This is a genomic window from Ruegeria sp. HKCCD7628 (assembly GCF_057221005.1).
The window spans coordinates 1-56,782 of sequence record NZ_JBWVBA010000012.1; the positions used below are offsets into that span (position 1 = coordinate 1).

Below are 56,782 nucleotides of genomic sequence, written 5' to 3' on the forward strand. Positions count from 1 at the left end.
TGATTTTTTGACCGTCGAACTGTGGATTTCCGTTGGTCCCAGCCTTTCTCCGACGTTCCGTTACCACCTCCCGCTGATCGAGTAGCCAGTCGATATCAATTCCATCAGCTGCCAAGGCATCCTCAGTCTCGGCTAAAAGCGCTTGCCACTTTTGCCGCTCATCTTCACTGCCATCATTCTGCTGCAGCCTGCCACGCAATCGCACGACGTAGAGGACTTCGTCGAATTGTTCGGGGTTGAGATCACGGTAGGGGTCTTCAAAGATCTGCGAGGATGGGTCCGGCAGGTCTGCCCAGTCCAACGCGGTATCGGGCGTCGCCATGGCAGACTGTCCACACCAAACCAACCCTGCCAATACTACGGTGCGAAACACATGGTGCATAGATGCTCTCCGGCTCTTTAGAGGTGTCAATCCAGTGTGTTTTTGTAGATGACGCCGTCCTTCATGATCAGGCGGATCGTCTCGGGGCTTTCGGGCCTCGGGTCGGCACCGAACCACTGATCGCCCGTACCAACGACCGAGAAATCTTCGAGCGGGTTACCGTCGATCAGCAGGATATCCGCATAGGCACCTTCTTCGATCACACCCAGTTTCCCGTCGGTATACGGGTTCATGAAGTCACCTGACAAAGCGACCACCTCGCCACCTGTCGATGTCAGCGTGACCATGGATGTGTAGGGCCCGAAAAACTCGTTGTTCAGGTGTTTTTCATAGGCAATCTGGATATTGCAGGCCTCGACGGAACCAACACAGTCGGTCTGGAACCCTCGCTTGACCGGACATTCCTTCATATTGTCGATGTAGCCTGCAAATGTGGCCGAAGCGGACTTGGCTTTGGCAAGGCTCGACGGGACGTTTGCTACCGCTGGAATATCGAGCAGTCCGGGATCGAAGGCCGTCAGGTTGGTGGTGATATACGCCCCTTTTTCGTTCATGACTTGGGCAATTTCACAGTCAAACGAGAAGCCGTGTTCGATGGACATGACACCTGCGTCAAGCGCACTGAGGATCGCTTCCTTACGATAGGAATGCGCCATGACATAGCTGCCATACTCATTTGCAACTTGTACGGCGGCTCGGATTTCCTCGGGCGACCCAGCCAGCAATTGCCACGGGTCGAAGGCCGAAACGACACCCCCGGATTGCATGAATTTCAACTGTGTAGCACCCATGCGGAAATTGTTGCGTGCAAACCTGTAAACGTCGTCCACTCCGCTAACTTCCTGCGCCATATTCAGGCGGCTCATGTTGGTTTCTGAGCCCGGTGGAGCGGTGAAATTCGCGAAGTCAGCATGACCGCCGCGCGTTCCAATAAATGCACCGGACGGAAAGTAACGCGGTCCGTCAATTTGGCCTGCGTCAATTGCGCGGCGCAGCCCGCCATTGGCACCACCTGCGTCCCTGACCGTGGTGAAGCCCTGCATCAAATACATCTCGGCCATCCGAGCACCGTGAATCGCGAAATCTTCCCAAGTCGTATTGGCCTCCATCGCAGGCAGAGTCGGCCCCATCAGCATCAGGTGCGCGTGCAATTCGATAAACCCGGGGGTCAGTGTCCGTCCCTCTCCGTCAATGACCGTGGCATTGGGGGCATCGATCGCATCAGTTGAGACGGCCTTGATAAGGTTGCCCTCAACCAGAACGCTCGCATTTTCGATACGCTATTCATTGACGCCGTCGAAGACATGCACGTTGGTGAAAAGAGTTTGGGGTTCTTCCTGATCCTGATCCTGAGCGTGCGCGGACGCAGAAAAAGAAAGACCGGCAGCGGCGATTACCGCCGAGCAAAGCGACATTCGTAGACCGGACATGGGTACTCCCTTCATATTCATGTTCTGCCAACTGTAGTCCGGAAAGTTTTGCCTTGGTTGCCACTTTTGAATTAGGATGTTCGAATGTGATTATAAAAATGGCCACTGAATAAAACTGCCAATGCTCACAAGGATGACGAGCTTGCCTTTCAACGCCACCTCCCGAGAGCATAGCGAGGGCTTTATTCGCCTCTCATTAGCTGCTCCGTTTCTGCAATATCTCACCGAACGTAAGATCAATCCGCAACCAGCTTTGGATCAGGTCGGGTTGAAGGCCGAACTGTTGTCTGACCCATCCGTGTTCGTTCACTCAGAGTTGGTCTACGGCTTGGTAAATGCCTTCTCAGAAGTGTCAGGGGATCGATACCTTGGACTGAATGTAGGCGAGACGTTTAACCTGCAAGAGTGGCCTCCGTTCGCTCAAGCCCTGCAAACTACAAAAACGCTGTTCGAGTTCTTTACCCGCTTTGTTGGGCTTGTCCCGCAGGAGTCCAATTCTGTGCGGCACAGCCTTATCATTAAAGCGGACAAAGCGACTTATCGTATCGATAGGCAACAGGAACCAACTGTTCCACCCGTTCAGGTGACCGGTTTTGGCGCCGCAATCTATGTACGTCTATTGCAGACCGTCGTCGGCGATTCCTGGGATTCTTCGCGCGTACGATGGGAAAGCAGATACATCAATGGTCTACCTATCGACTACAAGGGGATCGAGGTTGGCCTTGGACCCGATCCCGGAATGCAAATTAGTTTTCCTGTGGAATGGTTGTTTTTGCACCATGTCTCTGACGGCTCTGCCAAGCCGATCGCCTCACCGCAACAAGATGAAGAAGTAACCGTGGTGGCTGCATTGCGCTCTGTCTTGCGCGACAAACTGGATGAAGCCGATTTGGGGCCGGAGATGGTGGCCAGGTTACTGGGAATACGGCCGGAACGGTTCCTGAAAGCGCTTCAGCAACAAGGCACAACGCTACCCCGCGAAATCAAACGGCTGCGTGTCGATATCGCCAAGGAGCACCTAAAAGAAGACCGGATGACAATTGCGGAGATTGGTCTGATGCTTGGCTATTCCGACAAGTCCCACTTCACTCGCTTTTTCCGAGGTCAAACCGGAATGACACCGACCAAGTTCCGCCTTGGCTTGTAATTAAGTAGCAAATACCTGGAGTGGTTTGCCACTGCTTAACAAGTTTGGGCCGACAAGACAGTGTCAGACTTCAAACACCTTCAAATCGGCGAAAAGCCAAAGCGATCAACCCGGCTAGGACCATATAGACCAAGGCCAACAACAAAAGCGGCTCGTATACGATAAACGTGTCAGATCGAACCCGCGAAGAGACGGCGTAAATCTCGACCACCGTGATCGTTGCAACCAAGGGTGTCGCTTTGAGCTGCAGGATCGTTTCTCCGCCCAAAGTTGGCAGCACGTTGCGCACAGCCTGGGGCAGCCATATCCGGCGGAACATCGTAAAACGTGGCATTCCAAAAGACTTTGCAGCCTCAAGCTGCCCTTTCGCTACACTGGAAAACGCACCCCGCATCACCTCACCTTCATAACCAGCGAAGGACAAGGTCAACGCAAGCACCGCGTAAGGCCATGCTTGGCGCAGGTAGGGCCACAGCTCTGACGACCTTATCCAAGGAAACTGCGGAAACAGCGAACCCAGTCCGTAATACAACAGCCAAATCTGCAACAGCAGGGGCGTGCCTCGGATTATGGTGCAAAACACTCGGGCAGGTGTTGCCAGGTACCAAGGGCCGATCGCCTGCGCCAAGCCCAGCGGCACCGCCAATAAAAACCCCAGAACGGTTGTCACCACCAGCAGCCAGATCGTCGTCCAAAGGCCCTGCAACGCCAGCGGCGCGTATTGCGGGATCCAATCCCATCGCAACGAAAAGGCACACCAGATAATCAGGGCTGCAAACAACAGCATCATAACGATCCGGTGCGGCTGCATCAGCGCTTTCACGGTGATCACGAGGAACCCCCTTTCAACGAAGGCTGACCACGGCGCGCCCATTTCTCGATACGGGCAAAAACCGCACCCGAGAAAAGGGTGACCATGAGATACAGAAAGCCCGCCGCCAGAAAGAAGGTAAAGTAAGCACGGGTACTGCTTGCCGCCTGTCGTGTTTCAAGTGTCAATTCACTGAACCCGACAACGGCCAGCAAGGCCGTATCCTTGGTCGCGATAAGCCACAGATTGGCCAAGCCTGGCACCGCAAATCCCATCATTGCTGGGATCGTCACGCGACGCATGATCATAAATGCGGGCATTCCATAGGATTTTGCCGCTTCGATTTGCCCGACCGGAACCGCCTTGATAGCCCCACGAAGCACTTCGGTGGCATAGGCCCCCTGTACAACGCCCAAGACCCAGATGCCTGCGGCGACACCGCTGATTTCAACTCGACCTCCTCCCAACGCCTCAGAGATCTTGTTGATGATATCGCTGCCGACATAGTACAGGATCAAGATCAACACCAGTTCAGGCACCGCCCTGATCACCGTTGTATAAATGGCAAGAAGGTCACGTGTGACCTTCCCCCCATAGAGTTTCCCGTAGGCACCGAACAGCCCGATTATCAGCCCCATTCCAAAAGCGCCCACGGCGATCTGCAGGGAATTGGCAAGCCCGCGCAACAGGTTGCCGCCCCAGCTTGACAGCGACAGCAACTCGGCGCTGGCGCCGAGGCCCAGTGTCTCGAATAGTCCGGTCACAACAGCGCCTTAGTAGATGCTGGTGGTGAAATAGCCCTCGGTGATTTTCTCGTGCGTGCCGTCAGCCAGGATCGCCGCGATCCCTTTGTTCAGCGCTTCCAGAAGCTCGGTATCGCCCTTGCGTACGCCTGCACCCACACCACGGCCCAGAATCGCCGGATCATCCGCAACGGCTCCCTTGATCTCGCAGCAGCTGCCATTGTCCGAGTTCACGAAATCCGCCATCGCGATGCTGTCTGCCTGGGTCGCATCAATTCGGCCTGCGAACAGATCTTGATTGGCTTCGTCCTGAGTCTGGTAGACTTTCAACTCGGCGTCCTTGAAGTATTCCTGCGCATAGGCTTGGTGAATCGTCGAGGCCTGAATGCCAATGATCTTGCCAGCCAGCGATTCAGGCGTAGGCTCAATATCAATTGATTTGTCGGCCACAATCACCGCGGGCGTATTGTAGTACGCATCACTGAAGTCGATAGTTTTCAACCGCTCTTCGGTGATCGACATCGAGGCCATGATCGCGTCGATCTGCTGACCAGTCAAAGACGGAATGATGCCGTCCCAGGCAACAGGCGTAATCACGCAGTCAAGCTCGGCCGCAGTACAAACCGCTTCGATGACCTCAATTTCCCAGCCAACCCAGTTGCCCGCGCTGTCCGGCGAGGCGAATGGTGGATAGGGTTCAGCTGCAATACCAATCTTGACTTGCTCGGCTGCAGCACCGCCTGCCGCCAGCATGGCTGCGGCAGAGACTGCAGTCAGGAATGCTTTGATTTTCATAAGTTTCTCCGTGTTGATAGCGTTTATTTTTGTTTTATCCGACCGAGCTGAGGAATTGCTTCAGCCGCTCGGATTGCGGATTTCCAAAGAGCTCGGCAGGTGGGCCCTGCTCTTCGATACGACCTTGATATAGGTAGACGACGTGGTTCGCGACCTCGCGGGCGAACTTCATCTCATGCGTGACCAGTAGCATGGTGCGCCCCTCAGCGGCCAGGTCACGGATCACGGTCAGAACTTCTCCGACCAGTTCAGGGTCTAGCGCGGATGTGGGTTCGTCAAACAGCATGGCAGACGGATTAACGGCCAACGCCCGTGCAATCGCGGCCCGCTGCTGCTGACCACCCGAAAGGTAAGCGGGAAACGTGTCCTCCTTACCGCCCAGGCCAACCCTGACCAGCAATTCGCGCGCGCGCTCGATCGCTTCTGCCTTTGGGACCTTCAGGACATGCACCGGCACCTCGATCACGTTCTCTAACAAGGTGCGGTGCGTCCACAGATTGAATTGCTGGAACACCATCGCCAGTTTGGTGCGAATACGTTCGATTTGCTTCTGGCTGGCCGGGCTGCCATCTGCCCGCATCGCGACCTCTTCGCCGCCGATGACGATTTTGCCCGACGTTGGCGTCTCCAGAAAATTGATGCAGCGCAGCATGGTTGACTTACCAGAACCCGAACCACCGATGATCGCAACAACATCACCTTGATGCGCGATCAGATCCACGCCTTTCAGAACTTCTAAATCGCCAAAGGATTTATGCAAATCCTCTACCCGGATCGCCTCTCGGCGGGTGTCGGGTTGCTGTGCTGATGCGGCAGCGGCTGTGTCCATTTTTTGCGACCCCAATTTTCCGATTGCAGTAAGCCGCGAACATCGTAATTATGCAAGCGTATAATTAATGCAACCAGCGAAAACGAACCAGTTGTGAGTGAAGAACGCAAAAAATTCAGGCGCGAGTCGGCCGAATCCCGGCAGGAAGCTTTGATTCTAGCCACGCTGGAACTGGTTGCTGAACAGGGCGTGCGCGGCGCCACGGTGCGGGGAATCGCAGAACGCGCAAATGTCACGGGGGGGCTGATCCGCCACTACTTCAGCTCCAAAGAAGATCTGATCGTGGCCGCCTACGAGCACCACATGAACACGATGACCGACCAGACCTTTGCACTTGCGACGGGCACAGAGGTCGGCGCGCAAACCAGGCTCGCCGCTTTCGTGACGGCGTCTTTGACACCACCCGTTGTCGACCCCCGCGCCATCGCCCTGTGGGCCAGCTTTCTGAACAAGGTGCAGCACGACCCACAGATGAAAGCGACGCATGAACGGACATATGCCTATTTTCGGGACCAGCTTGAGGAACTGATTGCAGCCTCGCTGAACGAAGTTGACCGGCCCGCGCCCCCTGCCCGTTTGCGGCAATTGGCCATTGCGTGCAACGCGGTGATCGATGGTCTGTGGCTTGAAGGCGGGGCGCTGCCGGACGCATTTGAACAAGGTGAACTGGTTGAAATCGGGCTGCAGTCCGTTTCCGCCATTCTCGATTTGGATCTAACGCAGGAGAGCAAGCCCAAATGAGGCTGACAGCAATCACCGAACGGCTGGCCGGATTGGGCGGCGGCAAGTGGGAAGTCCACCTGAAGGCGCGCGCATTGGCCGAGGCAGGCGCAGACCTCGTGGAAATGACGATCGGCGAACCGGACGTGCCAACACCGCAAGAGTTGTGCGACGCGGCGGCCTTGGCATTGCATTCGGGCCGCACCGGATATTCAAACGGGCGCGGAGAGGCTGGGCTTTGTGCAGCTTTGGCCGAAACATACACCGAAAGCCGTGGGCGGCAGTTTCTGCCTGAAGACATTCTGTGTTTTCCCGGCACGCAGACAGCACTTTTTGCGGTGATGCAGGGCCTCGCAGAAGCCGGGTCCGAAGTTCTAGTCGGCGATCCCATGTATGCGACCTATGAGGGTGTCATCCGCGCCAGCGGGGCTGAACCGGTTCCGGTGCCGCTGCGCGCTGAAAACGGGTTTAGACTTCAGGCTGACGATCTCGCCGCGCGTATCACGCCGCGCAGCCGGGCGATACTGCTGACCACTCCTCACAACCCGACAGGCGCGATCCTGACTGCGGAAGATATCGGTAAAATCGGTAAAATTGCGCAACAACATGACCTGTGGATCATCTCGGACGAAGTGTACGAGCATCTGGTGTTCGATGATGCCGACTTTGTGTCGCCGCTTTCTGATCCGCAGCTGGCAGACCGGGTCATCGCGGTCTCGTCGATATCGAAATCCCACGCCGCCCCCGGTTTTCGCAGTGGCTGGTGTGTGGGCCCGGCCGAGTTTTGTGCAGCGCTTCTGCCGGTCTCCGAAACCATGCTGTTCGGCAATCAACCCTTCATCGCGGACATGACGGAAAAAGCAGTACGGGACGGATCGTCGGTCGCGGCGGGTATGGCGTCCCGCTTTGCAAGCCGCGCCCTGATCCTGGAACATCGGCTACACGCCGAAACCGGGCTTGTCGTACACCGCCCAGAGGCCGGCATGTTTGCGTTGGTCAATGTATCAGCCTGCGGCATGGACGGGGACACTTATGCTTGGGACCTGCTGGAGCATGGCGTTTCCGTCATGCCTGGCTCGGCCTTTGGCGAAAGCCTTACAGATTGGGTCCGGGTCGCCTTGACGATTGACGACGAGCGTTTCGCAAAAGCACTGGACCGCATCGTTGCCCATGCAAACCTCAGCGATCGGAACGTCGCATGACCAACCAAACAGTGGGCGAAGCATTGGTCGCAGGGCTGAAACAGCGCGGCGTGTCTTGTGTCTTTGGCATTCCCGGAGTGCATACGGTCGAGCTGTACCGCGGCCTTGCGGCCTCTGGAATCCGTCATGTCACCCCTCGGCATGAACAGGGTGCGGGCTTTATGGCTGACGGCTATGCGCGCGCGTCGGGTAAACCTGGCGTAGCTTTTGTTATCACCGGTCCCGGCCTGACAAACACCCTGACCCCGATGGCGCAGGCACGCGCGGACTCCGTGCCAATGCTGGTGGTCTCGGGCGTCAACGATACAGATACGCTCGGCCAAGGATATGGCCATTTGCATGAACTGCCCGATCAGCACGCCCTTGCCAAAACTGTGGCGCTGGTTTCTGAACATGTGAGCCTGCCCGGTGATCTGGACCCAGCTCTGGAGCGCGTTTTTGCGACCTGCTGCTCGGAACGTCCCGGCCCCACTCATATTGAGATCCCACTGGATGTGGCAGGACACGCAGCCGAACGCGCCCCTATCGCCAAGACCCTACCCAGCTGGGCCCCGGACGGCGACGTGATCCAACAGGCTGCCGCGCAGCTCTTGGCCGCAAAACGCATTGTCATCCTGGCCGGTGGCGGTGCGAAAACCAGCGCCGAAGGCCTGAAAGCCTTAGCCGAGCGCCTAGACTCTCCAGTCGTGCAAACCGTCAACGCGCGTGGGTTGATGCATGATCATCCATTGACCGTTCCCGCTAGCCCCAGTTTGAAATCTGTACGCGTACTGATCGAAGACGCCGATTGCGTTCTCGCTTTAGGGACCGAGCTGGGCCCAACAGATTATGACATGTACGCTACGGGAAAGATGCCCATGATGCCCGGTCTGATACGTGTTGATGTTTGCCCGGATCAATTGGCCCGTCATGACACGAAAATTGCCATACAGGCCCGGACTGATCAGGCAATATCCGCATTGCTTGCTGCCCTGCCCGACCGGCCCGACCAGCGGGATGGCGCGGGTCGCGCCGAAAAAACCCGCGCCGCAGCTTATGAAGAGATCGGCCCAGACTACCGCGCCCAGGTCGAGATCCTGGCAGCCATGCGCGCGACTGTCCCCAACGCGCTTATAGTGGGCGATTCCACGCAACCGATCTACGCAGGTAACCTCTATTATGACCACGACCGTCCGGGCGGATGGTTCAATGCCGCCACCGGTTATGGCGCGCTCGGGTATGGCATTCCGGCCGCTATCGGTGCAGGAATTGCCGATCCTCAGGCCCCTGTGATCTGCATCGCCGGCGATGGTGGCGCCCAATTCTCGCTGCCCGAGATTATGGCCGCGGTGGATCACAACCTGCACATTACCTTTGTCTTGTGGAATAACCACGGCTACGGCGAAATCGCGACGTCAATGCAGGATGTTGGGGTTGAGGTGATCGGATGCGACCCGACTCCACCTGATTTTGCCGCCACCGCAGCCTCGTTTGGCATACCACATGAACGGGTTTCTCAGAATCCCGCTGAGATAGCGGCCGCGTTGGCTTCGGCCCGCGCGCGAAACTGCCCTTCAATTCTGGAAATCGACATTACCGGGGATCGCCCGGATCAGGAGTAACTCATGCGGAATCCGACCTTTGAATTTGCACGTGCCATCACCCGCAAGCCCGCCACGACAATTGCAGAAGGGTTGCGCGCCGAGGATATCGGCAATCCAAACCTGGACGGGATGCTGGCCGCGCATTCGGCCTATGTCAGTGCGCTGCGCAGCACTGGGGCAGAGGTGATCGAGCTTGAACCGCTTGACGCTTATCCTGATGCACAATTTGTCGAGGATACCGCACTTTGCCTTCCACAAGGTGCAATTCTGATGCGTCCCGGCGCGCCCTCTCGCATGGGTGAAGTGGCGGAAATAGCATCGACGATCCGTGCCTGCTATCACGACGTCCGCGAGATCAAAGGCCCCGGCCATGTCGAAGGCGGCGACATTCTGGTGACCGGAAAAGAAATCTTGGTGGGCCGTTCGGATCGCACCGACGCGGCAGGCGTGGCCGAGCTGGCGGAAATTGCCAATGAGTGGGGCCATGCTTTGCGTGAGGTGTTTACGCCTGAAGGCGTGTTGCATTTCAAGACCGATTGTTCGCTGATGGATGCCGAGACCATCCTTGCAACCAAGCGCCTGGATGCGTCCGGGTGTTTTGAACGCTATAGGGTTTTGCATGTCGCCGACGGTGAAGAAGCGGCTGCCAATGCAATTCGTTTCAATAATCTGGTACTGATGGCAGCAGGTTTCCCGCGCACAGCCGACACTCTGGACAAGGCGGGATTTGAGGTCGTTCAGATCGACAATACCGATTGTGCTAAGCTGGATGGCGGAATGTCCTGCCTGTCCTTGAGGTTTTGAGGGTCTCAGGGACAGGCAGGACAACTGGACTTGAAGCATAGTTTATGTCTCAAGCCTTTTGACAATCTGTTTTGGATTAGGCGAGCAGTTGCCCAGATTGACCGACCATTAGCGTTCCACCATTGGCCACCTCGACATAGACACCCATGTCCATATGACCCATCACCTTTCGAATAAGATAGGGTACATTCAAGTCCCGCTCGGCCGTTATCGGGTTAACTTCAGTTGCTGCGCACCTTTTGGTTCGCGAGAGAATTTTCAGCTTAACATCACCAAATCTCAAAACTGAACCAACGGAATCCAGCTCGGCAAACGCAGGTAACCCGTCAATCTCGATATTCGATCGGAAGCGCGCTGGGTGGACATTCGCGTTCAGTTGCTTGCCCAGTTCTTCCACAGAAGCCAGATTCAAAACGGATATCGCGTTCATCATTTTCGGTGATACCACAGACACATCCGTAAACCGATGAGGCGAAGACGAGACGAACTTTGGCGGTTCGGGATCTTTTAAACCAATCTCCGACGAAAGAAAATTTGCCGCGCTCATCCGGTCTTCGGGCGTTCGCATATTAAAGCGTTGTATCTTGCTGTTAGCATTGATCTCAAGAGCTTGGGTCTCGGGATCAAAATTTGTTTGAATGCCGGCCAGAGCAGCCTCGTTTAACAAAACGACAAAACGATCTTTCGGCAGTGGCTTGGGGTTCTGCTCATCGAAACCCGAGTTGTATCTAGCAAATCCGAACAACCGATCACCAGGAATGCCCTCTCCTGCTCGCAGCGTCACAGTTTGCATAGGCTCCGAACTCAAGCCTTTTACTGGGTAGCGGCTCATTCGGACGATAGAGAGATTTTTCATACGTCTGCACCTTACCAATCGAGTGACCCAATACCCAGAGCAGGCTGCGCTGTTTGACGCTATCTACAATTCGCAAAGGTATCGACCAAATAATCTGTGAGCGCTTCAGACGCGGCTTAGCTAAACCTACTGGTTGCATGATGACTGCGATCACGAGCTTCGCCAATTTTAGTCGATATGGCTATTTAGAATATCTCTGCCAAAACTACTCATGCACAAAACTGATTTTATAATATAAATAATAATCAGACACTTATAGCAAACCTTTGCGATTTTCTCCTGTCTATTGAGGTACGAACCTCAAAAATTTCTGGACTTGAGGTGCGTACCTCAAATAGCCTTGGTCATATGCCGCGATTCGCACATCCTCGATTGACGGCGCAAAAAAGGGAGGAATGGATGACTTACACAAAACTGGCTTCGGCCAGCGCAATAGTCCTTGCCGCTACTACTCTTTCTACCAAGGCAAATGCTGAAGATCTGACACTATGTTGGGCTGCGTGGGATCCGGCCAACGCGCTTGTCGAGCTGTCAAAAGAATTTGAAGCAGAGTCTGGCCACACGATGAACTTCGAATTTGTTCCATGGCCAAATTTTGCGGACCGGATGCTAAATGAGCTGAACTCTGGGGGTAAACTCTGCGACCTGCTAATTGGTGACAGCCAATGGATCGGCGGTGGTGCCGAAAACGGTCATTATGTCCAACTCAACGAGTTCTTCGATGCTGAAGGCATCAGCATGGACGACTTCGCGCCAGCCACTGTCTACGCTTATTCGACCTGGCCCAAGGGTACACCAAACTACTATGCGCTGCCTGCGATGGGCGATGCGAATGGATGGTTCTACCGCAAGGACTGGTTTGAAAACCCCGATATCCAAGCCGCCTACAAAGAGGCGACCGGTCAGGATCTGCGCGAGCCTCAATCGCAGAAAGAGCTCTTGCAGATCGCTCAGTTCTTCCAAGGTCGTGAGATCGACGGCAAGACGGTTTACGGAGCCGCAATTTTTACCGAGCGCGGCTCGGAAGGAATAACAATGGGTGTGACCGGGGCACTGTATCCATGGGGCTTCAAGTATGAAAACACACCTGGCTCGTATGACATGGAAGGTGCCGTAAATTCACCAGAAGCAGTTGAAGCACTGGAATTCTACAAAGAGTTCTACGAAACGGCTACACCTCCGGGATACACCAACTCTTATATGGGTGAGAGCTTGGACGCCTTTAAATCCGGTCAGGTCGCCATGGCGATGAACTGGTTTGCCTTCTTCCCTGGTCTATATGCCGACCCCAATACCGGCGGTGACAAGATCGACTTCTTCGTGAACCCACCGCAAAATCAAGCGGGTTCAACACTGGGCGGACAAGGAATTTCTGTAGTCAGTTACTCCGACAAACAGGACGCCGCGCTCGAGTACATAAAGTGGTTCGCGCAGCCAGACGTTCAGGCCAAATGGTGGGAGCTGGGTGGTTACTCGGCACATAACTCAGTGCTGGAAGATCCCGGTTTCGTTGATAGCCAACCGTTCGCGGGTGACTTCCTTGAAGCAATGGGCGGTGTGCAGGATTTCTGGCAAGAGCCTGCTTATGCCGAGCTTCTGCTGGCAATGCAGAAACGCATCCACGACTACGTGGTTGCTGACCAAGGCACAGCTCAGGAAGCGTTGGATCTTCTGATCGAAGATTGGACGGAAGTCTTCGAAGACGAAGGCAAGCTGTAGCCCGGACACAGGCAGGAGCGGGTGCAATCCCGCTCCACCTTCACCCGTGAGTCCGAAACCAACAAGAACTGGCAAAGAGATGTCTGACAGGACCGTAGATCGCGTTGCGCAGGCAACGCCCGAGCGAGTTGCGCGAAAAATCCGGGGATTATCCGATCGCGCGATCGCCTGGATATTCATCTCCCCAACGATATTTCTATTGCTGGCGATCAATATCTTTCCGTTGATCTGGACCATCCAGTTGAGCTTTACCAACTACAAGGCCAATCGGATCGGGCGTGAAGTCAAAGATGTCGGCCTCAGGAATTACGAGCGTATCCTGACGGACTCTGACACTTGGTTGAACATGCAGGCGACCGCGCATTTCCTGTTCTGGACGATCTTTTTTCAAGTTCTGATCGGGTTCACGCTGGCATGGTTGATCAACAAAAAATTCAAAGGCAACGATCTTTGGACTACGATCATCGTGCTGCCGATGATGCTGTCTCCGGCGGTTGTCGGAAACTTCTGGAAGTTCCTGTATCAACCTCAGATCGGCTTGTTTAACTACATAGTGTCCTGGTTTACCGGCAAGGACCCATCGAGCTTTGAAATGCTGGGATCGGTCACGTTGGCCCCATGGGCGATTGTGATTGTCGACACCTGGATGTGGACCCCTTTCGTGATGCTGATCTGTCTGGCCGGTCTGCGCAGCATTCCAGATTACATCTACGAGGCGGCTGAGATCGACAGGGCCAGCAAGCTGCGGCAGTTCTTTACGATTACCATCCCGATGGTGCTACCGTTCCTTATGTTGGCGGTGCTGTTCCGGGGAATTGAGAACTTCAAGATGTTCGACCTGGTGGTTCAGCTAACTGGCGGTGGTCCGGGTTCTGTTACGGAACTCACCTCGATCAATCTAAAACGAGAGGCGTTTGAAAAGTGGCGTACAGGCTATGCCTCGGCCTATGCGATCATCCTTTTCGTCACCGTGTTCGGCCTTGCGTCGATCTACGTCAAAGCCCTGAACAAGGTGAAACAGAGATGAGTGGTTTTTCCGTCACTGAACCTTCGAACCGGTCCAAGTGGATCGCAGGCTTTCTGGTCATCACTTATGCGCTGATCACGATGATCCCGCTGGTCTGGATTTTGCTGACTGGCTTCAAATCCCCGGCCGATGCGATCAGCTATCCGCCCAAAGTGGTCTTTGACCCAACGCTTGAAGGGTATGTGAATCTCTTCACCACGCGCACGCGGCAAACGCAGGAGTTTCTGGAAGCCAACCCGCCGCAGAACTGGGCCGATGAGATCGTGCGCCAATACGACATGGTGATTGTCGGGCCATCAAAGTTCGGTGAGCGTTTTATGAATTCGGTTATCATCGGGTTCGGCTCGACCTTCCTGAGTATTTTCCTTGGCACGCTGGCCGCCTATGCGTTCAGTAGGTTCAAGGTCCCGCTCAAGGACGACCTTCTGTTCTTCATCCTCAGTACAAGGATGATGCCGCCGGTTGCTGTTGCTATCCCAATCTTCCTGATGTTCAGGAACCTTGGATTGAGCGATACGCACCTGGGAATGATCCTGCTTTATACAGGGGTTAACATCTCACTGGCGGTTTGGTTGCTGAAGGGTTTCATCGACGAAATCCCACGAGAGTACGAAGAAGCCGCCCTTATAGATGGCTACACGAGGTTTCAGGCATTCTACAAAGTGGTGCTGCCGCAAGCCGCCACAGGCATCGCATCAACTGCGATCTTCTGCCTGATCTTCGCGTGGAATGAATACGCATTTGCCGTGCTGCTGACCTCCGCGAACGCGCAAACAGCGCCGCCATTTATCCCGACCATTATCGGTATCGGTGGCCTGGACTGGCCGGCTGTGGCGGCAGGTGCCACGATCTTCCTTATCCCGGTCATGATTTTCACCATCCTAATGCGCAAACACTTGCTGCGTGGGATCACATTCGGAGCCGTGCGCAAATGAGCGAGTTTCTTACCGGATTACTACGACTCCGCCGCGGCCCATGGGAGATGGTCGCAACCATCCTAATTGCACTGGGTGTCTTCATGCTGATGCAGCCCTTTGTCCTTTGGGCCTTCACCTACTCTTTCATCGTCACGCTGATCGGAACCGTCATGTTCATCATCGTCAGCCATTTCCCGGAGTAGAAATGGCCCAGATCGTAGTCAAAAACGTAAAAAAGATGTTCGGCGACTTCACCGCTGTACGCGAAAGCTCGTTCACGATTGAGGACGGTGAGTTTTTCATGCTTCTTGGGCCATCCGGTTGCGGAAAGACGACGACGCTGCGGATGATCGCAGGGTTGGAACTTCCAACCTCGGGTGAAATCTACTTGGACGGTGAAGAGATCAGCCAGCGACCGCCATCAGAGCGAGACATCGCTTTCGTGTTCCAGATGTTCGCGCTGTATCCCCACATGAACGTGCGCAAGAATATCAGCTATCCACTGATATCGCAGGGTATGCCCCGCGCCGCTGTAAAGGCCAAAGTCGAGGAAGTCGCAGGAATTTTGGGGATCAAGGACATCCTCGATAGCCCAGTAGGTGGACTTTCAGGCGGCGACAGGCAGCGCGTGGCGCTGGGGCGCGCGATTGTTCGCGAACCCAAGGCGTTCATGATGGACGAACCACTTGGCGCTTTGGATGCCGAATTTCGCGAGCATATGGCAGAAGAACTGCGCGCTCTGCATGATCGCATGGGCGCAACCACTGTGTACGTTACACATGACCAGCTGGAAGCCATGCAAATGGGCGACAAGATCGTGGTGATGAACAACGCTGTGATCGAGCAATTCGGTACTCCTCAGGAAATCTACGACAAACCGGCGACAATGTTCGTTGCAGATTTTATTGGATCTCCTTCGATGAACTTCCTGCCGTTTCAGGGAAAGGTCGCGCCTGGCTCGGAAATGGTTCGACTGAATGGCCATGACGAAGCCGTGCCCAAACTGATGGAAGGGGCGGAAGGTGACCTGGTTTTCGGCGTTCGTCCCGAGCATGTTTTTCTGTCAGACGACAGCGCCTACCGGGCCAAAGTCCTGGCAGCGGAATATCTGGGAACCACCCAGATCGTGACACTGCAAAGCCCGAACGGAGAGCTGAAAGCCCGCATTGGTGCGCGTGAAGTGGTTAATCCCGGCGAAACGGTAGGACTGGAATTCCGCTCACCTGCAGTAACCCTGTTTGAAAAGTCTACCGGACGCGCGTTGAGGTCCGCTTTGAACGACGAGGTGCTAAGCAATGGCTGAAGTCGTTTTGCAAAATATCTCGAAGTCATTCGGTAGTCTAAAAGCGGTGGATGGTATATCGATGACGATCCTCAACGGTGCTTTTGTGGTGTTGTTGGGGCCGACGGGCGCAGGGAAAACAACGACGCTAAGATTGATATCCGGGCTTGAGAAACTGGATTCAGGAACGGTGCACATTGCCGGTCGTGACGTTGGAATAGATACTCCTGCCCAGCGTGATGTAGCGATGGTTTTCCAGCAATACTCGCTATACCCCCATATGACAGTACGAGAGAACCTGTCTTTTCCCCTGCGGTCACCGATCCTAAAAACACCCGAGGATGAGATCACCAGGAAGGTTGGCGAGGTAGCAGAAATTCTCCAAATTCCGCACAAGCTGGATAACAAAGCAACTGAGCTGTCCGGCGGCGAAATGCAGCGCGTTTCAATTGGACGGGCGCTTGTGCGGGACCCCCAGATATTCCTGATGGACGAACCCCTCAGCTCTTTGGACGCCAAACTTCGAGCGGACTTGCGTGTGGAACTGAAAAGAATTCAGGCAGACCTAGGATCAACCTTACTATACGTGACCCATGATCAGGTCGAAGCCATGACAATGGCGACGCATATCGGTGTTTTGGAAAACGGCAGGCTGGTTCAGTACGGTACCCCTCGCGACATCTATGAAAATCCCGGAAGTGTGTATGTTGCCAGCCGCTTGGGACTGCCACGGATCAACATCCTTCCGTCCGCGTTGTTCGGAGGCGATCACAAAGGTCCGCAGATTGGTCTTCGCCCGGAAAACATCATCGAAGGTGAAGGCACGGATGCACGTGTAGTGCGTGCCGAACACTTGGGAGATCAAACGCGGCTGCACCTAGACTTAAACGGCCACCCGGTTGTGACCCTGATTGATATCCATCAGGACTACCCCTCTGGGAAAGTAATAAAAATCCGACCACACAACCCATTGTATTTTGACGCGTCCGGCACGCGAGTGACTTAAGGAGCAAAAGCATGGCCCAGTTCCTCAACACGAAAGAAACTCTGGTGACAGAGGCCATAGATGGTCTTCTTGCGTCATCCGGAGGACAACTTACCCGGCTGGACGGTTACCCGCACATCAAAGTCGTCTACAGGTCCGATTGGGACAAGTCGAAAGTCGCTTTGGTTTCGGGCGGAGGGTCTGGGCACGAGCCAGCCCACGCGGGTTTTGTTGGCGCTGGTATGCTGACAGCAGCAGTATGTGGAGAAGTATTTGCATCCCCGTCAGTTGAGGCGGTTTTGGCTGGCATTCTCGCCGTTACGGGTGAGGCTGGGTGCTTGCTTATCGTGAAGAATTACACAGGTGATCGGTTGAACTTTGGTCTGGCGGCTGAGCGCGCCCGCGCATTGGGCCGCAAAGTAGAGATGGTTGTTGTCGATGATGACATCGCCCTGCCCGACCTTCCGCAACCGCGTGGCGTGGCAGGAACGCTGTTCGTGCACAAGATCGCTGGTGCGCTTGCTGAAGATGGTGCTGACTTGGACACCGTCACCAATGCCGCAAGAACCACTATAGCGAAGGTCGTCAGCATCGGTATGAGCCTGGACACCTGCACCGTCCCAGGTTCTCCGAAAGAGGACAGGATTGCGCCCGGCAAAGCGGAACTCGGCTTGGGCATCCATGGCGAGCCCGGTGTACAGCAGGTGGAATTCTCGAATGCTGTATCGGCCATGTCCACAGTGGTGGGTAAGCTGAAGCAACGGGTGGGTTCCGGGGATTGTGTGGCGTTGATCAATAACCTTGGCTCTACAACACCATTAGAAATGGCTGTCCTCACACATGCCCTGTCTGAGACTGATATTGCCAGCCATATAATTGGCCCAGCACCAATGATGACATCGTTGGATATGCACGGATTTTCTGTTTCTATTCTGCCCGTAGATCAACACGAATTGTCAAAACTAGAAGCTCAGGTTGATCTGGTTGCTTGGCCCGGTGTCAAATCCATCACCCCAATAAAAGTAGCGCCTTTGCCTGATGGTTTGACTCCGATCGATCCAATTCCTTCGAATAATTCTGCGACGAAGGAAACGATCTCGCGTTTGTCTGAACTTCTCATCAACGCTGAGAAGAACCTGAACGAGTTGGACGCCAAATCCGGGGATGGCGACACGGGGAGCACTTTGGCGACTGCAGCAAGGGCGTTGCAAGGTAGCCTTGACCGAATGCCGCTTGCTGACTTGACACAACTGTTTCCAGCGTTGGGCAATGAATTGAGCCAGACGATGGGTGGTTCTTCCGGCGTAATACTTGCAATCTTCTTTAACGCCGCTGGAGATGCCTGTGCGAGCGGCGCTTCGGTACCGAAGTCTTTGGTCGAAGGTCTGAACCGCGTTAGCCAAGTCGGCGGCGCCAAGGTCGGTGACAGGACCATGATTGACGCCTTGGCACCTGCGCTTGCCGCACTCCCATCTGGCCTTATTCACGCGGCAAAGGCAGCTCGCGAAGGTGCAGACAACACGGCCAAAATTCGCCGTGCGAAGGCGGGCCGGGCAGCCTATGTTCCCGAAGAAAACCTAGTTGGACATAACGATCCCGGCGCTGAGGCTGTTGCTTTGTTGTTTGAAGGCTTAGCGCGGGAGATTGAAGGCTGAAGAACACGTGGAAGACCAAAAACAAAAACTAGAATTGGTTAAAAAGCCAACTGTCAATGACATCGCGCGTGTTGCGGGTGTCAGTCTGGCGACTGTTGACCGGGTCTTGAACAGACGCCCCGGCGTGCGGGCCGTAACCGTACAGAAAGTACAAAAGGCAATTGATGAGCTGGGCTATGTGCGCGACACGGCTGCGGCCAACCTTGCGCGAAACCGAGTTTACAACTTCCTCTTTGTGTTACCGGACACGGATAACGAGTTTGTAGAGGCGATTAGCAGTCAGATCGCAGAGCAATCTCGTGACCAATTCATCGAGCGGACACGTACTTCGATAAAGAAGGTGGCTCCGTTTGAGCCGCAGGATATCGTCAACATTCTGGATACTGTCGAAAGCTTGGACGTTGATGGAGTTGCCGTTTTCGGTCCTGAAACACCTTCTGTCCGCGACGCCGTAAAGAGGGTCAGAGATAAGGGTGTTCCAGTCGTCGCCTTGGTGTCTGACTTGCCGAGTTCTGAGCGGGACCACTTTGTGGGGATCGATAACGTGTCTGCAGGACGCACAGCCGCCCAGTTGATGGGGCGATTTGTAGATCGCAAAGGCAAAGTACTGGTCCTGACAGGCTCTCGTTTGGCACGCGATCACCTAGAAAGGCGTCAGGGTTTTGATATTGTTGTGGCAGAGGATTTCCCTCATCTCGAAGTCGTGGCATCTGTCGAGGGCCGGGATGACCCAGATCTAATCTACACTTTGCTGCCCGAAATTTTTGAAACCTACCCGGATCTGGTCGGAATTTATTCGTCTGCTGCGGGCAATGCTGGTCTGATTCAATTTCTTTCCGAGAACAAGCTCAGCGAAGATCTGGTGATCATTGCTCATGAGCTCACACCGCTTAGTCGGGAAGCGCTTAGGCTGGGTACATTTGACGCTCTAATCTCGCAAGACACCGGCCACATCGTTCGTTCTGCCGTACGTCTGCTGCGCGCAACTTCGGACAAGGTTCCATTCAACAAAGCGCAGGAACGCATCCGTATCGACATCTATCTGAAGGAAAATTTACCGCCATAGAGGCATAGGTTTTGGGGAGGAATTATTATGAAGACGATCAAAGGTCCAGCTTTGTTTCTTGCGCAATTTGCGGGGGACGAAGCACCGTTCAATTCGTGGGACGCGATCACCAAATGGGCGGCGGATTGTGGATACAAAGGCGTTCAAGTGCCCAGTTGGGACGGCCGGCTATTCGACCTTGAACAGGCCGCGTCCAGCACCGGTTATTGCGATGACTTCAAAGGCAAAGCCCAAGAAAATGGCGTCGAAGTTACCGAACTTTCAACGCACCTTCAGGGCCAGCTAGTCGCCGTTCACCCAGCCTATGACAGTGCGTTTGATGGCTTTGCAGCCGAAAGCGTTCGGGGGAACCCGAAAGCCCGCCAAGAATGGGCCGTAGATCAGGTTAAAAAGGCACTGTCAGCATCAAAAAACTTGGGCATTTCAGCACATGCAACATTCTCAGGCGCATTGGCATGGCCCTATGTCTATCCTTGGCCTCAGCGACCTGCAGGCTTGATTGAAACGGCGTTTGATGAACTCGCTCGTCGTTGGGTACCGATCCTTGATCACGCCGAAGAATGCGGCGTTGATGTCTGCTACGAAATTCACCCTGGAGAGGATCTCCACGACGGCGTGACCTACGAAATGTTTCTTGAGAGGACGGGCAATCACCCTCGCGCGTGCATGTTATACGACCCGTCGCATTACGTTCTTCAGTGCCTCGACTACCTGGACAACATCGACATCTACAAGGACCGAATACGCATGTTCCATGTTAAGGATGCCGAGTTTAATCCAACCGGTCGTCAGGGCGTTTATTCCGGGTATCAAAGCTGGGTAGATCGGGCCGGACGGTTTCGGTCGCTTGGTGATGGTCAAGTGGATTTCGGTGCAGTCTTCTCAAAGATGGCCGCGAATGACTTTGATGGCTGGGCTGTGGTCGAATGGGAGTGCTGTCTCAAACACCCCGAGGATGGTGCGCGCGAAGGCGCTCGGTTTGTGTCGGATCACATTATCCGTGTGACCGAGAAAGCTTTTGATGACTTCGCGGATGGTGGTGCCGACGAAGCCGCAAATCGTGCAATGCTGGGGATTAAGTGATGGTCACAGGACGCAGTGAAGAAACGTCAGGACGCATTCGGCTTGGCATGGTTGGCGGCGGAAACGACGCCTTCATCGGCGGCGTTCATCGCATAGCCGCGCGACTGGACGACAAGTTCGAGCTGGTTGCTGGAGCTTTGTCTTCGACACCACAGAAATCTCTTGAAAGTGGTGAGGCATTGGGCCTCGAACGAGTTTATGAAGACTTCAAGCAGATGGCGATAAGGGAAGCCCGGCTGAAATCTGGGATCGAGGCGGTGTCAATCGTTACGCCAAATCACGTCCATTATGCAGCCGCACGTGAGTTCCTAAAACGCGGTATTCATGTCATTTGTGACAAGCCACTCACCTCGACCCTTACTGATGCAAAAAAACTGGTCAAAGCGGCAGAAAGCGCGAACGCCCTATTCATTTTGACCCACAATTATACGGGCTATCCGATGGTTCGGCAGGCGCACGAAATGGTTGCCAACGGTGATATTGGCAAGATCCGCGTGGTTCAGGTTGAATACCCACAGGACTGGCTGACCGAACAGCAGGACTTCAAACAGGCGGAATGGCGAACCGATCCCGAACGCTCGGGCGCGGGTGGATCAACCGGCGACATCGGAACCCATGCTTACAACCTTGCCTGCTTTGTGACCGGGCTGACAGCGGAAAGCTTGGCGGCGGATTTGCAGGCCTTTGTGCCGGGGCGCAAAGTCGATGACAACGCGCATGTCTTGCTTCGTTTCGAAGGCGGAGCGCGTGGGATGCTGTGGTCTTCTCAGGTGGCACCCGGCAATGAAAACGCACTTCGTTTGCGCGTCTATGGCGAAAAAGGGGGATTGGAGTGGTCTCAGGAAGATCCCAATTACCTTTGGTTCACGCCATACAATGAGCCCAAGCGCCTGATCACCCGAAATGGAGCTGGAGCTGGTGACGCTGCCAATCGGTTGAGCAGAGTTCCTCCGGGCCATCCAGAGGGATATCTAGAAGGTTTCGCCAACATCTATGGAGAAGCTGCTGAGGCGATCCTAGCTTTCCGAAACGGGATTTCACCTGACGCTTCGATTGTCTATCCAACGGTTCACGACGGGCTCAATGGTGTTAAGTTTGTAGCCGCTTGCGTGCAAAGCTCTTCAAGGAATGCGGCTTGGGTCAAGTTGGAATAAATCCCGGTGCAACGTTCAGATCACACACCACTGCGAGATCTTCGAAACCGGAAACGAAAGCTGGCGCTTTAAAAAACAGCGGAAAACGTTAATACCAAACCCCGCAGGCCCGCCACAACTGCGTTAAATGGAGGTTGCGCGGCGCCAGGCCTGTTCATCACTAAGGCGATCAAAATTGGATGACGACTGACATAGCCTTGATTTTGTAAGCGTTGCATGTAGCCCCGGACCAGGGTCTTTCGACGACAGAACCGTCGCAGTAAATTGGCCTCACGAACATGATACAGCACCCAAAACGATGGCTGGTTTCTTCAGCAAGTCTTTAGAGATTTGATCGCAGCGAAGTGAACTGATCAGCTTGTCCGTTGTTTGTAATAGGTGTCTTTGTGCACAATTAGCCCATCGCGATAGGTCAGGATGTCGACGCTGAGGAACTCTTCTTTCGAACCATCCTTATGCGTCGCGGTGCGCCGGTATTCACAGTAGGCTTTGTTGCCCGAGATCGCGCAGTCTAGCGTTTCCCAGTGCACGTTTTCGACTTTTTCGAACAGCGCAGAAAATGCACCCCGGATCGTTTCGGCGCCTTCCAGACGCACTCCATGCTCGTCCGGTCCGACGGCGTGATCAAATGTGGCGTCGTCTGCGAAATGCTTCATAACGGCATCGATGTCATTGGCATTAAACGCGTCGCCGACGGCGTCGACGAGGTCTCGGGTCAAAGCGGTCATGATTGCGGTCCTTTTCCTTGAAGCATATCGCAAGTGTGCGTGAAGAACGGGCTTGCCGGGTCGACAAGCACGTTCAATTCGTCAAAGTGATCGACGTCCGGGACGATGTAGAGGCCGACCTCGCGGTCTGCGGTCCCATATTTTTCGACATACATCCGAGCTTGCCGGTGAAATTCGTCGGTTTCCGCGCCACCGACAACGACCAGCTGCGGTGCATTCGTGATTGGCGGGTGGTTGGTCATCGGGCTTTCCGCTTCGGCCTCTTTCGGCGTCATCCGGATACCGGCATTCAGCGCTTCAGTCAGGCGCACCGGTTCCAGATAACTGAGCGGGGACACCGGGATGCCGGATTTGATCAGGTCTGCAGGAAGATCGTCGCCAAGCGAGGGCCAATCGGTCGCCATCATCATCTGCGTAATATGGCCGCCAGCTGAATGACCCATCACGGTGATACGGTTTGGATTAAGACCCAAATCACGCGCATTGCGCCAAATAAAAGCCATCGCTTCGCGGATTTCTTCGGAAATACGCGTGATGGTTACCGATGGGCACAGGTCATAGCCGACGATTACAACATTGCACCCTGCCGCGACAAAGGGCGGAGCGATGAAGCTGTAAATCGACTTGTCGCCGCGTTGCCAATAGCCGCCATGGACATACACCAGTGTTGGGGCATCCACATCCGGACAGCGGAAAACATCGAGCTTTTGTTTTTCACCTTCGCCATAGCGGATATCGAGGCTGCAATCGGATGTGGCGCGCGCGGCCTCGCTGTCGCGGCTCCATGCGGGAATGACAGTCTCTTCATAGTCAGGCCGCCCTGCCCGCAGATTGTATTGCGCGTCGAACTCATCAGGACTGAAGCGGGTGTGATAGGTCAGATGATCTTTCATGGCGAAGCCTCGGGTTGGGGTGCTGGGAAAAATGCACCACGGCAATAGACAAGTGGGGGGATGGGCACGTGGGTGTAGTTAACGACACGACCCAGAAGGATTTCATGATCGTCGGCATCGACCCTGCTGTGAACCGTGCATTCCAATTGCGCCGACGCTCCGGGGATCAGCGGGGTCGCGGTTCCAACGGTCCATTCGGTATCGGTAAACCGGTTTTCGACATCACTGGCGAAGTGCATCGCCAGGTCTTTCTGATCGACCGACAGGATATTGACGGCGAAATGATCGCATTGCGACAGCGTCGGAAAGACCCGGCCAGACTTTGCGATGCAAACCGAGATTACCGGCGGCTGCAACGAGACCGACGTAAAGGAATTGGCCGTCAATCCCCATGGCGCGCCGTCTGCGTCATAGGTGGCAACGATTGTCACCCCCGTCGGAAAGGCGCCAAGGGCACGGCGATAGTCTCGGACGTCCATCATAGCACCCCTTCGCTGGCACAGGCTTTTTCCAGCGCAGCCCATTCATCGGGGTTGGTCCCGAAATGGCGCATGACGTGATCGCGGTACGCGGAGCGGGTCGCGAGTCGCTGGTACCAGGCCTCGACATTTGGCAAGTACGGGCGGTCGACCTCGACGTTGAAGTAACGATAGGCCACACAGCCCAAGGGAATATCGGCCATCGTAAAGCTGTTGCCGCAGATATAGGCGCGATCTGCCAGATGTTGATCCAGAAGGGTCAGGGCCTGATGCGCCTCATCACGCAGCTTTGCGATCTTTTCCGGTTCGCGCTGGTCGGGTTGCGTGCGCACTGTTGCGAAGAACAGATAGATCACTGGCCCAAAGGCGCGGCTGGCCGACCACTCCATCCACTGATCCGCCATCGCGCGGGTCTGGAGGTCGGACGGGCTCAGCGTTCCCGCCCCGTAGCGGTCGCATAGGTAGCGCACGATGGCGAGGCTTTCCCACAGCGCAAAGTCTCCATCCCGGATAGCCGGGATCATCCTGTTGGGATTGATCTGAGCGTACTTATCGGTGTCGAGCTTGCCAAAGCTGCCCCCGGCCAGTTGCAGCGTGTAGTCCAACCCCAGCTCATTCGCCGTCCAGATCACCGGAATGACGTTCGATGAATAGGGACGCCCCCATATCTCAAGCATGTTCCGGCATCCTTTTCTGAGCGATAGATTGCGTGCCAAACTTGGGAACCACGTGCTCGAACAGGCGATGCCAGCTGGCGAGGATCTTTTCGTAAGGCACACCGGTATATTGCTGCATCAGCATGAGGTGATCGAGGCCGATGGTTTCCTGCCGCTCGGCAAAGCGATCCGCGACGTATTCGGCATCGCCCACCACAATGATCCCGCGCTTGTTGAGGAAATCAAACCAGTCCATATCCTCATCTTCGGGCGTCATCTGTTCGCCGACATCCAGATAGCCATGCTTGGTCCATTCCCCTTTGGGACGCGACCCGCCGAGGAATTCATAATAGGCATTGATCGGGCCGCGGATCGTGTTCACTGCCTCTTCCATGCTTTCACCGACATAAAACGCCGTGCAAACACCAACGCCCTCGCCCAGCTTTACTTCACGCCCTTCGCGTTGCGACAGGGCCTGACGATAAGGCTCCCAACAGGCCAGCGTTGCCTTGGGACCCGCCGCCATCGAGATCACGCCCCAGCCTCGTTCGCCTGCCAGTTTGAACGTGGGCGGAGCGTTCGACATCAGCCAAACCGGCGGATGCGGGTTGGAATAGGGGCGCGGATGCACATACATCGCTTTGTATTCGCCGTCTTCGTCGTGGTAGCGCGGGTCCAGAGGATCAAAGAACCGGTTGGTCTCTTTCCATCCGGGAACCGGGAACTGATAGAACTCTCCGTGATGGGTGAACGCCTCGTTGGTCCAGGCTTTCAGGATAATCTCAAGGCTTTCCTGATACAGTCGCATCACCTTAGCATTGTCGCGCCGGTCCGCGTCCTTTTTGAACTGGACGGTCGAGCGTTCGTTAATGCCCTTGGCAACGCCAAAATCAAACCTGCCTTGGGTCATATTATCCAACATTGCAGCATCTTCGGCGACACGCAGGGGGTGCCAATCGGGCAAGATGATGGGGGCTGTGCCAACCCGCAGTATCTTGCAGTGCGCGGCCACATGCGTACCCATCTGGATCGGGTTGGGCGGCGCATTCATATAGCCATTGTGAGCAAAGTGATGCTCGGTAAACCATGCGGTCGTGAAACCAGCCTGCTCGGCTAAGGAACACTGTTCGAGGATCATTTCCAGCGTGCGCGCCCATGGAATCGTCTCGCCGGGGCTGAAATTGGCAATCAAATCAAAGCGCATAGCTTCCTCCCGTGCAGTCCAAGCGTGGTTGATTTTTCCCCTATATTTCAACTAAGTTGATTTTGTATCGATAAGTCAACTGAAATCATTTATCCTGAAGACATGAAAAATGACGTGTCCCAGACCGATGCCCAAAGGCTTGGCAGTGAAATTCGCGAAGTACGTAAAGCGCGTGGACTGACCCTGCAGCACCTGTCCGAAGCGGTGTCATGTTCCAAAGCCTATCTCAGCAGGATTGAACTTGGCGCGGCCAAGGTATCAGAGGACCTGCTTGCAGAAATTAGCGATGCGCTGGCTGTTGACCCGGGTTGGTTCTTTCCCACACAGGCGGGAGAAGGCCCGCTGGAACGCAAGCACGTCGTGCGACGCGAAAACCGCAGGGCGCTGTCTGCGATGTATACGCGGTCAACAGATGAACTGGGCTTTGAGGACGAATTACTTTCCAGCACGTTGTCCGGCCAGTGTTACCTGATACTGTCTCGATTCCGTCCCGGCGCAGGACAACCGCCCGAGCCGCTGGAAGGTTATTCCTTTGAAGGTGAGCAACACGCCATCGTCCTAAACGGTGAAGTTGAACTGCGTCTCGGGGACGAGATCATTTCTTTGCGTGAAGGAGATAGCTTCTCTTACCCGTCCATGATCGCGCACCGCTTTCGCAACAAGACAGAAAAAGAAGCGACAATGGTCTGGGCGATGTCACCTATACGCATCACCTGGTGACGTTTGGTCTTGTTAAAGGCTATCCAAGAAAAGCTATGCGTATGTAGCGGTCGCAAACGTTTTGGCCGCCGTTCGTCCCACCTGCTTGCATTCGACGGTGACCAAGGATTTAAGTTCGGGCATTGCTACCGTCCGCTCTGTCAATTCGAGCAGCAGCGAGCTGCGTATTTAAGATTTTCTTGTTTGTTAAGACAGCAATGATCCCGCTTCGGGACAAAAAGTGGCGTAGATTTTATTGAAAGTGCTGACGACTATTCGGTCAGACGGACGGCCTTGTAAAGCTGCCGAAACCGCGTCAATCTTTCGAACAACGGTGCCAAATCTGCGGGCTCGAACCTGTCGGTTGATGGCGGTTGAACTGCAAGATCAGTTCTCTCCAAAGCGCCTAAACCCAAAGCTGCCAGCCTTGCCGCACCATAAGCCGGACCGGAATCTGCCCCAGCTGACCGCACAATTGGCTTTCCGGTCACCGTCGCGATCAGCCTCAACAACAGATCTGATTTGCTGCCTCCTCCTATCGCCGCGAGCTCCGGCAAATCTTCGATTGTGCCGCCGAAACTCTGCGCCGCATCGGCAAAGCAGAAAGCAATCGCCTCTACCACGGAACGGCAGATGTCTGCGCGTGTTGTGGAATCCTCCAGTCCAAAGAAACAGGCTCGGATATGCGGGTCGCCATGAGGGCTGCGCTCACCCGTCAGATAAGGTAGAAAGACTGGAACTCGATCCCTGCTGGCCGTTTCAGCAAGCGCGACAACCTCGGCCGCGGACAGTTCCAACTGGCTGCCTATCCATGAAATCGGCCGTGCACCATTCAACATTGCTGCCATTTGATACCATCGGTCGGGCAGTGTGTGCGCAAAAGCATGCACATAACGTTCGGGGTTCGGCTTGTAGCTGTGATCTGCCACAAACAACTGGCCAGAAGTCCCCAGGGATATAAATCCGCGACCCGGTTCGGTGGCGCCCAAAGACACAGCGCCTGTTGCTGCGTCTCCGCCTCCGGCAACAACTGGAGTTCCAGGTTTCAAGCCGGTCTCAGTCGCGGCTTGCGCTGTCACAGTCCCAACGACACTGTGCCCATCGAACACCTGCGGCAGCCAATCCAATGCTACATCTGTGGCTTCGGCGATACCTGCGTGCCAGCCGCGCGACGCCTGATCGAGCCACATTGTCCCAGCAGCATCGGACGTATCAGTTCCCAATTCGCCATGCAGCCGTAAACCGATGTAGTCCTTGGGCAGCAGGATGTGAGCCAGTTGGGCATAGTGCTTTGGCTCATGCTGTTTTAGCCATGTAATCTTGGGCGCGGTGAAGCCCGGCAAAGGGAGGACCCCAGCGGTTTGACCAATCTGCGGCAAGGCCTGTCGCAGTTCGTCGCATTCCTGCGCCGCTCTGCTGTCATTCCACAGGATTGCCGGGCGGATTGGGCGCAGATCACGGTTCAGCATTACGGCTCCGTGCATCTGACCTGACAACCCGATTGCCTTCACCTCTGACAGTTTGGCTTGCTTAGAAAGCTGGCCTAAAGCGTCGCGTGTCGCCTGCCACCAAAGATCCGGGTGCTGCTCTGACCAACCGGGTTTAGGAGAAGAGGTCTTTGTACTCACCGAAGACGTTGCAAGAATTCGACTGGAATCCGCGCAGACAAGCTTGACCGCTGACGTGCCGATATCGATCCCGAGATACATTCAAACCCCTTACCTGCACAAAAGTCCGGAACTTGTCTTGCTATTGATCTTTTTAGCGCGCGCAAAGAATATGTAAAAATAGGATAAGATCAAGGCGGCTGAGATCCGCAGGCAGACTGGCATGACCAAGATAAAGAATATGGAAGAATTCGCAGCCCTCAGCGGGATCTCGCGTCCCACTGTGTCTAAATACTTCCACGATCCAGACAGTGTTCGCCCATCGACGAGGGCTCGCATCGAAGAGGCGCTGGAGCGGTTCGACTACCGTCCGAACATCTATGCTGTGAACCAGAACCGTAAACTGACAAAGAATATTGGCATCGTCGTGCCCTATTTGGCCGATCCATTCTTTGCCGAAATTGCGCGGTATCTTGAGCAAAGCTGTATCGCAGCGGGGTATCGCCCGTTTCTGTTCAGCTCTCACGGTGAACAAAAGTTGGAAAACGAAATCCTGGACGGTTTGCAATCTTTGAAACCAGCAGGCGTGTTGTTTGCGCCCTTGGGACGTATCTCAGACAAATCTGCAATTGAGAAATTCTGCGCTAGCGTGCCGACAGTTCTGTTTGACAGCAACCTCGACGGTTTGGGCGCAGCGTTTATCGGGTCCGATAATTTCAGCTTTGTGTCTCAGACCGTGGAATACATGACCCGTACTGGCGAGCCGCCTTCGTTCTTCGAAATGCGGACACCTGCAAACCCCAATGCAAACAAACGGCGAAAAGCTTATATCGAGGTGATGGAACGTCTGGGTTTTGAGCCGCATGTGATCAAAATCGAAGGCACTGGTTGGGCCTTTGAAGAGATTGGGCGGCTGGGCGCGCTCAAGGTGCTGGATGAACGCAAGTTGCGCACGGATTCAGTTCTGTGCAGCAATGACCGATTGGCCATCGGCTTTCTGGCGGCGTGCTTTGAACAGGGGATTCGCGTCGGGCGAAAAGACGATTGCGCTTTGCGTGTGGCTTCAAATGACGATCATCCCTTTGCAAAATTTACCTGCCCGTCACTGACTACCGCGGCGCACGATTATGATAATGTGGCGGCGCGAAGCGTCGAAACACTTTTCGAACTCATTGAAAACGGAGGGAAATTTGAAAATCGGACGGAGACTCTTTTCCCGGCTCGGTTGGTTTTAAGAGAATCCGCATAACACTACAAAATTAACGCGCGTAAAGTTTTTATTGACTGCGCGACAATTTGCGATCTAACCTCTCTGCACGACATCCAAGCTCAGGGAGGACAGGGATGTATCTGAAGCACGCACTTCGTGCGGCGACTGCAATGACTTTCGTCGCAACGGCAGCGGCCCATGCGCAATCCATCACTATCGCGACTGTAAACAACGGCGATATGATCCGGATGCAGGGCTATACAGACAAATTTACCGAAGCGACTGGAATTGACGTCGAGTGGGTAACGCTGGAAGAGAACGTCTTGCGCCAGCGCGTCACCACCGACATCACCACCAAGGGCGGTCAGTTCGATATCATGACAATCGGGATGTACGAAACCCCGATCTGGGGTGCGAACGGCTGGCTGGTTCCGCTGGATGGTTTGTCCGAGGACTATGACGTTGGCGATATCCTGCCCGCAATGTCAGGCGGCCTGAGCCATGAAGGGACGCTCTACGCGGCGCCGTTCTATGGCGAAAGCTCGATGATCATGTATCGCACCGACCTGATGGAAAAAGCAGGCATGGAAATGCCCGAAGCGCCAAGCTGGCAATTCATCAAAGAGGCCGCGGCGGCCATGACCGACCGTGACGCTGACATCAACGGTATCTGCCTGCGCGGCAAAGCCGGTTGGGGCGAAGGTGGCGCGTTCATCACAGCCATGTCCAACTCGTTTGGCGCGCGCTGGTTTGACGAAGACTGGAAGCCCCAGTTCGACCAGCCAGAATGGGCCGACACGCTGAATTTCTACGTTGAAATGATGTCGGAATCTGGTCCCGCAGGCTATGCCACAAACGGGTTCAACGAGAACTTGTCCCTGTTCCAGCAGGGCAAATGCGGCATGTGGATCGACGCGACCGTTGCGGCGTCATTTGTGACCAACCCCACAGACTCGACCGTAGCGGATAGCGTTGGTTTTGCACTGGCACCTGACACCGGATTGGGCAAGCGCTCCAATTGGCTTTGGGCTTGGGCATTGGCTATTCCGGCCGGCACACAGCAGGAAGACGCAGCCAAACAGTTCATCGAATGGGCAACGTCCAAAGACTACATTGAGCTGGTTGCCGAAAACGAAGGTTGGGCAAATGTTCCGCCGGGTGCGCGCACCTCTTTGTATGAGAACCCGGAATACCAGAAGGTTCCCTTTGCCAAGATGACGCTGGACTCGATCCTGTCCGCTGATCCGAACAACCCGACGGTCAAGCCGGTTCCATATGTTGGTATCCAGTTCGCTGCGATCCCGGAATTCGCAGGCATCGCGACCCAGGTCAGCCAAGAGTTCTCGGCGGTCTATGCCGGGCAGCAAACGGTCGAGGAAGCACTGGCCAAGGCACAGGCGTTTACCGCAGAAGAAATGGAAGCCGCAGGGTACTGAGGTCTTCTCCCCGCGGGCGGGCAGTAATCTGCCCCCCGCCTTACCCTTCCACAATTCGCGTTTTTCTCGCAGGCTGAGTTACGCCTGAACAGAGAGGGTTTGCGTTATGGCTACTCAACATTCCCGATCCGTTGCTCGCCTGATGATGGCACCTGCAGTGGTCCTGCTACTTGGCTGGATGCTCGTGCCGCTGACGATGACGCTATATTTTTCCTTCAAGAAGTACCTGCCTCTGCGGGGCGGTGATCTGGGCTGGGTCGGTTTAGACAACTATGTTCGATTTGTTTCATCCAGTTCATTCTGGCCGGCAGTTCAAGCAACACTTGTGATTGTCGGAGGGGTCCTTGTCATCACTGTTGTTCTGGGCATCCTTCTCGCGATGCTTTTGGATCAACCGATGTGGGGTCAAGGTGTTGTCCGCATTCTTGTAATCGCTCCATTCTTCGTCATGCCCACTGTGTCCGCTTTGGTCTGGAAGAACATGTTCATGGACCCGGTCAACGGCCTGCTGGCGCATCTGTGGCGCTTTTTCGGGGCCGAGCCAGTCTCATGGCTGTCCGAAGCATCCATGACCTCGATCATCATGATCGTTTCGTGGCAGTGGCTGCCCTTTGCGACGCTGATCTTACTGACCGCTATCCAATCTCTGGACAGCGAACAGCTGGAAGCGGCCGAAATGGATGGCGCACCGGTTCTGAAGCGCTTCTACCACATCATTCTGCCGCATCTGAGCCGCGCGATCACCATCGTAATCCTGATCCAGACAATCTTCCTTTTGTCGATCTTCGCCGAGATCTTCGTGACCACCGGCGGCGCATTCGGCACCCGTACACTCACCTACCTGATCTTCCAGCGTGTGTTGGAGAGCCAGAATGTTGGTCTCGGATCAGCCGGAGGTGTCTATGCAATCATCTTAGCCAACATCGTAGCGATCTTCCTGATGCGCATCGTCGGCAAGAACCTGGACGCGTGAGGAGGTAAGACCATGGCCCGCACCGTCACAACCCGCCGCAAATCGCTCAATACCGCCTTGGCCTGGGCCGTTGGTCTGCTGATCTTTTTCCCGATCCTCTGGACCATCCTGACCAGCTTTAAGACCGAGGCGCAGGCGATCGCCAGCCCACCGCTGTTTTTGAACTTCAACTGGACGTTGGAAAACTACGCCATCGTGCAGGAACGCTCGGACTATATGCGGTTCTTGTGGAATTCGGTCATTATCGCCGGAGGCTCGACTGTTCTGGGTGTCATCATCGCGGTGCCCGCCGCATGGGCAATGGCCTTTGTGCCGTCCAAGCGCACCAAGGACATTCTGCTGTGGATGCTGTCCACCAAGATGTTGCCTGCAGTTGGCGTTCTCTACCCGATCTACCTGCTGTTCATTCGGCTGGGCCTGCTGGATACGCGCGGAGGGCTGGTCGTTGTCCTGATGCTGATCAACCTGCCGATCATCGTCTGGATGCTCTACACCTATTTCCGTGAAATCCCCGGCGAAATTCTGGAAGCCGCGCGGATGGACGGGGCGACGTTGAAAGAGGAAATCCTCTATGTGCTGACCCCCATGGCCATCCCCGGCATCGCCTCGACCGTTTTGCTGAACTTCATCCTGGCCTGGAACGAGGCATTCTGGACCCTCAACCTTACTGCCGTCGACGCGGCCCCGCTGACGGCCTTCATCGCCAGCTATTCCAGCCCCGAAGGCCTGTTCTTTGCCAAGCTTAGCGCAGCTTCGACAATGGCAATCGCACCAATCCTGATCCTTGGCTGGTTCAGCCAGAAACAACTTGTCCGCGGCCTGACCTTCGGCGCTGTGAAATAAGGAACACGACACATGGGACGTATTCAACTCAAGTCCGTGACCAAAAGCTTCGGCGATGTGCAGGTCATTCCGCCGCTGGACCTGACCATCGAAGATGGCGAGTTCACCGTCTTCGTCGGCCCCTCAGGCTGCGGTAAATCCACCCTTTTGCGTCTGATCGCTGGATTGGAGGATATCACCTCGGGCTCTATCGACATTGACGGCGCGGACGCCACCGATGTCCCGCCCGCGAAACGAGGGCTGGCGATGGTGTTCCAGTCCTATGCTCTGTATCCCCATATGACCGTGCGCAAGAACATCGCCTTTCCCCTTCGTATGGCGAAACTGGATCAGGCCGAGATCGACAAGCGCGTCGAAGGCGCCGCCAGCGTCCTGAACCTGACCGACTATCTGGACCGCCGTCCAGGACAACTATCGGGCGGCCAACGCCAGCGGGTTGCCATCGGGCGCGCGATTGTGCGCGAACCGGCGGCATTTCTGTTCGACGAACCTTTGTCGAACCTCGACGCGGCGCTGCGGGTCGGCATGCGGCTGGAGATTAGCGAATTGCACGAACGCCTCGCCACCACCATGATCTACGTGACCCATGATCAGGTCGAAGCCATGACGATGGCCGACAAGATCGTCGTCCTTCAGGCCGGAGTAATCGAACAAGTTGGCAGCCCGCTAGAGCTGTATCGGACACCGCGCAACCTGTTTGTTGCGGGTTTCATTGGCTCCCCAAAAATGAACTTCATTGAGGGCGACGAGGCCGCAAAACACGGTGCTCAGACCATCGGAATACGGCCTGAACATATCACAGTCTCAGAAACCGAAGGGGACTGGTCCGGGGTGGTGAGCGTTTCCGAACATCTGGGTTCGGATACATTTTTCCATGTCCACGAGACCGGGCTGGCTGACACAATCACTGTCCGCGCTGATGGCGAGGTCGGTTTCCGTCACGGCGACCGCATTCACCTGACACCACGCGCCGATGTGATACACCGGTTTGATGCCAAAGGCTTGCGGATCGAATGACACGTCTGGCTGGCAAAACCGCCCTGATTACTGGGGCCGCGCGCGGCATAGGGCTGGCCTTTGCGAAAGCCTATGTTGCGGAGGGAGCACGTGTCGCCATAGCCGATATCGACATCCAGCGTGCGCAGCAAGCCGCGACTGAGATCGGTACTGCGGCTTTGGCCGTGGAAATGGACGTGACAAACCAGCCGAGTATCGACGACGCCATCGCCTGCACCGCAGCTCAATTCGGCCCGATCGATATTTTGATCAACAACGCAGCGATCTTCACCGCCGCCCCGATTGTTGAGATTGAGCGCGCCGACTACCAACGTGTCTTCGACATCAACGTCGCCGGCGCCTTGTTCACCATGCAGGCCGTCGCGCGCCATATGATCGCGCATGGCACCAAGGGCCGTATCATCAACATGGCGTCACAAGCAGGGCGGCGCGGTGAGCCTCTGGTCGCCGTTTATTGCGCCAGCAAGGCGGCGATCATTTCCCTGACTCAATCTGCAGGGCTGAACCTGATCGCACACGGGATAAATGTGAACGCCATATCTCCGGGTGTGGTGGATGGCGAGCACTGGGACGGGGTAGATGCGTTCTTCGCAAAACACGAAGGAAAACCCCCGGGACAGAAGAAATTAGAAGTGGCCGCAGAAGTTCCCTACGGCCGCATGGGCCGGGCCGAAGACCTGACCGGGATGGCGGTGTTTCTCGCCTCGGACGAGGCAAAATACATCGTTGCACAAACCTACAATGTCGATGGCGGAAATTGGATGAGCTGATGAGCCCTGTGACACACGCAACCCCACCGATCCAACTGCGGCGAGACAAGCTTGCAGAGCTGCCATCTACCGTTGGAACTCCTAGCTATCAGCATTCGGACTTGACGCCCGGTATCGTTCATATCGGCCTTGGTAATTTCCACCGTGCCCATCAGGCTTGGTACATTCATCAGCTCATGCAGCAAGGCAAGGCCCGCGATTGGGCCATCATCGGAGCAGGAGTACGCAGTTATGACGCTGAAATGCGCCAGAGGCTGCTAGCGCAGGGCTACCTGACCACTCTGATTGAGCTAGACCCTAAAGGCGTATCGGCGGAAGTCATAGGCCCGATGATCGACTATCTGCCGATTGAGGCAGGAAACGCTGCACTGGTCCGCGGGATGGCTGATCCGTCTATCCGCATTGTATCTTTAACTGTGACTGAGGGCGGCTATTTTCTGGATGCCAACACCGGCGCTTTCGACGCGGATCACGATGATATTCTCCACGATGCGGCAAACCCAAATCGCCCCCGCACCGCTTTCGGCGCAATTGTTGCAGCGCTCGGGATACGTCGTGCAAATGGCTTGACCCCCTTCACCGCGCTGAGCTGTGATAACCTGCAAGGCAACGGCACTATCCTTCGAAACTGTATCGTTGGGTTAGCGCGCCTGTCGGATCCTGATCTTGCCGATTGGATCGACCGGAACGGCGCATTTCCCAATTCGATGGTAGACTGCATCGTGCCAGCGACTACAGATCAAGTGATTTCTCAATGCCACGCGCTTGGTGTTGACGACCACGCCCCAGTTTCACATGAGAACTTTCGCCAATGGGTCATCGAAGATGACTTTTGTGCAGGGCGTCCACCTTTTGAACAGGTTGGGGGCACACTGACCGATGATGTTCACAGATACGAGGCATTGAAGCTACGCATATTGAACGGAGGCCACCAACTGCTTGCGAATGTTGGCGAGATACTAAATGTCCCGACGATTTCAGCCTGCATGCAAGACTCCGACATACTTGCGTTTTTTAAAAAGGTTCAAATCGAAGAAATTCTACCCCATGTCGACGCTGTTCCTGGAACGACCCCGCAAGAGTACCTTGGGCTGGTTGAACGTCGATTTGAAAACACGGCAATTCACGACACAACGCGTCGGGTCGCGTTCGACGGATCGGCGCGTCACCCTGGGTTCGTGCTGCCGTCGATACGCGATGCAATTGCTTCAGGCGCTTCCATAAAAGGACTAGCTCTAGCTGAAGCTTTATGGTGCAGGATGTGCGCTGGGATTCGCGAGGATGGCTCAGAAATCGCCGCCAATGATCCTGTTTGGGAAGATCTGAGAAAAACTGCGCTAGCAGCCAAAACTGATCCCGGACTTTGGCTTGCCCAGGATCTGTATTGCGGGGAATTCGGCGATGGCTCAAAGTTTGCCGTAGCCTTTGACCATTGGTTAGGCGGGATTTGGAAAAATGGGAGCAGAGCGGCCCTAGCTGAATATACTTCTCATAGCTCTTCTTCGAACTAGCTTCCCGCAATTCCAATCAAGCAGCTGGGGCGCACACTGGTTCTAGCCAAGTAAAACAACGTCAATTTTTGAGACAGTACCTAACAAACTATGCAGCTACAGTGATTTTCAGCTTCGCGCTCAGCCTTAAGTTTAGACATGTCTGCTTCAGGTCGAGGCCAGTCATCAGCAACCAATGAGCCAACGGCAATCCTAAGACAGGACATCACCGGTGCGGGGTTGCGACCAGCGGTTTCAACAATTTCCAAGCCGCCATCAATGATCACTTTGATCAACGCCGGATAGTCCGGTGCGTTGACAGTTGGCAGGAAGGTGACGTTCACGGCGACTGGTTTATCGGACATGTCCTTGCATTGCGCGATCTCATAGGCGAGGTCGGCGGGCGTCTTTTGCGTCAGCCCCGTGATGGTGCCCAAACCACCTGCGCAGCCGAGGCGACTTGGTTGGAAGATGATGATGTTATCTTCGGCATCGTGGTGAACGGTCAGGCGCGCGCCTATCCTCGGAGGATAATGGAAGTACGTGAAATGGTGAATGACACACTCGGGGGGCGTGATCTTGGTATTCCCTACTGCACGCTTTGCGGAGCCGCGCAAGCCTACTTTACTGATCGATTACCGGCAGGTGTAAAGCGGCCCATTTTACGAACGTCTGGCCTGCTTATCCGCTCGAACAAAGTCATGTATGACATCGAAACACATTCTGTTTTTCACACATTCCTTGGCAAGGCCGTGACGGGCCCATTGGCTGATATCGGGCTCCAATTGGAACAAGCGACGGTTATCACGACTAATTGGGGTTCTTGGCGCGAGGCTTATCCGAACACAACGGTCCTGGTTGAAGCTTTGGCCCTAGGTCGCGACTTCAACCTGCGCGAAACACGCGACGCGAATGGCCCAATATTCCCGATAGGAGACGTCGATCCACGCCTGCCTGTGCACGAAGACATAATCGGCACAATCACGGCCAACGGAACTCCAGTCGCCTTTCCCCGTGCAACAGCCGTGGCTGCATTGGTTGCAGGGCAAGACGTCGCGTTTGAAGACGTGAGATTGGAACTATTTGCAGAGGGTGTAAGGGCTATCGGATTAAACGGCGAAGAACGGTTGAGCCATCAGGCCTTTTGGTTTGCTTGGTCGCAGTTTTACTCGGAGACCGTCTTATGGACCGAATAGAGTGAACGTTTGCTTCGTGAGAGCTGCACTGCATCGGCAAGCGCATCGGTCAAGGTCCGGAACGGGCCGCAAGTGACAACTTGCTGATTATCTGAAGGATGGGACCAAATTCGAAATCCAGAAAACTGTGTAGGACGTAATGTACGTATAGAGACAATTAAGAGGTCGCGATGTTTCGTTCATACTTGCTGGCAACGGCAATTGGCTTTCTTTCGACCGGAGCGCTCCATGCTGGACTTGAGGTGCGCTTTGTCGAGGGTGCGATTTGGGTTCCTCGACCCTGAGAGTAGACCTTTCGCCATCTTCCGACCGTCTGATTTTTGATGTGTCGGAGGCTGGCGCAGGGATGGAGGTGTTTCAACCTCTTGAAGTTATCGATGGCGCAGAAGCTTTGCTCGATGTGCCTTCGGTTGTGGACGGACAGGACTTCATTGACCTCCAGATTGTGTCCCTCCAGATCGGATCCAGTATTTCCTTTACCATCGACGTCGATGACACCATCGGTCAGAGGGAGATCACTGTCAGCGGTTCAGAGATTGCCGGCGCCAAAGTGACATATGCGAAAGAAGGTGAAAGCAGTAACGCGGTTTTCTCTTCTGACGCGCAAACCTTGCTGTCGATCCCAGATTGCTGATGGCCGTTCGTGTGGTTAAGTCATACGAATGAGGTTTCAAAGATGACAAAACTGTTGATACGGGTTGGCTTCTTAGTCCTCGTGTTGGGTGGTGGCATCCTGATAGGAGCACTGACTGCACCGGGTGCATGGTACGCGAACCTATCCAAACCCGTGTTCAACCCGCCCAACTGGATCTTTGCTCCGGTTTGGTCGCTGCTCTATGTACTAATCGCCTGGGTGGGATGGCGTCAGTTCGAGGCGGATAAAAGCTCTGTCAAAATGAAGCTATGGTGGGCGCAAATGGGCTTGAACTTCCTATGGTCACCAGTCTTCTTCGTGTTGCATCTGCCTTGGTTCGCCTTCGTTGTCATTCTATCGCTGTTGATCGTGATTGCCGCCTTCATTCAACAGGTACGCAGATCAGATCCGATCGCAGTGTTGGCCTTTCTACCGTATCTGACCTGGGTAGCCTTCGCTTCGGCATTGAACCTATTGATCGCGATTTTGAATTGAACACACGCAGAGTGCGTACCACTACCTACGTCTGACTGCTTCACGGAAGTCGGAACCCGTTCACTTGGACAGGTACTTGGTGCGGGCTAGTTATATCTGCATCACGCAATAAGTGAGTGAGGGCATGGCAAGTGCAAGTGCAAGTGGTATGGTTCAAACGGGACTTGCGTGTGGAAGATCATCGGGCACTGGCACGAGCCGCTCAGCTTGGACCAACTTTGCCAATATACGTTGTCGAACCAGAGCTTTGGCAACAGCCGGATGCCTCCGCAAGGCACTGGAGTTTTGTTTCTGAAACACTCACAGAATTAAGGGCAGATCTTGCTCGGTTGGGCCAGCCTTTGGCTCTGCGGTTCGGTCCAATTGTAGACATTTTGGATGAGTTAAAGCAGGCCGGGCTGTTGCACGCTCTTTGGTCCCACGAAGAGACCGGTAACGATTGGACCTATCAGCGAGATCTGAAAGTTGCCGCATGGTGCCGAGAACAGGGGGTGCCCTGGACCGAAGTACAAAACCATGGCGTCTGGCGAAAACTCAGATCGCGGGATGGGTGGGCGACCCGCTGGGACAGGCTTATGGCTGAGCCAATCACACCTGTGCCCGCATTGCCGCCAGTTGACCTTGAACTCGGGCACATACCGACGGCACGCGATCTGGGCTTGGCTAGCGATCCTTGCCCGCAACGTCAGGCCGGGGGTAGACGCGCCGGTTTGGAGCGCCTTGCTAGCTTTCTGGCCAGTCGCGGTCAGAACTATCAGTGCGAGATGTCCAGCCCGGTGTCGGGTGCAGAGGCGTGCTCCCGGCTTTCTCCGTATCTCGCCTGGGGTGCTCATTCGATGCGTGAGGTTACGCAAGCCTGCGACGCGCGTCGTCGGAGCCTTCCGCAAGGGGCGCGAAACTGGCAAAAATCTTTGCGCTCTTTCTCTGGTCGGCTGCACTGGCATTGCCACTTTATCCAAAAGCTTGAAGACGACCCCCTGATCGAATTTGAGAACTTGCACTCGGTTTACGACGGTCTGCGTCCGCAAACCCCAAGCACCGAGCTTCTAGGCGCATGGAGTGCGGGGGAAACCGGATATCCGTTTTTGGATGCATGTATGCGATCTCTACAGGCGACGGGATGGCTTAACTTTCGGATGCGCGCGATGGTAATGGCGGTGGCAAGTTATCATCTATGGCTGGATTGGCGTGCACCTGGACTGCATCTGGCGCGTATGTTCACCGACTATGAACCTGGCATACATTGGAGCCAGGTCCAGATGCAATCGGGCACTACGGGCATCAATACAGTGCGCATCTACAACCCGGTCAAACAAGGATATGATCAGGACCCGGCTGGGATATTCATCCGAAGATGGTTGCCTGAACTTGCTGAAATTCCCGATAGATACATTCATGAGCCTTGGAAGTATGAGGCTTCAACCCAAGTGGTCGGGCGACGCTATCCTGTTCGTATTTTTGACCACCTTGCGGCGGCAAAAGCCGCACGCAAACGAGTCTGGGCAGTACGACGTGGCCCCGAGTTTCGCTCGGAGGCCCAAGCGATTGTTGCCAAACACGCCAGCCGAAAGACAAACCGCAAACAACGCTCGAAAAAGGACACTGCAACCCAATTGAGCCTGCCCTTCGGAGATGCTCTATGAAAATGCGTAAGAAATCTGATCTGCCCCAGAAAACCTGCACCAGATGCGGTCGTCCGTTCACATGGCGCAAGAAATGGGCGAAGGTTTGGAATGAAGTCCGCTATTGCTCTACCCGGTGTCGGCGAGCGCCATGAGCGGTGTGCTTCCGGGACTAGCCTTTAGCGACGAACCGATCGCGTTCACCCCAACACGTGCAGCCGGGTTGCAACGTCTTGAGCGCTTTGCGGCGCGCACCGGTCGCCATTACGCAAGCACGCGAAACTACGACTTCGGCGCTGAACGGCGCACGAATGTTTCGGCTTTGTCACCTTGGATACGGCATCGGCTCATAACTGAAGAAGAAGTGCTGATACGTGTACTAGCCTCGCATCGCCTCGGGCAGGCTGAGAAATTCGTGCAAGAGGTATTTTGGCGCACATATTTTAAGGGCTTTCTGGAACAACGACCCAGTGTCTGGTCCATGTACCAATCCGAATTGGTCAAAAGCTATCAAGCGTTGGAATCTGATCCAAGCCTGCAGTTGACCTACAGCCAGGCCGTGTCCGGCGCGACCGGAATCGACTGTTTCGATCACTGGGCGACAGAGCTGATCCGAACGGGATATTTGCACAACCATGCGCGCATGTGGATGGCGTCGATCTGGATTTTTACGCTTCGCTTGCCATGGGAACTGGGTGCGGATTTCTTTCTCAGGCATTTGCTCGATGGTGATCAGGCGTCGAATACACTCAGTTGGCGATGGGTCGCTGGGTTGCACACGAAAGGCAAAACCTACCTGGCCCGCCCCGAGAACATCGAGAAGTATACCAACGGTCGTTTTAGTCCGACAGGTCTTGCACGAGTGGCTGTTCCTTTGACTGAAGCTGCCAATCACCCAAGGCGACCAATCGCGCCATGCAACGCGCCACCTTCGGCACCTTATTTGCTTTTGCTGACCGAAGAAGACCTAAGTAGTTACGATATTATGCCGCACGAACCGGCAGGTGTGTTGGGTCTGCTGGCGACTCATGGTCGGTCTCCGCAGCCAATTGGCGAGGCGGCGCAAAGATTTACGAAGGACGCATTGCGCGGCATTCTGGCGAGCACTGACGTGCAGCCTCAATCCGCCGATGACTGGAGTGTCCCAATCTTCGCGGCCGCCCAGCGGATCGGGGTCAGAACCGTCGCCACCGCCTATCCTCCCATTGGTCCCGTACGGGCGCGTCTGGATCGAGCCGAATCCAAATTGGCCGAGGCGGGCGTGCTACTGCATCGGGTAAGACGCAACCACGATAGTATCGCTTGGCCCTACGCCAATGCGGGCTTCTTCAAGTTGAAAACGAAGATCCCCACCATTCTGGCAAATCTTAACTTGTTGCGATGAAGCGGCGCGCGCCGCATAGCCGACGATCGCCGACCCGACAAATGATCAACCATTTGCCAAAGGAGCCACGCGGCATAGTTCGTTGGTAAATACAGCGCTCCGGAACGACCATGCCCATTGCCACGATCCTTCTGCCCAACCAGCTTTTTGCCGATCATCCGGGCTTTTCAGAGCCCCCGGATCAGGTGATTCTGTTCGAGGATCCGCTCTTCGTTGACGATGCGAGATATCCTGCGCGGATGCATAAGCAAAAGCTCTGGCTCCATCGCGCCAGCATGGCACGCTATCATCAGGATTTGATCGCCAAAGGCTTGAACGCCGATATCTACCTTTATGAGAAGCGAACAGATGCGTGCTTGGGTCTGTTGCAACAGCTGGCCAGGGACGGTGTCGATCGCGTGGTGATGGCCGACCCAGTGGACTTCATCGCTCAAAGCCGCTTGAAAAAGGCTGCGGAGGCCGTGGGCATCTCTCTGGAAATACGCCCATCACCCGGCTTTCTGAACACACCAGCAGATAACGCAGAGTGGATCAACGGCCGCAAACGTTGGTTTATGGCCGAGTTCTACAAAAGCCAGCGCCGTCGTCTGGATGTATTGATGGACGGTGATCAACCTTTGGGTGGCCATTGGAGCTTTGACGAAGACAATCGCAAAAAGGTTCCCAAAGCGATGCTCGGGAGTCTGCCCTGGATTGATTGGCCAGCACATGACGCCATTGATCACGCTGCAAAGAATAGTGTGATCGCAGATTTTCCGGATGCGCTCGGATCGTTGGACACGCTCTACTACCCGACATCCCACAGAGCGGCTGCGGATTGGTTGAAACAATTCCTGGAACGTCGATTTGATCGGTTTGGGGACTTCGAAGACGCCATCGTCGAAGGGGAAAGCTGGTTGTGGCACGCCGTTCTGACCCCCGCGCTGAACATCGGGCTGCTGACGCCCAGACAAGTACTGGACGCGACGCTTGAACACGCACAGACACGGGATATCCCCCTCAACTCGGTCGAGGGGTTTGTCCGACAGATCATTGGCTGGCGAGAGTTCATGCGCGCCACCTATGAAGACCTCGGCGTCGACATGCGGACCACAAATCATTGGGGCCACAGCCGTAAGATGCCCGCCTCGTTTTACGATGGCACCACGGGCATCGACCCGATTGACGACACAATCAGGCGCATTCTGCAGACCGGCTATTGCCATCACATCGAACGTCTGATGGTGCTGGGTGGTTTCATGTTCCTTTGCGAGATCGACCCTGATGAGGTCTATCGCTGGTTCATGGAGATGTTCGTAGACAGCTATGACTGGGTCATGGTCCCAAACGCCTATGCCATGAGCCAGCATGCAGATGGCGGACTTATCACCACCAAACCCTATTTTTCGGGTTCAAACTACATCCGAAAGATGAGTCATTGGAGCAAAGGACCTTGGGCAGAGGTCTGGGATGGCCTGTATTGGCGTTTTATCTTCAAACATCTGGATAAACTTGCACACAATCCGCGCTGGTCAATGATGTGTCGAGCAGCAAGGCGGATGAATGCGGAGATCAAGGAAAAGCATCTAAGCGTTGCGGATGCTTTCCTGGATCAGCAGCCCTGAAAGAGCTATCGGGCATCGATCTATGAATTACCCGGTTCTACTAGGAAATCCATCCTAGGAAAGATAGACAGCCGACCATCTGAGCCATAGGCGACCGAACGAAGACGCTGCCTTCTCCCTCGGGCAACCCTATTTGACAATACCTTGTGCTCAGCTGCGCCTGAGGGCTGCACAAATATTGTCGAATAGCATTGCCTCGCCCCCATCCGCGTTCGCCACGTGACAGATCAGCAGTAACAGGCGCCTTCGGCGTCTGATCTGCAAATCAGCCCTTAATTTGCCCAAAAGGAAGTCAGGATCAACGCAAACAGATCCTTCTCCAACACTGGACGCCACCCGCATTGCCGCAACACTTCGTTATTCGATATCAAATGCGATTCAATTGCATTTTCTTTCGCGTCAGGCAGGAGATGTGGGCTGCTGGCGGACTACGGACGCTTCTCTTTTCCGTTGCGCATCCCTGACCAGGGCGGCAAGCCGATAGAAACCGTGAGCCATTTTTGTGTAGGGCGTAAGGAAGAAGAGCGCCAGGACTGATCCAAGATGGACAGCAAGCAACACGGGCATAATTGCCGACCAACCGAAAGCGTAGAGAACAAGCCCGCTTAACGCTACAAAGCCAAGCAGTAAGATGAATCCGATATCTCCACCCCAAGCTGAGACGTCGCCAAGATTGCGGTCCGACTTCTGTTTCAACAGGACCATCGCGCAGCAACCGAGAGTGAGCAAAACGCCCCCTTGTACGCCAAACAGCTTTGGCAATGACCAGAACCCGTAAGGTGCGTGATGGTCGAACCCGTAGTGCATGATCGTAGCTACTGAGGTTGAGGCAAAACACAGCAAAAACCCGTACATGATTGCATGATGCACGTGGCGGCGGGCGTGGCTAAATCGGTCTTCGTCCTCGAAATTGCAACCCTCGCCGTGGCCTGCGGCCAAGTCCTGCATCTTGCCAGCGCGTTTGAACGCAGCTGTCAGATCAGACATTTGGATAGGTTTGCCACCAACCTCCGTCCAATAGCGCCTCAGGCTGATAGCCAAGCTAAAGAGTGGCAACAAGAATGCAGGCGCAAAGATGGCGACCATCGCATTGTGGGACAGGACAGCATAGAACCCCTCTCCTCCGCTTGATCCAATGGCGCGAATTGCCCAGAACAACAGGGCAAATCCAATCACCAGAGCCAAGGCAATAGCCCCGCCGTGAGTGTGAAACCGGCGCGCCAGAGGCTGCGGCCAGGCGAAGCTTTCCCAGCTGTCCCGCCGCACTTCGGCCAGAGCTTTCGGCAGGTTCAGGTCAAACTCGTGCGGAGCTGTGTACTGACAGGCGTAGTAGCACCCCCTGCAGTTGTGACACAGGTTGGCCAATTGCGTGATGTCCCCATCCGAGAACGCGCGTTCCGCGTGCAGCGACGGGAAGACCGAACAATAGCCCTCGCAGTAGCGGCAGGCGTTGCAGATCTCGGCCTGACGGCGGGCTTCTTGAATAAGATCAGTTTGCATAAGCGGCTGCCTCACGTCCTGCAATGCGTCCAAAAACGGTTCCAATGGTCATGCCGAAACCGGCCAGATACCCCTGCCCCAGGATCGAACCCGCCATCGTCTCGCCCGCGGCCCATAGGTTTTTTATCTTGCCGCTGGGAGTCGAACACTGAGCCGTATCGTCGACCTTCAGCCCCAGATAGGTAAAGGTAACGCCAGTGCGCAGCGAGTAACCATAGAATGGCGGTTCGGAGATCGGGCGGGCCCAGTTGGTCTTGGGTGGGGTCAGACCGGAGGTCGTTACTCCGTCCAACTCGGTTGGATGAAATCCATTGGTGTCGCCGCATGCTTCGTTGAATTCAGCAACGGTTGCCTTCAGCTTGTCGGCAGGCAGGTCCATCATTCCAGCCAGGTCTTCCAAGGTATCCGCCTTTAGCGGCGGAAAGACCGAGGGCATGAACAGGTTCAGCGACTTGGCATCGATGATCACGTAGCCAACTTGACTCGGCTGCGCCGCCACCAGACGTCCCCAGATCGCATAGCGCTTGGGCCAAACGTCTTCGCCCTCGTCATAGAACCGCTCGGCATTCTTGTTCACGACGATTGAAAACGGAACGCAGTCCAAACGGGTAACGATGCCTCCGTCGAACTTCGGCGCACGCCCGTCAATGGCGACAGCGTGGCATTGGGTTGGATCGCCGACACTCTCGACGCCTTGATCCAAAAGATCAGCCAGCACAACCCCCCGGTTATATGGAGTACCCCGGATCAGGAAGTTCTTTGCAGGTTCACCCCATGCACGGGTCAGCCAATCGGTGTCGGCCTGAAACCCGCCCGAGGCAACGATGACCGCTTTGGGCGTGATGCGATGAGACTGGCCTGCATAGGCGTAGTCGACCCACTCGATCCGATCACCATTCAACTCCAGATGCGTGACAGCAGCTTCGTACAGAACATCGACACCCAAACCCGCGGCAGTTCGGTAATAGGCGTTCACCAGAGACTTCCCACCCCCCATAAAAAACGCGTTGGTCCGCGCCAGCGACAGTGTCCCAGACAGAGAGGGTTGGAACCGCACACCGTGTTCTTCCATCCACGGCAGGCATTCCTCGGAGGTTCGGATCGCGAGGCGAGCAAGATGTTCGTCGGTTTTGCCGCCAGTGACCTTGAGCAGATCTTCAAGATACTCATCTTCACTATATTCTTCGATCAGAGGGCCCAGAGGAGCACCATGCATACAACGAAAATTGCGCGTATGGCGTGAGTTCCCCCCACGATAGGGTTTTGGTGCCGTCTCGAGGATCAGAACACGGGCGCCTGCCTCGGCAGCAGTCATCGCCGCGCAAAGGGCTGCATTCCCACCGCCGATCACAGCGATATCATAAGCTTCCTTTTGGGTTGCCATATCCTGTCTACCTATTGATTTTCATCGGTTGTCCGGTCGCGTTCTTGCAACGCCCGAATACGCATCCGTTGTGCGGCCTGAATATGCGCGCGCATCTCTGTTTCAGCCGCTGCACCATCGCGGGCCTTTAAGGCAGCCATGACACGCTTATGCTCTGCCACTGCTGTCTCGGCCCGATCACCGTCCAGCAATTGAGATGGCCCAAGGATCAACAGCGCTTTTTGCAAAGACAACATAGACTTGGCAAGAAACCGATTCTTTGCCGCATCCAAAAGTGTGGCGTGAAAAATCCGGTTGATCCGAGCCGCCTCCGAGCCGGTGCCTGCCTCGGCCAAGCGATCGTTCAAAACGCCCAACTCGTCCAATTCGACTTCCGACGCAGCACGCGCTGCTAAACGGGCCGCAGTACCCTCGAGCACCGCGCGCATCTCATAGAGTTCCATTACTTCGGCGTAATCGAGGCTGCGTACGGTTGCGCCCTGCCGGGGCACATGAGTGACTAGCCCGTCGGCCTCCAACTGACGGATAGCCTCCCGCACCGGTGTGCGGCTGACCCCTAATCGTTCTGACAGCTCAATCTCACGCAGGCGTTCGCCAGGCAGCAGTGTGCCCTCGCGAATCTCGTCCAGTAAGCGCTGATACGCAGAATTGCCTTGTGGGCCAGGCTGTAAGGGGTCGTCTTGAATGGTCATCGAGCGCTCACTTGTCTTCTTGCGTCCAATTGTATACATTTGGATACATAGCGAGTCAATATTGTTGGAAGCCGCGCCTTGCCCATCCAAGACAAAACACCCTCTCTCCTGACAAAGCGGGCCGTAACACTGGTCCTTGCACTGCTGGGCACCGGCATTTTTTGGGCATTGAATCTGCCGCTACCCTTTCTGTTCGGCCCAATGAGCGCGTGTCTCATAGCCGCCCTGGCGCATGCCCCAATGGAAGGTTTTGGTCAGGTCTCGGTTGCAGCGCGCACCATACTCGGCGTTGCAGTTGGGGCTTCGATAACCCCTGCCCTGTTTGTAGAATTGCCGAAGATGGCGGCGTCTATCGCACTGGTCCCGTTCTTCATCCTGCTGATCGCGTTGGTCGGAGTGCCTTTCTTTCGCAAGTTTTGGGGATTTGACTCCACGACGGCGTTTTACGCTGCCATGCCGGGCGGACTGCAGGACATGATCATTTTTGGAACCGAAGCTGGCGCCAACCCGCGTACGCTATCCCTGATCCACGGTACGCGCGTGCTGATCATCGTAACTCTGGCCCCGCTATTTCTGACGGTGTTCTACGATGCTCAACTCACCAACCCAATCGGAGAGCCTGCGGGCGACCTGCCGATGCATGAGTTGGCGCTGATGGTACTGGCCGCCCTTATAGGCTGGAAAGGCGGTGAGCGGATCGGCCTGTTCGGGGCATCCATCCTCGGGCCAATGATCCTGACGGCAGCCCTGTCACTGGCGGATTTCATTCATACCCGACCACCCCGCGAGGCCATCCTTGCAGCGCAATTCTTTATTGGCTGTGGAATAGGCGTGAAGTTCGTGGGCGTCACATGGGTCGAACTCCGCCGGGTGGTTGCAGCGGGCTTCGCCTATGTCGTCGTCCTTGCCATCCTTGCAGCCGTTTTCACCGCCGTTGTCACCACACTGGGACTGGGTCAACCGGTCGAGGCCTTCTTGGCCTTTGCCCCCGGTGGACAGGCCGAGATGACGGTACTGGCCATCGTTTCGGGCGCGGATCTGGGCTTTGTGATCACCCACCATCTGACAAGGATCGTGCTGGTTATCATCGGCGCGCCCATAGCGGCCAATCTTATCCTGCGCTGGTCCAAACCTCGGGGTTGATCATGTGAATAGGGGCACCTTCAGCATAGGCATTCACCTGATCAAAAATATCTGCGAATTGCAGGTCGAATTCGTCCACAGTCACAAAACCTATGTGCGGTGTCGCAATCAGGTTTGGGTGCGATAGCAAAGGGTCAGTCGGGTCGGTGAGCGGCTCGGTATCGAAGACATCAATTGCGGCCTTCCCCGGGCGACCGGCGTTCAGCGCGTCCAACAAAGCACCCGGAGCGATCAGCCCGGCCCGGGAGGTGTTCACAAACATCGCGCCCGGTTGCATCTGCGAAAAATCTGACGCTGTGATGATACCGTTCGTGTTGGGCTTCAGGCGGACGTGGACCGAGACAACATCGCTGTTGGCAAAGAACGCTTCGCGGCTTGTGGCAATCTGCACGCCGTCGGCCTGCGCGCGTGCCCGGCCTGCATCCGAAGACCACCAGACCACATCCATCCCGAATGCCTCGGCGTAGCCAGCAACAGCGCGGGCGATACGGCCATATCCATACAGCCCCAACTGCCGCCCTCTCAGGGTCTTGCCAACTCCGGCCTGCCAATGCCCCGCTTTGACAGAGGCCATCTGCGCAGGCAAGTCTCGCATCCCGGCCATGATCAGTGCCCAAGTGAGTTCGGCTGCGGCGTAGGACGGCGTCCCACCATGCATGTTCGAACACAACAACACACCCTGATCTGTACAGGCTTCGACATCGACATGAGGATAAACGCTGCGCTGACTGATAAGTTTCAGGTTCGGTAATTTCTCCAGCAAGGCGCGGGTGACTTTGGTACGTTCACGGAACAGGACAAGCACCTCCGCGTCCTGCAGTCGCTCGGCCAGAGTGTCAGTGTCTTCGACATGATCCGTCCATACCGTCACCTCATGACCGGTGAGTTTATCAAAGCAAGGCGCGCCGCGCAACGTGTCAAACCAATCATCAAGAATGTGGACCTTCATCGGCTTTCTATACCCTGCTCGGTGTTGAGTTTTCTTGGCGTCGGGACAAAATGACATGTGTCGAGAGCAGCAAGTGCATTGTGGACCCGTTCGCTATGATCCAGCAGATGGTTGAACTGCTCATCGCAGCCAGCAATCGGTGTCGGGTAGTCCGCGATGTCCCGCCGAAGAGCCGACTGCGCCAACCTGAGTTCTTGACGCGCGATAGCGAGGCATTCCGAATAGTTGTCCATCGCGTTCTCCCATTATGTATACCACAGTATACCATTTGGGTGACACCTGATCAACTCCCGTTCCAAACAGACTCAGGCACATAAACATGCCCGTCCGCCAGCTTGCGCGCGGTCCGTACTAGGCCCGCCGCGTCCACCGAGAACCCGTCGGCGGTGGAGAAGTCCACCAACACGTCGATCTTGCCCGAAGCGTGTTCCAGAATGACTTCTGCCGGGCTGTTAGTCGGACGATCCAGCAAGCCGTCCGCAACAGTCCCGGGCGTTAAAGCGCAAGAAGCCATGCACTGTGCCCCGGTGACAGCCATGGTCGGGTGGGCCTTCCACGGCATGAAATACCGCACTGCAAGCGTTCCGCCGTCTCTGGCAGGCGCGACTAGGCCGAATTTGGGTGTCACTGACTTGGAAACATCTCCCATGCCCATCTGTTGCCCGGCCTCAATCCGAACAGCCTCCATTCGGTCAAAAAAATTTCTGTCGGCGTCCAACTCTTCAGCGCTTTCATAACCCGTCAAACCGAAGTCGGTGGCGCGGGCGATGGCCATCGGCATGGCGACATCCATGCAAGTCAGTTCGATGCCCTGAACAGTATCGCGCAGGTTGCCCGTAGGCAGGAACGCTCCGGTGGCCGAGCCGACCACGCCCATGAAGCTCAGCTGCACCGGCGCTGAATGACCGGGAACACCGGCAATCTCCGCATCGCCCTCATAGGTCAATTCGCCCCCGGGTGTATTCACCTTGGCTACAACCCGAGCCCCAGTGTTGACGGCCCGAATGCGAATTTCGGTTTCATCGCCTTGCGGATTGAACAGCCCCATTTCGATGGCGGCAGGAGCAACGCCGGACAGGATATTGCCGCAGGTTGGTTTGAAATCGACCAGCTTGTCCTCTACCGAGACCTGCGCGAAGAAATAGTCGATATCGGCCCAGTCATCCTCGCTGACCGATAGCATCGCGACCTTCGTAGTCACCGCCGCGCCGCCGCCGATGCCGTCGATGTTCAGCGACTGCCCGGAACCAAGGGCGGCGATCAGCACCTCGGCCAACGTGTCCAGATCCTCGGGCAAATCTGAGCGGCGAAAATACGGGCCTTTTGACGTACCACCACGCATGAAGATGTAAGGGATTGCGGTTTGAGTCATTTTGAATCCCTCACTTCAACGGCCAGGGTAGGCTGACCATGTCTTGCAACAGACCCGGCGGGAAATCGCGGTTCAGCGCGCCCGCCATCAGGCACATGAAACCGATGCCGCAGGCGGTCAGGATCAGTGTCATCTGCCAGCTTGCCCCGGCGCGGATACGGAAGAACGCTATCAGGAAGCCCAGCAGAGCGAGGATGAAGCCCACCACCCAGGTTGCTGCGATCAGGCTGGCGAACCACCCCAGCGTTGACCACAGACCATGGGGGGCGCTGGCGTCCTCACCGGCGATTTCCTTGTCGGCAAAGATCGCGTCACCTTCGGGACGTCGCATCATCTGGATCAGAAGGATCACGCAACAGAATAGCGAGACGCTGCCGATCACCAGCGGGATGATCTTGTCGGTCATGTTGTAGTCGGGGATCATGTTGGCGTTGACCAAAGCGACGATCAGATAGGCCATGATCACCAGCAGAAAGATAAGCGGCGCGCGTTTGGTACCTGCGTGAACGTCTCCTTCGGACATGATCATCTTGGCTTGTCGGATGCCCAGAATGACTGAGACCACGGTGACCACGATCAGGACGATCACGATCGGGCTGAAGACGTATTCCATGCCTTCGCCAAAGCTCTTACGGAACCGGAACGAAGCGATCTGGAATGCCTGGTTGGTGAACTTCTCAACCGGGTTCGACAGAACGAAACCGATCAGGAAGGCCGGGCGCGACCAGTCGAAACGGCGTAAAAAGATGCCGATCAGGCCGATCACGAACAGGGCCAGCAAGTCTTCGAAGTTTTGGCCGGACTGGAACGCTGCAAAGCTGATCAACATGAACAGGAACGGCGCCAGATAGGTGAAACGGATCGTGGTCAGCTTGGCGATCCCGCCCGAGGCCGCGATGCACAGGATGGTCCCGACGACGTTGGCCAACGCCAGCAGCCAGACGATAGAATAAGTGATGTCGAGATTGTCCTTGAGCATGCTCGGACCGACCTCGATATCGCCCGACCCCAGCAAAGCCACCGCGCCAATGAAAATCGCCATCGAGCCTGAACCAGGGATGCCAAACAGCAGAGTTGGCACCAGTCCTCCGCCCTCTTTGGCGTTGTTCGAGCTTTCCGGGCCGATGACGCCGCGCACTTCGCCTTTGCCGAAATTGCTCTTGTCCTTGGTGGATTGCACCGAGTGACCGTAGGCAATCCAGTCGACAACCGAGCCACCGAGGCCCGGAATGACCCCAACAACCACACCGATTATCGAACAACGAACCGACAGCCAGATATTGGCGAACCAGTCTTTGACCCCGTCCAACCAACCGGCGCCCAGCGAGGCTCCTTTGGCAATTGACCGATCCTGCCGCAGCAGTGAAACGATCTCGGGCACGGCAAAGATACCCAATCCCACGATGACCAGTTTCAGACCGTCCGTCAGGTAGGGAATGTCATAGGTCGCCATGCGCAGTGAGCCGCCCGCGTCAGCCTCACCAATCGTGCCAACCATCAGGCCCAGACCGGCGGCAGCGACGCCTTTCAGTGGGATGCGTCCTGCCAAAATGGCAACCATCGACAAGCCCAGAATGGTGATCATCAGCATCTCGGGCAGACCAAAGGCCAGAACGATGGGCCGCGCGACCAGGATGAACATGGTCAGAAAAGTTGCGCCGACCAAACCGCCGAAAAGTGATGAAGCAAAGGCCGCTGACAGGGCCCGCGCAGCCTCGCCCTTTTTCGCCATAGGGAAGCCGTCCAGCACGGTTGCCTGCGAGGCTGAGCTACCGGGGATACCCATAAGAACTGATGCAAAGGTGTCAGAGGTCGGAACCACCGCCACCATCCCGATCATCAGGGCCAGACCCAGGATGGGATCCATGCCGAACATGAAAGGCAGCAGCAGCGAAAGGCCGGCGATGCCACCGAGGCCCGGAAAGACGCCCACGGCCAACCCCATAACGACGCCGAGAATGAGATACCCCAGAACGATGGGTTGCAGGATCAGACCCCACGCGTCGCTGAGCGCAGGTAGAGCGGTGGCGAAAACCTCCATAGCGGCCGCCTTTCATAAATTGTCTTGTACTTAGAAAAGCGCGCGCCCTTCGTTGGGCACGCGACGACGTGTCGGCTTAATTCAGTTCGACGCCGTAGGCCTCTTTCAGCCAGTTCAGGACGTATTGCTTGGCATTGTCATCCACATTTGTCGCTGTCTGCAGTGCCGCTTTCGAACCGTCACCTACAAACACCGGATACTTGCCGACGCGCTTCGAGGAGATATCGGCAAAATCGCCCCGCTCGGTCACAGCTTGGAACGCTGCGGTATAGGCGTCGACGACCTCTTGCGGCGTGTCACCGGGCAGGAAGGCCAGCTTCTGAACCGGGAAACCTGCCACAAAGAAGGCTTTCCATGCGTCCCATGCTTCGCCGCTGGTTTCGCAGCCATCGGTGGCCTCACAGACCTCCTTGAAAGTCGGAATGTCCGGGAAGGTTGGATCGCGCACGATGTTGCCATCGGCGTCCAGCGCACCCCACGTCATCATCGGCACAGCTTGACCAGCCTCAACCAGCGGGGCCGAGCCGCCCAGATAGCCCGAGGATGTCTGGTAGTCGATATTGGCCTCACCACGTTCGAACATCAGGCGACCGTCACCGCGGCCCTTAATGCCAAAGACCGGCTCAACATTCATGCCCAGCATCTGCCAGGCCAGCAGCGGCACAAGGTCTAAACGGGTCGCGCCCTGCGAGCCGTAGATGAAATTGGTGTCTTTCAGCGCATTGGCGGAACCATCAAACTTGGCCCCATCTTCGGCGTTCAGATAGGCGACACCGCCGGTGCCCGACGCCATAACCGGAATCCAATCGTTGTATTCATAGCGCACACGCGGGTCGCTCAGCAGATACGGGAACTGTGTCGAGCCAGAGGTGCCGAACAGCAGAGTGCCGTCGTCATGGCTCTGCTCCTGAAACCAGTTAGCACCCTTGGTCGATCCTGCACCGGGCATGAATTTAACCACAACGGTTGGCTGACCCGGCAGCGCCTCGGACAGAAGCGGGGCAAAGAAGTTGGCCCATTTGGCCGACCCACCCGTTTCCGAGAACGGAATGACCCATTCGACGGTCTTGCCCGAGAAATCGACCTCGGCAGCGGCAGGCGCGGCGAGTCCGGCGGCGGCGATCAGCCCCACGAAGGCGCGACGAGTGAAGTTGGAAATGGCCATTGGTTCCTCCCTGTTGACCAGACAACCACGTTGACGCCCTCCGCGCCACCGTGATCGCAAATAGAACTGTGGGGTTGATTCCCCCTCCCATCTGGCAATCATGGACCGCCAACCTTGCGCGAAACTTGCAGGAGCCCGAATGCGGATCGTAATCGTCGAGGACAATGAGACCCTTGCTAACGCCATTGCCTATCGCCTGCGGGATCGGGGCCATGCTGCTGACGTGCTGACAGATGGCGATGCCGCCGATCTGTATCTGGAACAGGAAGGTGCAGATCTGATCGTTCTGGACATCAACCTGCCGGGTCGGTCAGGTCTTGAGATCTTGCGGTCGCTGCGCCATCGGGGCGACAGTGCGCCTGTTATCCTGCTGACCGCGCGCACCGAGACCAGCGATCGCGTATCAGGCCTGGATATGGGCGCTGATGACTACCTAGTGAAGCCCTTCGAGATGGACGAACTTGAGGCCCGCATCCGCGCCCTGTCCCGCCGCAAACAACTGGAGTACGGCACGCGTGAGACCATCGGAGACCTGGAATTCGACCGCACCGCCCGGCAGGTCAGCGCAAAGGGCCAAGTGCTCGATGTGCCGCGTCGGGAAATGGCAGTGCTTGAATGCCTGTTGGAACGACGTGGCCGGATCGTCCCCAAAAGTCAGTTGACCGACTACGTCTACGGCGTGGGCGCCGATGTTGACGATTCAGCCGTCGAGCCGCATGTGTCACGACTGCGAAAGCGCCTTCAGAATTTTGGCATCCAGATCAAGACGGCCCGTGGCCTTGGATATCTGCTTGAGGTGAAAAAGTGATCCGGCACGGTTCGCTCAGGCTTAGGCTTTTCATTCTGATCCTGACGCCATTAGTGCTGCTCGCAATCCTGCTTGGGTACTGGCGCTACACGGTTGCTCAACAAACGGCACAGGAGCTTTTTGACGACAGCCTGTTGTCCGCCGGTCTGGCCATTTCACGCGATGTGGCGGTGTCAGAAGGCGATGCCTTGTCGCCCACCACGCGCAGCTTGATCCGCGACGCGTCAGGCGGAGAGATTTTTTATCACGTGACCGGACCCGGCGGTATTTACGTGACCGGGTACGCGTATCCCCCGGCCACAGAAAACCCGTCGGAGCAAGACATTTACCAACCGCATTTTTTCGAAGCTGTTTACCGCAGCGAGCCGGTGCGTGTGCTGAAAATGACCGAACGGGTCACACTGGGTAATCTGGCGGGCGATGCGACGGTCACGGCATGGCAACGTCTCGCGGATCGCAACAACTTTGCCAATGAACTGTCGATCCGCGCCGCGATTCTGATGGGGATCCTTCTGGCCACGCTTGCCGTTGTCGTCTGGTTCGGTGTCGCGCGTGGCTTGCGGCCATTGCTGGATCTACAGGACGCCATTGATATTCGCTCACCCGACGACCTCAGCCAGATCAAACGCTCGGTCCCTGTCGAAGTGCATGGAATTGTCCGAACACTGAACCGACTGTTTGGGCAGGTCGAACACAGCATTAACGCCCATCAAGTGTTTATCTCTGAAGCCGCGCATCAGCTACGAAATCCGGCAGCCGCAGTCCAGTCCATGGCCGAGGCTCTGCGCGATGCAAAAACGGATGAGGACAGGGCCAAACGCATTGTTGAGCTTGTGGCAGCCGCAAAGAATTCGGCCACAGTCGCGGATCAGTTATTGTCATTGGAACGGCTACGGCAACCTACGCATCAAGATCAGATGGAGAAGATTGATTTCCGCTTGGTCGTCGAAGAGGCTTGCGCGGAAATGGGGGTGCACATCCTCGCAAAAGGGATCGATTTTGAGGTGTCGATGCCGGGCTCGGCAATTATGGCTTCAGGAGATCAGGTCTTTTTGACTGAGGCCATAAAAAACCTGCTGGATAACTCAGTTAAGCACGGTGGTACTCAGTTGAGCCGAATTTCTGTCACGCTGCGCCGTGATGGCGGGCACGTAAAGCTTACGGTGGCCGATGACGGAACAGGTCTTTCGCCCGACCAAAGCGAAGCAGCATTCAGTCGGTTTTCGCAGCTGGAGTATTCCCAAGGCAGCGGTTTAGGGTTGTCAATTGTTTCAGCGGTGGCGGAGCGCCATCGAGGAACGGTCGCAATCAATCAAGTCGAAAAAGGAGCGAGCATTACACTGGAGCTCCCAATAGTCCTGTAAGTCGTTTCGGTTTTTAGGAGCCCGAAACACTTCATGATCAAAGCGCATTCTTTACTACTGCAACTAAGTGCCTCTCCGTTACGCATTGCAATTGTCGTCGCACAGCACCCTGAATGGCCGGTTTCGCAACCATTGGATGATTGGCAAGATCATAACGAACCGCGAACACCGTTGAAGCCGTTTTATGTGAAGCGATCTCTGGTTGCGTAGTGGTCATTCAGTGGAACAAGTACGAAAGGCTGCCTCTTGGAAAAAACGGTCTTTTGATCATTCGACGCGAACTTGCCTTGTTGCGGTGCGTAGAGACATTGATGCGACGGCAGGTTGAACTTTCCTGCCAGTCCTATCGTATGTTAAACAACTATGTTCCATGTACATTCGCCAATGCCTTCGAAAGCTGGACTATTCGGGATCGGCCAGCGATCGAAAGCCGCCAACCCACTACGCCAGCGGTTTAGCCTCAGAGCTTTCGGCGCGTTCGACCTTGCCGATCAGAATTCGGTGCGTGCCGAAGGAAACAGTTTGGATGTGCAAGCAAGTAAAAATTGCTGTCGCGCCAGATAGAACCGGCAGGCCTGTCTGTTGATCAACCATCCAACGCACAGATGCGAAGTTACGCTGACCCACGAATTCGGAGGCACCGGCAAAGGCAAGCGCCAGCTTGTCATGCTGCTGCGCGATGTAGTTGACACAATAAACACCGTGTTCCTTAATCATCTCCAGAATGCGGCTTTTCTTGTTGATACAAATCAACACTGCTGGTGGCGCCGCCGTTAGGGAACAAACTGCGCTGACGGTGGCGCCATAGGGACGGTTTTCGCCGCTTTGCGCATTGCGTTTGTGAATTCGGTCGGGGCCAACATTTCGCCCCTTTCTGTTTCGAACCCTTCTGCCGGTGCCACCGCCTTGATCACAGGAACGAATTACTTACGCTTTGCCCAACGAAAACTTATGCAGGTATGTGTTGCGACATGCCCTTTAAAACAAATTGGACCTTCTTCGGACCGGTGCATTGTCAAGACTTGAACCGGTTGGCTTTGACAGCAACCGAATGCGGCGTCTGCTGCCGCCGTTGCAGACTTTGATCGCCTTTGAGGCCGCCGCACGAGCAGCCGTTCCATAGGTCATGACCGCCTGAAAAGCCTCGACTTGGCGAATGTCCATGGCTGCCCCATTCCTTTTTGGCATACGTTAATCCAGATTTTCTGTTAATGGAGTTGCCTGATGCAGCGGT

General features: G+C 55.6%; 57 protein-coding genes. 33 read left to right on the top strand and 24 right to left on the bottom strand.

From position 1 onward, the window contains the following. The 3 genes from AC2TAD_RS18950 to AC2TAD_RS18960 form a co-directional block, all read right to left on the bottom strand. On the bottom strand, positions 1–382 hold a 382-nt coding region (locus AC2TAD_RS18950), incomplete at its 3' end, for a CheW domain-containing protein (protein WP_480869584.1). Between the two features lie 26 nt (positions 383–408). Continuing rightward, positions 409–1,659 (bottom strand): metal-dependent hydrolase family protein, encoded by a 1,251-nt coding sequence (locus AC2TAD_RS18955; RefSeq protein ID WP_480869764.1) that lies wholly within the window; start codon positions 1,657–1,659, stop codon positions 409–411. Between the two features lie 3 nt (positions 1,660–1,662). Continuing rightward, entirely contained in the window at positions 1,663–1,812 is a 150-nt protein-coding gene (locus tag AC2TAD_RS18960) for a hypothetical protein (RefSeq protein ID WP_480869586.1), read from the bottom strand. A 142-nt stretch (positions 1,813–1,954) separates the two neighbouring features. On the opposite strand from AC2TAD_RS18960, the gene AC2TAD_RS18965 reads away from it, so the two are divergent. Next, complete coding sequence (locus tag AC2TAD_RS18965; protein WP_480869589.1) at positions 1,955–2,959, top strand: AraC family transcriptional regulator; 1,005 nt, start codon at positions 1,955–1,957, stop codon at positions 2,957–2,959. Positions 2,960–3,029: 70 nt separating this feature from the next. Here AC2TAD_RS18965 and AC2TAD_RS18970 read toward each other — a convergent pair whose 3' ends face one another. From AC2TAD_RS18970 to AC2TAD_RS18985, 4 genes are read right to left on the bottom strand one after another with little or no spacing between them, the layout of a single operon-like run. Further along, positions 3,030–3,833: an ABC transporter permease gene (locus AC2TAD_RS18970; RefSeq protein WP_480869593.1), complete on the bottom strand. Its 804-nt coding sequence runs from the start codon at positions 3,831–3,833 to the stop codon at positions 3,030–3,032. Further along, complete coding sequence (locus AC2TAD_RS18975) at positions 3,788–4,534, bottom strand: ABC transporter permease (RefSeq protein WP_480869595.1); 747 nt, start codon at positions 4,532–4,534, stop codon at positions 3,788–3,790. The genes AC2TAD_RS18970 and AC2TAD_RS18975 overlap by 46 nt, the downstream gene beginning before the upstream one ends. Positions 4,535–4,543: 9 nt before the next feature. After that, positions 4,544–5,308, bottom strand: coding sequence for a transporter substrate-binding domain-containing protein (locus AC2TAD_RS18980; protein ID WP_480869598.1), 765 nt, complete (start codon positions 5,306–5,308; stop codon positions 4,544–4,546). A 34-nt stretch (positions 5,309–5,342) separates the two neighbouring features. Next, positions 5,343–6,137: an ABC transporter ATP-binding protein gene (locus AC2TAD_RS18985; RefSeq protein WP_480869600.1), complete on the bottom strand. Its 795-nt coding sequence runs from the start codon at positions 6,135–6,137 to the stop codon at positions 5,343–5,345. Positions 6,138–6,230: 93 nt separating this feature from the next. Here AC2TAD_RS18985 and AC2TAD_RS18990 point away from each other — a divergent pair, with 93 nt between their 5' ends. From AC2TAD_RS18990 to AC2TAD_RS19005, 4 genes are read left to right on the top strand one after another with little or no spacing between them, the layout of a single operon-like run. Continuing rightward, positions 6,231–6,878: a TetR/AcrR family transcriptional regulator gene (locus tag AC2TAD_RS18990; protein ID WP_170755717.1), complete on the top strand. Its 648-nt coding sequence runs from the start codon at positions 6,231–6,233 to the stop codon at positions 6,876–6,878. Then, positions 6,875–8,059: a pyridoxal phosphate-dependent aminotransferase gene (locus tag AC2TAD_RS18995; RefSeq protein WP_480869603.1), complete on the top strand. Its 1,185-nt coding sequence runs from the start codon at positions 6,875–6,877 to the stop codon at positions 8,057–8,059. The genes AC2TAD_RS18990 and AC2TAD_RS18995 overlap by 4 nt, the downstream gene beginning before the upstream one ends. Next, positions 8,056–9,660 carry a 5-guanidino-2-oxopentanoate decarboxylase gene (locus AC2TAD_RS19000; RefSeq protein WP_480869605.1) on the top strand — a complete coding sequence of 535 codons (1,605 nt, stop codon included), beginning with the start codon at positions 8,056–8,058 and terminating at the stop codon, positions 9,658–9,660. Before AC2TAD_RS18995 ends, AC2TAD_RS19000 begins: the two co-directional genes overlap by 4 nt. 3 nt (positions 9,661–9,663) lie before the next feature. Beyond that, complete coding sequence (locus tag AC2TAD_RS19005; protein WP_480869608.1) at positions 9,664–10,446, top strand: arginine deiminase family protein; 783 nt, start codon at positions 9,664–9,666, stop codon at positions 10,444–10,446. 76 nt (positions 10,447–10,522) lie between these two features. On the opposite strand, the gene AC2TAD_RS19010 is transcribed toward AC2TAD_RS19005, so the two are convergent. Then, positions 10,523–11,302 (bottom strand): MOSC domain-containing protein, encoded by a 780-nt coding sequence (locus tag AC2TAD_RS19010; RefSeq protein ID WP_480869610.1) that lies wholly within the window; start codon positions 11,300–11,302, stop codon positions 10,523–10,525. A gap of 399 nt (positions 11,303–11,701) precedes the next feature. Between AC2TAD_RS19010 and AC2TAD_RS19015 the strand changes: the two genes are divergently transcribed. The 10 genes from AC2TAD_RS19015 to AC2TAD_RS19060 all read left to right on the top strand — a co-directional run bounded on the left by AC2TAD_RS19015 (position 11,702) and on the right by AC2TAD_RS19060 (position 22,190). Further along, on the top strand, positions 11,702–13,021 hold the full coding sequence (locus AC2TAD_RS19015; protein WP_170724798.1) for an ABC transporter substrate-binding protein: 1,320 nt from the start codon (positions 11,702–11,704) through the stop codon (positions 13,019–13,021). Positions 13,022–13,100: 79 nt separating this feature from the next. Then, positions 13,101–14,048 carry a carbohydrate ABC transporter permease gene (locus AC2TAD_RS19020; RefSeq protein ID WP_170332156.1) on the top strand — a complete coding sequence of 316 codons (948 nt, stop codon included), beginning with the start codon at positions 13,101–13,103 and terminating at the stop codon, positions 14,046–14,048. Further along, the gene (locus AC2TAD_RS19025) at positions 14,045–14,983 is read left to right on the top strand and encodes a carbohydrate ABC transporter permease (protein ID WP_170755712.1); all 939 of its coding nucleotides are present in this window, start codon (positions 14,045–14,047) and stop codon (positions 14,981–14,983) included. Before AC2TAD_RS19020 ends, AC2TAD_RS19025 begins: the two co-directional genes overlap by 4 nt. Beyond that, positions 14,980–15,168, top strand: a complete 189-nt coding sequence (locus AC2TAD_RS19030) for a hypothetical protein (protein WP_155150119.1) — start codon at positions 14,980–14,982, stop codon at positions 15,166–15,168. The genes AC2TAD_RS19025 and AC2TAD_RS19030 overlap by 4 nt, the downstream gene beginning before the upstream one ends. A 2-nt stretch (positions 15,169–15,170) precedes the next feature. After that, a complete protein-coding gene (locus tag AC2TAD_RS19035) occupies positions 15,171–16,268 on the top strand; it encodes an ABC transporter ATP-binding protein (protein WP_480869614.1) in 1,098 nt (365 codons plus the stop codon). After that, on the top strand, positions 16,261–17,253 hold the full coding sequence (locus AC2TAD_RS19040; RefSeq protein WP_480869617.1) for an ABC transporter ATP-binding protein: 993 nt from the start codon (positions 16,261–16,263) through the stop codon (positions 17,251–17,253). The genes AC2TAD_RS19035 and AC2TAD_RS19040 overlap by 8 nt, the downstream gene beginning before the upstream one ends. A gap of 11 nt (positions 17,254–17,264) precedes the next feature. Beyond that, positions 17,265–18,887, top strand: a complete 1,623-nt coding sequence (locus AC2TAD_RS19045; RefSeq protein ID WP_480869620.1) for a dihydroxyacetone kinase subunit DhaK — start codon at positions 17,265–17,267, stop codon at positions 18,885–18,887. A 7-nt stretch (positions 18,888–18,894) separates the two neighbouring features. Continuing rightward, entirely contained in the window at positions 18,895–19,953 is a 1,059-nt protein-coding gene (locus tag AC2TAD_RS19050) for a LacI family DNA-binding transcriptional regulator (protein WP_170755710.1), read from the top strand. 27 nt (positions 19,954–19,980) lie between these two features. Further along, positions 19,981–21,036, top strand: a complete 1,056-nt coding sequence (locus tag AC2TAD_RS19055) for a sugar phosphate isomerase/epimerase family protein (protein ID WP_480869623.1) — start codon at positions 19,981–19,983, stop codon at positions 21,034–21,036. After that, positions 21,036–22,190, top strand: coding sequence for a Gfo/Idh/MocA family protein (locus AC2TAD_RS19060; RefSeq protein ID WP_480869625.1), 1,155 nt, complete (start codon positions 21,036–21,038; stop codon positions 22,188–22,190). The genes AC2TAD_RS19055 and AC2TAD_RS19060 overlap by 1 nt, the downstream gene beginning before the upstream one ends. A 353-nt stretch (positions 22,191–22,543) precedes the next feature. On the opposite strand, the gene AC2TAD_RS19065 is transcribed toward AC2TAD_RS19060, so the two are convergent. The 5 genes from AC2TAD_RS19065 to AC2TAD_RS19085 are packed head-to-tail and all read right to left on the bottom strand — an operon-like array spanning position 22,544 to position 26,150. Further along, a complete protein-coding gene (locus AC2TAD_RS19065) occupies positions 22,544–22,918 on the bottom strand; it encodes a nuclear transport factor 2 family protein (protein WP_170337360.1) in 375 nt (124 codons plus the stop codon). Beyond that, positions 22,915–23,811, bottom strand: coding sequence for an alpha/beta hydrolase (locus AC2TAD_RS19070; RefSeq protein WP_480869628.1), 897 nt, complete (start codon positions 23,809–23,811; stop codon positions 22,915–22,917). Before AC2TAD_RS19070 ends, AC2TAD_RS19065 begins: the two co-directional genes overlap by 4 nt. Further along, the gene (locus AC2TAD_RS19075; protein ID WP_480869630.1) at positions 23,808–24,293 is read right to left on the bottom strand and encodes a flavin reductase family protein; all 486 of its coding nucleotides are present in this window, start codon (positions 24,291–24,293) and stop codon (positions 23,808–23,810) included. The genes AC2TAD_RS19070 and AC2TAD_RS19075 overlap by 4 nt, the downstream gene beginning before the upstream one ends. Further along, positions 24,290–24,967, bottom strand: coding sequence for a glutathione S-transferase family protein (locus AC2TAD_RS19080; protein ID WP_480869632.1), 678 nt, complete (start codon positions 24,965–24,967; stop codon positions 24,290–24,292). The genes AC2TAD_RS19075 and AC2TAD_RS19080 overlap by 4 nt, the downstream gene beginning before the upstream one ends. Next, the gene (locus AC2TAD_RS19085; protein ID WP_480869635.1) at positions 24,960–26,150 is read right to left on the bottom strand and encodes an LLM class flavin-dependent oxidoreductase; all 1,191 of its coding nucleotides are present in this window, start codon (positions 26,148–26,150) and stop codon (positions 24,960–24,962) included. Before AC2TAD_RS19085 ends, AC2TAD_RS19080 begins: the two co-directional genes overlap by 8 nt. A 114-nt stretch (positions 26,151–26,264) precedes the next feature. Between AC2TAD_RS19085 and AC2TAD_RS19090 the strand changes: the two genes are divergently transcribed. Then, on the top strand, positions 26,265–26,870 hold the full coding sequence (locus AC2TAD_RS19090) for a helix-turn-helix domain-containing protein (RefSeq protein ID WP_480869637.1): 606 nt from the start codon (positions 26,265–26,267) through the stop codon (positions 26,868–26,870). A 251-nt stretch (positions 26,871–27,121) separates the two neighbouring features. Here the strand turns inward: AC2TAD_RS19090 and xylB are convergent, their stop codons facing one another. Beyond that, positions 27,122–28,558 carry a xylulokinase gene (gene xylB / locus AC2TAD_RS19095; RefSeq protein WP_480869640.1) on the bottom strand — a complete coding sequence of 479 codons (1,437 nt, stop codon included), beginning with the start codon at positions 28,556–28,558 and terminating at the stop codon, positions 27,122–27,124. A 121-nt stretch (positions 28,559–28,679) separates the two neighbouring features. On the opposite strand from xylB, the gene AC2TAD_RS19100 reads away from it, so the two are divergent. From AC2TAD_RS19100 to AC2TAD_RS19130, 7 genes are all read left to right on the top strand, one after another. Continuing rightward, a complete protein-coding gene (locus AC2TAD_RS19100; RefSeq protein WP_170356290.1) occupies positions 28,680–29,705 on the top strand; it encodes a LacI family DNA-binding transcriptional regulator in 1,026 nt (341 codons plus the stop codon). A 95-nt stretch (positions 29,706–29,800) separates the two neighbouring features. Further along, a complete protein-coding gene (locus AC2TAD_RS19105) occupies positions 29,801–31,102 on the top strand; it encodes an ABC transporter substrate-binding protein (RefSeq protein WP_170356289.1) in 1,302 nt (433 codons plus the stop codon). Positions 31,103–31,208: 106 nt separating this feature from the next. Further along, entirely contained in the window at positions 31,209–32,075 is an 867-nt protein-coding gene (locus AC2TAD_RS19110; RefSeq protein WP_170356288.1) for a carbohydrate ABC transporter permease, read from the top strand. A gap of 12 nt (positions 32,076–32,087) precedes the next feature. After that, complete coding sequence (locus AC2TAD_RS19115) at positions 32,088–32,918, top strand: carbohydrate ABC transporter permease (RefSeq protein WP_170356287.1); 831 nt, start codon at positions 32,088–32,090, stop codon at positions 32,916–32,918. 12 nt (positions 32,919–32,930) lie between these two features. Beyond that, on the top strand, positions 32,931–33,935 hold the full coding sequence (locus tag AC2TAD_RS19120; protein ID WP_170356286.1) for an ABC transporter ATP-binding protein: 1,005 nt from the start codon (positions 32,931–32,933) through the stop codon (positions 33,933–33,935). Further along, positions 33,932–34,705, top strand: a complete 774-nt coding sequence (locus AC2TAD_RS19125) for an L-iditol 2-dehydrogenase (protein ID WP_170356285.1) — start codon at positions 33,932–33,934, stop codon at positions 34,703–34,705. Before AC2TAD_RS19120 ends, AC2TAD_RS19125 begins: the two co-directional genes overlap by 4 nt. Beyond that, positions 34,705–36,216 (top strand): mannitol dehydrogenase family protein, encoded by a 1,512-nt coding sequence (locus tag AC2TAD_RS19130; RefSeq protein ID WP_480869645.1) that lies wholly within the window; start codon positions 34,705–34,707, stop codon positions 36,214–36,216. The genes AC2TAD_RS19125 and AC2TAD_RS19130 overlap by 1 nt, the downstream gene beginning before the upstream one ends. Before the next feature lie 80 nt (positions 36,217–36,296). Here AC2TAD_RS19130 and AC2TAD_RS19135 read toward each other — a convergent pair whose 3' ends face one another. Next, the gene (locus tag AC2TAD_RS19135; RefSeq protein WP_480869648.1) at positions 36,297–36,560 is read right to left on the bottom strand and encodes a hypothetical protein; all 264 of its coding nucleotides are present in this window, start codon (positions 36,558–36,560) and stop codon (positions 36,297–36,299) included. Between the two features lie 9 nt (positions 36,561–36,569). Between AC2TAD_RS19135 and AC2TAD_RS19140 the strand changes: the two genes are divergently transcribed. The 7 genes from AC2TAD_RS19140 to AC2TAD_RS19170 all read left to right on the top strand — a co-directional run bounded on the left by AC2TAD_RS19140 (position 36,570) and on the right by AC2TAD_RS19170 (position 43,130). Then, positions 36,570–37,391, top strand: a complete 822-nt coding sequence (locus AC2TAD_RS19140) for a DUF3179 domain-containing (seleno)protein (RefSeq protein WP_480869650.1) — start codon at positions 36,570–36,572, stop codon at positions 37,389–37,391. Positions 37,392–37,656: 265 nt separating this feature from the next. Further along, positions 37,657–38,025: an aggregation factor core gene (locus tag AC2TAD_RS19145; RefSeq protein WP_480869652.1), complete on the top strand. Its 369-nt coding sequence runs from the start codon at positions 37,657–37,659 to the stop codon at positions 38,023–38,025. Positions 38,026–38,067: 42 nt separating this feature from the next. Next, positions 38,068–38,520: a TspO/MBR family protein gene (locus AC2TAD_RS19150; RefSeq protein ID WP_480869654.1), complete on the top strand. Its 453-nt coding sequence runs from the start codon at positions 38,068–38,070 to the stop codon at positions 38,518–38,520. Between the two features lie 131 nt (positions 38,521–38,651). Further along, positions 38,652–40,163 carry an FAD-binding domain-containing protein gene (locus tag AC2TAD_RS19155; protein WP_480869657.1) on the top strand — a complete coding sequence of 504 codons (1,512 nt, stop codon included), beginning with the start codon at positions 38,652–38,654 and terminating at the stop codon, positions 40,161–40,163. Between the two features lie 2 nt (positions 40,164–40,165). Continuing rightward, complete coding sequence (locus tag AC2TAD_RS19160; protein ID WP_480869766.1) at positions 40,166–40,297, top strand: DUF2256 domain-containing protein; 132 nt, start codon at positions 40,166–40,168, stop codon at positions 40,295–40,297. Further along, on the top strand, positions 40,294–41,526 hold the full coding sequence (locus AC2TAD_RS19165) for an FAD-binding domain-containing protein (protein WP_480869660.1): 1,233 nt from the start codon (positions 40,294–40,296) through the stop codon (positions 41,524–41,526). Before AC2TAD_RS19160 ends, AC2TAD_RS19165 begins: the two co-directional genes overlap by 4 nt. A gap of 110 nt (positions 41,527–41,636) precedes the next feature. Continuing rightward, positions 41,637–43,130: a cryptochrome/photolyase family protein gene (locus AC2TAD_RS19170; RefSeq protein WP_480869663.1), complete on the top strand. Its 1,494-nt coding sequence runs from the start codon at positions 41,637–41,639 to the stop codon at positions 43,128–43,130. A gap of 399 nt (positions 43,131–43,529) precedes the next feature. Here AC2TAD_RS19170 and tcuB read toward each other — a convergent pair whose 3' ends face one another. Genes tcuB through AC2TAD_RS19185 form a run of 3 tightly spaced genes read right to left on the bottom strand, consistent with a single transcriptional unit; the run spans position 43,530 to position 46,706 of the window. After that, positions 43,530–44,630, bottom strand: a complete 1,101-nt coding sequence (tcuB, locus tag AC2TAD_RS19175) for a tricarballylate utilization 4Fe-4S protein TcuB (RefSeq protein ID WP_480869665.1) — start codon at positions 44,628–44,630, stop codon at positions 43,530–43,532. Beyond that, positions 44,620–46,014, bottom strand: a complete 1,395-nt coding sequence (gene tcuA, locus AC2TAD_RS19180) for an FAD-dependent tricarballylate dehydrogenase TcuA (RefSeq protein ID WP_480869668.1) — start codon at positions 46,012–46,014, stop codon at positions 44,620–44,622. Before tcuA ends, tcuB begins: the two co-directional genes overlap by 11 nt. An 11-nt stretch (positions 46,015–46,025) precedes the next feature. Then, on the bottom strand, positions 46,026–46,706 hold the full coding sequence (locus AC2TAD_RS19185; RefSeq protein WP_480869671.1) for a GntR family transcriptional regulator: 681 nt from the start codon (positions 46,704–46,706) through the stop codon (positions 46,026–46,028). 240 nt (positions 46,707–46,946) lie between these two features. Between AC2TAD_RS19185 and AC2TAD_RS19190 the strand changes: the two genes are divergently transcribed. Next, positions 46,947–47,849, top strand: coding sequence for an AbrB family transcriptional regulator (locus AC2TAD_RS19190; RefSeq protein ID WP_480869674.1), 903 nt, complete (start codon positions 46,947–46,949; stop codon positions 47,847–47,849). On the opposite strand, the gene AC2TAD_RS19195 is transcribed toward AC2TAD_RS19190, so the two are convergent. From AC2TAD_RS19195 to AC2TAD_RS19215, 5 genes are all read right to left on the bottom strand, one after another. After that, the gene (locus AC2TAD_RS19195; protein WP_480869677.1) at positions 47,818–48,798 is read right to left on the bottom strand and encodes a D-2-hydroxyacid dehydrogenase family protein; all 981 of its coding nucleotides are present in this window, start codon (positions 48,796–48,798) and stop codon (positions 47,818–47,820) included. The genes AC2TAD_RS19190 and AC2TAD_RS19195 overlap by 32 nt on opposite strands. Continuing rightward, entirely contained in the window at positions 48,795–49,031 is a 237-nt protein-coding gene (locus tag AC2TAD_RS19200) for a hypothetical protein (protein ID WP_480869680.1), read from the bottom strand. Before AC2TAD_RS19200 ends, AC2TAD_RS19195 begins: the two co-directional genes overlap by 4 nt. A gap of 50 nt (positions 49,032–49,081) precedes the next feature. Further along, positions 49,082–50,170 (bottom strand): 4-oxalomesaconate tautomerase, encoded by a 1,089-nt coding sequence (locus AC2TAD_RS19205; RefSeq protein ID WP_480869684.1) that lies wholly within the window; start codon positions 50,168–50,170, stop codon positions 49,082–49,084. Positions 50,171–50,180: 10 nt separating this feature from the next. Further along, positions 50,181–52,211 (bottom strand): tripartite tricarboxylate transporter permease, encoded by a 2,031-nt coding sequence (locus AC2TAD_RS19210; protein ID WP_170356254.1) that lies wholly within the window; start codon positions 52,209–52,211, stop codon positions 50,181–50,183. Positions 52,212–52,287: 76 nt separating this feature from the next. After that, positions 52,288–53,376: a tricarboxylate transporter gene (locus tag AC2TAD_RS19215; RefSeq protein ID WP_480869687.1), complete on the bottom strand. Its 1,089-nt coding sequence runs from the start codon at positions 53,374–53,376 to the stop codon at positions 52,288–52,290. Between the two features lie 139 nt (positions 53,377–53,515). On the opposite strand from AC2TAD_RS19215, the gene AC2TAD_RS19220 reads away from it, so the two are divergent. Both AC2TAD_RS19220 and AC2TAD_RS19225 read left to right on the top strand, forming a co-directional pair. Beyond that, positions 53,516–54,184: a response regulator transcription factor gene (locus AC2TAD_RS19220; protein ID WP_480869690.1), complete on the top strand. Its 669-nt coding sequence runs from the start codon at positions 53,516–53,518 to the stop codon at positions 54,182–54,184. Next, complete coding sequence (locus tag AC2TAD_RS19225; RefSeq protein ID WP_480869692.1) at positions 54,181–55,548, top strand: sensor histidine kinase; 1,368 nt, start codon at positions 54,181–54,183, stop codon at positions 55,546–55,548. The genes AC2TAD_RS19220 and AC2TAD_RS19225 overlap by 4 nt, the downstream gene beginning before the upstream one ends. Positions 55,549–55,989: 441 nt before the next feature. Here AC2TAD_RS19225 and AC2TAD_RS19230 read toward each other — a convergent pair whose 3' ends face one another. Beyond that, positions 55,990–56,472, bottom strand: a complete 483-nt coding sequence (locus tag AC2TAD_RS19230; RefSeq protein WP_480869768.1) for a flavin reductase family protein — start codon at positions 56,470–56,472, stop codon at positions 55,990–55,992. Positions 56,473–56,782 lie beyond the last annotated feature (310 nt).

Bases quoted from the DNA above. Each gene is read 5' to 3' on its own strand.
- AC2TAD_RS18960 (WP_480869586.1), bottom strand. From the start codon at position 1,812: ATGTCCGGTCTACGAATGTCGCTTTGCTCGGCGGTAATCGCCGCTGCC.
- AC2TAD_RS18970 (WP_480869593.1), bottom strand. From the start codon at position 3,833: ATGGGCGCGCCGTGGTCAGCCTTCGTTGAAAGGGGGTTCCTCGTGATC.
- AC2TAD_RS18980 (WP_480869598.1), bottom strand. From the start codon at position 5,308: ATGAAAATCAAAGCATTCCTGACTGCAGTCTCTGCCGCAGCCATGCTG.
- AC2TAD_RS18985 (WP_480869600.1), bottom strand. From the start codon at position 6,137: ATGGACACAGCCGCTGCCGCATCAGCACAGCAACCCGACACCCGCCGA.
- AC2TAD_RS18995 (WP_480869603.1), top strand. From the start codon at position 6,875: ATGAGGCTGACAGCAATCACCGAACGGCTGGCCGGATTGGGCGGCGGC.
- AC2TAD_RS19000 (WP_480869605.1), top strand. From the start codon at position 8,056: ATGACCAACCAAACAGTGGGCGAAGCATTGGTCGCAGGGCTGAAACAG.
- AC2TAD_RS19005 (WP_480869608.1), top strand. From the start codon at position 9,664: ATGCGGAATCCGACCTTTGAATTTGCACGTGCCATCACCCGCAAGCCC.
- AC2TAD_RS19010 (WP_480869610.1), bottom strand. From the start codon at position 11,302: ATGAAAAATCTCTCTATCGTCCGAATGAGCCGCTACCCAGTAAAAGGC.
- AC2TAD_RS19015 (WP_170724798.1), top strand. From the start codon at position 11,702: ATGACTTACACAAAACTGGCTTCGGCCAGCGCAATAGTCCTTGCCGCT.
- AC2TAD_RS19020 (WP_170332156.1), top strand. From the start codon at position 13,101: ATGTCTGACAGGACCGTAGATCGCGTTGCGCAGGCAACGCCCGAGCGA.
- AC2TAD_RS19025 (WP_170755712.1), top strand. From the start codon at position 14,045: ATGAGTGGTTTTTCCGTCACTGAACCTTCGAACCGGTCCAAGTGGATC.
- AC2TAD_RS19030 (WP_155150119.1), top strand. From the start codon at position 14,980: ATGAGCGAGTTTCTTACCGGATTACTACGACTCCGCCGCGGCCCATGG.
- AC2TAD_RS19035 (WP_480869614.1), top strand. From the start codon at position 15,171: ATGGCCCAGATCGTAGTCAAAAACGTAAAAAAGATGTTCGGCGACTTC.
- AC2TAD_RS19040 (WP_480869617.1), top strand. From the start codon at position 16,261: ATGGCTGAAGTCGTTTTGCAAAATATCTCGAAGTCATTCGGTAGTCTA.
- AC2TAD_RS19045 (WP_480869620.1), top strand. From the start codon at position 17,265: ATGGCCCAGTTCCTCAACACGAAAGAAACTCTGGTGACAGAGGCCATA.
- AC2TAD_RS19055 (WP_480869623.1), top strand. From the start codon at position 19,981: ATGAAGACGATCAAAGGTCCAGCTTTGTTTCTTGCGCAATTTGCGGGG.
- AC2TAD_RS19060 (WP_480869625.1), top strand. From the start codon at position 21,036: ATGGTCACAGGACGCAGTGAAGAAACGTCAGGACGCATTCGGCTTGGC.
- AC2TAD_RS19065 (WP_170337360.1), bottom strand. From the start codon at position 22,918: ATGACCGCTTTGACCCGAGACCTCGTCGACGCCGTCGGCGACGCGTTT.
- AC2TAD_RS19070 (WP_480869628.1), bottom strand. From the start codon at position 23,811: ATGAAAGATCATCTGACCTATCACACCCGCTTCAGTCCTGATGAGTTC.
- AC2TAD_RS19075 (WP_480869630.1), bottom strand. From the start codon at position 24,293: ATGATGGACGTCCGAGACTATCGCCGTGCCCTTGGCGCCTTTCCGACG.
- AC2TAD_RS19080 (WP_480869632.1), bottom strand. From the start codon at position 24,967: ATGCTTGAGATATGGGGGCGTCCCTATTCATCGAACGTCATTCCGGTG.
- AC2TAD_RS19085 (WP_480869635.1), bottom strand. From the start codon at position 26,150: ATGCGCTTTGATTTGATTGCCAATTTCAGCCCCGGCGAGACGATTCCA.
- xylB (WP_480869640.1), bottom strand. From the start codon at position 28,558: ATGTATCTCGGGATCGATATCGGCACGTCAGCGGTCAAGCTTGTCTGC.
- AC2TAD_RS19100 (WP_170356290.1), top strand. From the start codon at position 28,680: ATGACCAAGATAAAGAATATGGAAGAATTCGCAGCCCTCAGCGGGATC.
- AC2TAD_RS19105 (WP_170356289.1), top strand. From the start codon at position 29,801: ATGTATCTGAAGCACGCACTTCGTGCGGCGACTGCAATGACTTTCGTC.
- AC2TAD_RS19110 (WP_170356288.1), top strand. From the start codon at position 31,209: ATGGCTACTCAACATTCCCGATCCGTTGCTCGCCTGATGATGGCACCT.
- AC2TAD_RS19115 (WP_170356287.1), top strand. From the start codon at position 32,088: ATGGCCCGCACCGTCACAACCCGCCGCAAATCGCTCAATACCGCCTTG.
- AC2TAD_RS19120 (WP_170356286.1), top strand. From the start codon at position 32,931: ATGGGACGTATTCAACTCAAGTCCGTGACCAAAAGCTTCGGCGATGTG.
- AC2TAD_RS19125 (WP_170356285.1), top strand. From the start codon at position 33,932: ATGACACGTCTGGCTGGCAAAACCGCCCTGATTACTGGGGCCGCGCGC.
- AC2TAD_RS19130 (WP_480869645.1), top strand. From the start codon at position 34,705: ATGAGCCCTGTGACACACGCAACCCCACCGATCCAACTGCGGCGAGAC.
- AC2TAD_RS19135 (WP_480869648.1), bottom strand. From the start codon at position 36,560: ATGTCCGATAAACCAGTCGCCGTGAACGTCACCTTCCTGCCAACTGTC.
- AC2TAD_RS19150 (WP_480869654.1), top strand. From the start codon at position 38,068: ATGACAAAACTGTTGATACGGGTTGGCTTCTTAGTCCTCGTGTTGGGT.
- AC2TAD_RS19160 (WP_480869766.1), top strand. From the start codon at position 40,166: ATGCGTAAGAAATCTGATCTGCCCCAGAAAACCTGCACCAGATGCGGT.
- AC2TAD_RS19165 (WP_480869660.1), top strand. From the start codon at position 40,294: ATGAGCGGTGTGCTTCCGGGACTAGCCTTTAGCGACGAACCGATCGCG.
- AC2TAD_RS19170 (WP_480869663.1), top strand. From the start codon at position 41,637: ATGCCCATTGCCACGATCCTTCTGCCCAACCAGCTTTTTGCCGATCAT.
- tcuB (WP_480869665.1), bottom strand. From the start codon at position 44,630: ATGCAAACTGATCTTATTCAAGAAGCCCGCCGTCAGGCCGAGATCTGC.
- tcuA (WP_480869668.1), bottom strand. From the start codon at position 46,014: ATGGCAACCCAAAAGGAAGCTTATGATATCGCTGTGATCGGCGGTGGG.
- AC2TAD_RS19185 (WP_480869671.1), bottom strand. From the start codon at position 46,706: ATGACCATTCAAGACGACCCCTTACAGCCTGGCCCACAAGGCAATTCT.
- AC2TAD_RS19190 (WP_480869674.1), top strand. From the start codon at position 46,947: ATGGAAGGTTTTGGTCAGGTCTCGGTTGCAGCGCGCACCATACTCGGC.
- AC2TAD_RS19195 (WP_480869677.1), bottom strand. From the start codon at position 48,798: ATGAAGGTCCACATTCTTGATGATTGGTTTGACACGTTGCGCGGCGCG.
- AC2TAD_RS19200 (WP_480869680.1), bottom strand. From the start codon at position 49,031: ATGGACAACTATTCGGAATGCCTCGCTATCGCGCGTCAAGAACTCAGG.
- AC2TAD_RS19205 (WP_480869684.1), bottom strand. From the start codon at position 50,170: ATGACTCAAACCGCAATCCCTTACATCTTCATGCGTGGTGGTACGTCA.
- AC2TAD_RS19210 (WP_170356254.1), bottom strand. From the start codon at position 52,211: ATGGAGGTTTTCGCCACCGCTCTACCTGCGCTCAGCGACGCGTGGGGT.
- AC2TAD_RS19215 (WP_480869687.1), bottom strand. From the start codon at position 53,376: ATGGCCATTTCCAACTTCACTCGTCGCGCCTTCGTGGGGCTGATCGCC.
- AC2TAD_RS19220 (WP_480869690.1), top strand. From the start codon at position 53,516: ATGCGGATCGTAATCGTCGAGGACAATGAGACCCTTGCTAACGCCATT.